The organism is Ruegeria sp. CDSA221, assembly GCF_059611825.1.
In genome coordinates, this window is sequence record NZ_JBXWPK010000004.1 from 339,857 (window position 1) to 397,527 (window position 57,671).

Here is a 57,671-nt window from a genome sequence, read left to right on the forward strand (position 1 = left end):
AGAACCGCCGCATATTAGACCGGATTTTCGCCGAACAGGGCCTGCATCCTCATGTGGTCGCGGAAACCAGCGGGTTCACTGCCTCAATGGTCATGGCGCGTGAGGGATTGGCGGCCACCGTGGTGCCACGCGTGTTGGTACGGGCGTTGGGGGATCTGAAGGGAACAAAGGTTCTGCCTTTGGTCGATCCGGTGGTCAGCAAACCTATCTGTCTGGCGACCCTGACACGCGATCCGGAACTGCCAACGGTTGGAGCGCTGCGCGCGGTGGTGACGTCTTTGCGGTGATAAGGTGTCGTTATCGTGCGATTGAAATATGCGATTTGACGATATGCTAGTCTGATGAGACACGGGGCCTGAATCGGAGGGCATCATGGCACCATTAGATACCAAGCCATCAGGCGCGCCAAAGGGCGTCTGGAAGTCAGGTAAAGGCAAGGGGCGGCACACGCCCAAAGGCCGTCAGTTCACGGATGAGGCGGCGGCCGAGATTGCGCGCTTGCTGGGGGATCGCCCCCGCCGTCGCGACCTTTTGATCGAATTCCTGCATCTGATTCAGGACGAACACGGCCATATCAGCGCTGACCACATTGCCGCGCTTGCAGTCGAGATGCGGATCGGTCAGGCAGAGATCTATGAGACCGCCACCTTCTATGCCCATTTCGATGTGGTGAAAGAGGATGAAGCCCCGCCGCCCGCGCTGACCATCCGCGTCTGCGATTCCCTGTCCTGCGAAATGGCCGGTGCCCAGCAGTTGCAAAAGGCGTTGGAAGACGGTCTTGATCCTTCCAACGTCCGTGTCCTGCGTGCGCCTTGCATGGGTCGTTGCGATACTGCGCCGGTGCTGGAAATCGGGCATAACCATATCGACTATGCCACTCCTGAAAAGGTGCAGGCGGCGATTACTGCGGATGATACCCACGCCCATTTGCCCGCCTATGAAACCTTTGCGGCATATGAAGCAAACGGCGGCTATGCCAAGCTGAAAGAGCTGCGCGAGAGCGGTGATTGGGAGAAAGTACAGGAAGACATCCTGTCCTCGGGCTTGCGCGGTCTGGGTGGAGCTGGCTTCCCGTCCGGCAAGAAATGGGGCTTCGTTCGCATGAACGAAGGCACCCGTTATCTGGCCGTGAATGGCGATGAAGGCGAGCCTGGTACGTTCAAAGATCGCTACTACCTTGAACGCAAGCCGCATGTCTTCCTTGAAGGCATGCTAATAGCTGCCTGGGCGGTAGAGGCCGAGACCTGCTTTATCTATATGCGCGATGAATATCCGGCGGTGCTGGAAATTCTACGCCGCGAGATTGCCGCGCTGGAACAGGCTGGCCTGGTTGAAAAAGGATATATCGATCTGCGCCGGGGCGCCGGTGCCTATATTTGCGGCGAAGAATCCGCGATGATCGAGTCGATCGAAGGCAAGAAAGGCCTGCCGCGTCACCGGCCTCCGTTTGTGGCGCAGGTTGGGGTCTTTAACCGTCCGACCTTGGTGCACAATGTCGAGACGCTCTATTGGGTGTCGAAAATCTGCCGCGAAGGGCCCCAAGTGCTGAACAGCACGGAAAAGAATGGGCGCACGGGTCTGCGCAGCTATTCGGTCTCGGGCCGGGTGGCGCAGCCGGGCGTCTATCTGTTGCCTGCGGGTTCGACCATATTGGATGTGATTGAGGCCGCTGGTGGCATGGCCGAGGGTCACGTTTTCAAAGCCTATCAACCGGGCGGGCCGTCTTCGGGCCTGTTGCCTGCGTCAATCGACGACGTGCCGCTGGATTTCGACACGCTGCAACCTCTGGGTACGTTTATCGGGTCGGCCGCCGTGGTGGTGCTGTCCGATCAGGACACTGCCCGCGACGCGGCGCTGAATATGCTGCGGTTTTTCGAGGATGAAAGCTGTGGCCAATGCACGCCCTGCCGGGCGGGCTGCGAAAAGGCGGTTAAGCTGATGCAGGCTGACACGTGGGACCAGGATTTACTGGAAGACCTGTGTCAGGTCATGGGCGATGCCTCGATCTGCGGTCTGGGGCAGGCGGCCCCGAACCCGATCCGCCTGGTCATGAAACATTTCGCTGACGAAATCTGAGGGAGACAGAGCCATGCTTGATGCAAGCCCAACCAAGACCGTCACCTTCAACCTGAACGGCGATGACGTCACCGTCCCCGAGGGCTGGACCATCTGGGAAGCCGCCAAGGGGCAGGGGTTCACGATCCCGCACCTCTGCCACAAGCCCCAGCCGGGTTACATACCCGACGGCAACTGCCGCGCCTGCATGGTCGAGGTCGAGGGCGAGCGCACGCTGGTCGCCTCGTGCATCCGTCCCGCCGCCGAGGGCATGGTCGTCAAGACCGATACCGACCGTGCCGAGAAATCGCGCGCAATGGTCATGGAACTGCTGGTGGCTGATCAGCCTGAGGTCGCGCATGATGCTTCGAGCCATTTCTGGGATATGGCCGCGCTGAACGATGTCAGCGACAGCCGGTTCCCGGCCAAAGAACCCGCGAAAATCCCGCTGCTGGATGACAGCCATATTGCGATGCGCGTCAATCTGGATGCCTGTATCAATTGTAACCTCTGTGTCCGCGCCTGCCGGGATGTGCAGGTCAATGATGTGATCGGGATGGCCGGGCGCGGTCACACCGCGCAGGTGGTGTTCGATCAGAACGACCCGATGGGCGATTCAACCTGTGTGGCCTGCGGCGAATGCGTTCAGGCCTGTCCGACCGGTGCTCTGATGCCAGCCACGGTGCTGGACGATCAGCAAGTTGGAGACAGCAAGGATTATGATTCCGAGACCGAAAGTGTCTGCCCGTTCTGCGGCGTGGGCTGTAAGGTCTCGCTCAAGGTCAAAGACGGCAAGGTGAAATATGTCGAGGGGATCAACGGCCCTGCTAATGAAGGCCGCCTGTGTGTTAAAGGCCGGTTTGGGTTCGACTATATCCACCATCCCCACCGCCTGACCAAGCCGCTAATCCGGCGCGAGGATGCGCCCGCCAAGGGGCTGAATGTCGATCCTTCGAACCTGTCGACCCATTTCCGCGAAGCGACCTGGGAAGAGGCGATGGACCTGGCGTCCTCCAGACTGAAGGCGCTGCGCGACCAGGACCCACGCAATGTCGCGGGCTTTGGCTCGGCCAAATGCACCAACGAAGAAGCATATCTGTTCCAGAAGTTTATTCGTCAGGGATTTGGGCACAACAATGTCGACCACTGCACGCGTCTGTGCCACGCCTCATCGGTGGCGGCGCTGATTGAAAACGTCGGTTCCGGTGCTGTGACCGCAACCTTTAACGAGATCGAAAACGCGGATGTGGCGATCATCATCGGGGCTAACCCGATCGAAAACCATCCCGTTGCGGCGACCTATTTCAAGCAGTTCACCAAACGTGGTGGCAAGCTGATCGTGATGGACCCGCGCGGCGTCGGCATGCGCAAATTCGCGGACGAAATGCTGCAATTCCGTCCGGGTGCTGATGTCTCGATGCTGAATGCGATCATGAATGTGATCGTTGAGGAAGAGCTGTATGACAGCCAGTACATCCACCGCTGGACCGAGAACTGGGAGGCCGAGAAGGAACACCTGCGCGCCTTCACCCCCGAAGCGATGGCCCCGATCTGCGGTATCGAACCCGATCAGCTGCGCCGCGTGGCGCGCATCTTTGCACAGGCCAAGGCCGGGCTGATTTTCTGGGGTATGGGTGTCAGTCAGCATATCCACGGCACCGACAATTCGCGCTGCCTGATCTCGCTGGCGTTGATGACCGGCAACGTTGGTAAACCAGGCGCGGGCCTGCACCCGCTGCGCGGTCAGAACAATGTGCAGGGCGCATCGGACGCGGGCCTGATCCCGATGTTCCTGCCCGATTACAAAACGGTGACCGAAGACAGCATCCGGGCACAGTTCACCTCGGTCTGGGGATCTGAGGATTTCTCGAACGAAAAAGGCCTGACCGTCACTGAAATCATCGATCAAGCATATGCGGGTAATATCAAGGGCATGTATATTCAGGGTGAAAACCCAGCCATGTCCGACCCCGATGTAGGCCACGCGCGGGACGCACTGGCCAAGCTGGAGTTGATGATCGTGCAGGACATCTTCCTGACCGAAACGGCGAACTACGCCGACATCATCCTGCCTGCCTCGGCGCTGTATGAAAAGAACGGCACCGTGTCGAACACCAACCGTCAGGTACAACGAGTGCGTCCGGCTGTGGCGCCTCCGGGTGAGGCGCGCGAGGATTGGAAAATCACCGTCGAACTTGCGCAGCGCATTGGTCTGAACTGGTCTTATTCGGATGTGTCCGAAGTGTTTGCCGAAATGAAACTGACGATGGAGTCTCTCGACAATATCACCTGGGAGCGGCTGGAGACCGAAACAATCACCTACCCGTCGCTGTCTGAGACCGATCCGGGCCAAGCGATTGTGTTTGGTGATGGCTTCCCTCGTGCCGATGGGCGGGCCAAGTTCACTCCTGCCAGTGTGATCCAGCCGGATGAAGCGCCGGATGAGGAATATCCGATGATCGCCACCACGGGTCGTCAGCTTGAACATTGGCACACAGGGTCAATGACCCGCCGGGCCACGGTGCTGGATGCGGTTGAACCAGAGGCCAACTGTTCGATGAACCCGCGCCAGTTGAAGCTGATGGGAATTGAACCGGGCGAGACCATTCGCCTGACCACCCGTCGAGGCTCGATCGAGATCATGGTGCGTGCCGACCGGGCGATTGCAGAGGACATGGTGTTCATCCCCTTTGCCTATGTTGAGGCGGCGGCGAATATCCTGACCAACTCGGCCATCGACCCTTATGGTAAAATCCCTGAGTTCAAATTCTCAGCCATTCGCGTTGAAAAGATCGAAGACGCAATCGCGGCTGAGTAAGAGTGTCGGAGTAGAATTTTTGAGGGCGGCCTTGCGAGGTCGCCCTTTTAGGTTTCCGCAACGTCAACGCGGAAATAGGCATTTCCCACTCAGCTTTGCGCCATTTGCGCCATATTTCTCTGGTTTCAGCAATTTTGAGCCTAAGAAAACGCCACCAAAGCACCCATTTTGCGGTCGTCAGGTTAGGTATTGATTGGGTTTGGAAACGAAATTGGGGAACCGATTGCGCAGGGCCCGAACCTGTGGGCAGTCGGGCCTAGGCGCCGAAGCCGAAATAGATGGTAGTAGTGCGATCAGAGCAACAAGGGCTGAATGAAACCGCAAGACGTGTATAACGATTTGAAACAGGCTGAGCTTTCGTTTGTCGTATTGCCGGGTATGTCGGTTGATGCGATCCTGAGCGAAGTCCTTAGTTTTTTCCTGTCCAGAAACTTCCTGATGTTTCTGCCTGCTTTGATGCTGCTGCTCATTGGTGCGACGCCGTCATTGTTTGCTGAACCGCTAAACGGGCTGGGGCGCACGATCTATTGGATGTGCGGATTGCTGGGGTATATGGGTTCGGTGGTGCTGATGTTGCTTTTTGAGGCATTCTGCAGCCGATATCTGGGCATCAAACGGTTTTTCACCCCGCTGACATGTTTTCCCATTGCGTATGGGGCGATGAAGTTTGCCCAATTCGCAACGACAATGGTTTTCAGTACATTTCTGTCTTTCAGCTTTGAAAACTCGCCGCTTTTGCTGCCTCAGTACTTTCTCGTCGTTGGAATTGAAGTGATCGTAATCGTTTGGGTTTTTCCACCTTATCTGGCCCGCCTGCGCGCCGGCGATCCGCAACCCGAGGACGAGCCGGATAGCAGAGTGGAATCCCGTGTTCCTGTGGCCAATGGTTTAGTGTCCGCCAATGGGCAAAACTTTTTGGCCAAGGATATCTTGTTCGTTCAGGCTCAGCAGCACTATGTCACCCTGCGTGTAGATGAAAAAGAAGTGCTGGTGCGTTCAACGTTCAAAGGCATCCTATCGCAAATGCCAGAATGCTATGGCCTACAGGTGCATCGGTCCTTTTGGGTTGCCAATCGGTGTGTGGATATTGCTAAAAGCCTGAATGAAGTCGGATATCTGGTTCTGGGCTGCGGCAAAAAGATCGCGATCGCCCGTAGCCGGCACGGCGCCGTGCGTGATTGGCTGTCCGAGATGGCGTCAGCGGAAAGCCCGGCAACAGTCAAAGCTTCACCACAACAAACCTGACATCGTTCGGCAGAAACATCCGGCTTATCGGTTCGTTTAGATAATCCACCTTCCCATCGCTGCTGGGTACAGAATACGCAGTGGATGAGAAGGTGGACAGTTCAATATTTTTAGTAATGAAAAGACTTGAATTTTGATCTTTTGCTTTCCCCGATTTTGAGTTTTTCCCCCTCTATAATCAGGTTGTACTGGTCAACAAGTCACTCGATAAAGACGCCGCAAAACCAGGCGCTGCCTTCTTTTCCTGCATAGGCACGGACCTGGCAATGAAATTGGTACGAAACGTCAAAAATTCGAAACGAATGGCAATGAAAATTCGTGTCGCACGAAATGAATAGAGCGACTTGTGCATTCGCTGTCATGTTAAGAAGTTGATAGTTAAGGGGTTAATGAAATTCCCTGCCTTCCTGTGATTTGGCCCGAAACTGTTGTCACAGATGCAGAGTTTCGCGCAGGATTAGTAGTCGCGCTCGAAAAAGACACCCAATCCCGTTTCCCCCCGCCCGTCAACGGTTCCGCGCATGGTGATATTATCGGTGACGTCCAGATTGAGGTTCACTTCGGTATTTCCTTCGGTGTTCACGTTAAAGTCGGTATAGAGATTGTCACCCAGATACGCCCCGGCGCCCAAAATTCCGCCGCTTGACGTTGCTCCGATATCGACTGTGTCGACACCGGTCGACTCCCTCAGACCCTTGGTTGCATCTCCTCCTGCACCGCTGAGCTGCGCCAGCGATGCCGCCATCTGGGCAATGACAAAGGGCGACAGCTCAGAGAAACGATTGCCAAACAACAGCATGGCCAGCGCCTCTTCTGCTGGCCGTTCCGGATCCGAGAACACGTTGACTTCGGGGGCGTCCAGCGGCCCGGCGATTTCGATTGTAGCGGTCCCGTCCGAGGTGCTGTTTGAGGATTCAAATTCGATATAGGGTGTCAAGTCGCCTTGTAGGGTCACGATACCTTTTGTCAGGGCCAGCCTGCGGCCCAGAATGTCGAAATTGCCTCGGATTAGAGCGATCTGACCCGAAGGAATGATCGAGGTTGTTGTACCGCCTATGTACAGCTGTCCGCCGAGTTCGGCATTCACGCCTCGACCTCGGACAAACACGGCTTTGGGGGCGAGCAGAGCGATGTCCAGCGCAATACGGGAATCGCTTTGGGTGGCATCGTCCTGTTTTACCAAACGGGCACGTTCCCGAGTCCTATAGCTGGCCGCGTTTTCGTTGATATGTTCGATCTCTGGTATGGGCGCAGCGCCAACCGCACCCGAGGCGGCGGCGAGGTTAATATTGGTTTCCTCGAATGTAATTTGCCCGACTATTGTGCTGTTGCCCGCCAAAGCTCCGGTCATTGCGATTTGCCCGTTCAGGATCGTCTCGTACAAAAGCTGATCCGTCAGCACGAGACGATTGAGCGTGGTCGTAATTTGCGCATTGAACGGAGGCGTCAGGTCAATCGGGCCCGCGACGGTGAAATTACCCCCGGCGCGGGTTCCACCATTTAGGGAGATGTTGGCGCGGTTGTTGGCCAACTCGACCGCGCCGCTGATGCCGGTAATGGTCTGACCGGCACCCGGTATCGCCAACGAGGTTCCAGAGGTCGTGATCGACCCGCTGAGCGCCTCAAGCGAGGGTTGGCCATTCAAGCTAAGGTCGTACCGCGCAGTCCCGTCGATTTGGTTGGGGGTGATGAACAGGTTTGCGATACCGATATTAACCCCGCCTTGCGCATTCAGATCGGCGTTTCCTGTGGTTTCATCGAACGTGCCCGAGATTTCGCCGGTGATCTGTGCCGGACCCTGCGCCGAAGAGTTGATGGTCCAGACGCCTGCCTTGCGCTTTGCGGTCCCATTGGCGGTGATTGTACCTGGAAAGTCTGGGGCGAAACGCTCGACCTTGTTTAGCTCGGCGTCAAAGTCCAAGTCTGCCGATCCGTCAGAGCCGACAGACCCCGTCAGCGACGCGTATGAACTGTCCGGCCCACGCAAGCTGACTCTTCCTTCAAGGCCTGAAGCTGTTGGCGCGGCGTTGCCTTCCAATGTGAGTGGTCCTGACAACGTCTTGGAAATCCTCGCAAGATCGTCCAGCTTTACCGAATAGCTCAGCCCGCCGGTCTCTTTGCTGACCTGACCCGAAGCGTCTGCGGTCAAGGCGGTGCCCCGCAGTTTGAAGTTTTGGACATTCAGACCCTGATCACTGTTCTCGGCATCGACACGCAGCGTCGTTCGACCTTCGATCAGTTTGTCGACGAGACTGATGCCAATCTGGACGTCCTGCGCATCGACATCGCTGGCTATGTCGAAGGTCTGGCTGGACAAAGCTCCGTTGCCATTGATATCCGCGGTAACCGACCCGGCAAGATCCCGGCCCGCGAGATCCGAAAATAGCGAAAGATCAGGGACAGTCACCTGTGCCTGACCATCAAGAACTAGATTCCCGGTTGGGTCATCAATCGACGCGCTCACCTGCGCGGTCAGCGCCTGGCCGTTGATCGTGGCGTTGCGTATGTCGATAAGGTCTCCCGTTTTCGCACCATCCCAGGCGATCACGGTTTTGCCTGCAAGCAGAGGATCGACTTCGGACATACCTGTCTGCAGATCCTGCGTCGTAATGCTGGCCGTGCCATCAAACTCTTGCGTCTGCAGGGTGCCTTTGCCGTCCATTTGTGCGCTGAGCGACCCGCCCAGCTGCCGCTGGGCCAGCCCGGAAAAGACCGAGAGGTCGGGCGCGTTGAGGCTGGCCTGACCGTCGATTGTCAGATTGCCATCAGGCGTGGTCACTTCGCCACTTGCCTGTGCCTGCGCGGCCTGACCGTCCAGATTAAACTCGCGGATGGAAATGCCATCCCCTCCACGGCTGGCGTCCAGCGTGATGGTGGTTTGGCCTGCGATCACGGGGTCGATATCGTCGCGACCGGTCGACAGGTTGTTGCCCTGAACTACCACTTTGCCGTCAAAGCTGCCCTCAAGCGGAGAGCCCTTGCCCTGAACCTCTGCCGACGCCGACCCTGCCAGTTCCAACTGGGCAAGGCCAGAGAACCGGGACAGGTCGGTAGCCTCCAGCGTTGCTTTGCCATCAACAGCCAATCCGCTAATCAGCGTGTCCAGGGCCAGAGTGTAATCCGACCCGACCAGTTCGAAACCGGACAATGTCAGCGACTGGTCATCACCATACTCAAACTGCCCGTCCAGCGTGATGCGATCTCCGACGGCTGTATTCAAGTTCGGATCGGTCAGATCAATGCCCGTGACGCTGGCTTGCAGATCGCCGTTCACCGTAAATCCAAGGGCCTGATCGAGCACGCCTTGCGCGATAATTTGCATGCTCTCAAGTTCGGCCTGGGGGGATCTGAACTTATCTGCTGTCAGGCTAAGATCCCAGAGATTGCCGTTCTTCTGATCAAACAAGGTCGAGATCTGCGCGGACTTGATCGTTTTGTCACCACCGCCAACCGGAAGCGTGACCGCCTGTCCCTGCGGCGGGGTAATGCGTCCCTGCAAGGCGGCAAACTGCAATGTGCCACCTTCGGCAAGGGCCAACTTCCCCTCAAGGTTTAGGGCCTGCGTTGCAAGCTGAAGATCGGACAGGTCCAGCGCCCCTTCGGGCAGGGTCTGACCCTGCACGAACAGCCGCGAGTCCGTCCCGAAAAACGGGTCGATGGCAGGGCCGACGAAAGGAGTCAGGTCTCCGTTCAGATCGGCGGTAAATGCTATGCCTTCCGCAGTGTCGTCAGGGGTCGAACCAAGCCGAACCTGCCCGGCCAGACGCTGCTGCCCGTCACTGCTCAGCCCGATATCGGCGGTGAAATCCGTCAGCGGTCCGGCGCCTTTTGCCGTCAGCTCGATCGTTGGGCTGTCGGGAATGTTCAAAGCGGTCGAAATAAGCCCGCCGGATGCCTCGGCCACGTTCAGGTCCAGATTGATCTCGCTTGTCGAGTTGTCAAACCCGGCGGTCAGTGTGATCTCATCTCCGGCACGATCCAACCGCACCACGTCGAGATTGGTGTCCAGCGTTCCATCAGCAAGCGACAGATTGCCGGTGACGGATAAGTCGGCGGCTACCCCAATCAGCGGCTGCCCCAGCGACAGCTGATCCACGCGGATTTCGCCGATTTCAACTGCGACAGGCAGCTCGGGCAGCTGGAATGTCTGGGTTTCCGCAGAAGGAGGAGGGGCATCTTTGGTTGTGGTGCCCGGCGCGCGGGCTACGTCGATCTCTTGCGCTGTCAGCGCATTGACCGAGAACCGCCCCCGTATCAGGGCCAGTCTGTTCCAATCCAGTTCGGCATCTTTGATGGTCAGCCAGACGCCCTCATCATCCGATACCGTGATCTCTGCGATTGTGGCCCGTGCGCTCAGCGCGCCTTGCAAGCCTTTGACGGTTACGTTCTGATCATCACCGGACAGGGTATCCTGCAGAAACTGCTCTAGCATACTGCCGCCTTCGTCCTGCGCCAAAACGGGGTAGGGCACCCACAGCAGAACAGCCGCCAAAACTGGATATGAGAAACGATGTGTCAAAATGCCTGACCAATTCCGATGTAAAACTGCAGACCATCTCCGGTGTCGCCCTGAACGGGAAGGGCCAGATCCAGACGCAGGGGGCCAAAGCCGCCAAGGTCGTATCTGATCCCAAGCCCGGCGCCGGAATGGCTCTCTGCAGCGCTGCTGACAAAAGAGGACGTGTCTACAACACCATAATCATAAAACCCGACCAGCGATATTGTCTCGGTGATTTTGCCGCGAACTTCGCCAGATAGACCGAGGAAAGACTTGCCGCCAGCAACCTCATTGCCAACAGGGATGCCGAGGCTTTCATAGGGCTGACCGCGCACAGTGCCCGCACCGCCCGAAAAGAACAGGAAATCGGGTGTGACCCCGTCCAAGGCGGGTCCTACAATTGACCCAATCTGGACCCGTCCTGCCAGCACGAGACGACCTTGCGTCCGCAGACTGGTATAGGCACGCGCGTCCGCAAACATCCTGAGGCCTGTTTCTGTGTCGGACAGGCCGACAAATGGCATCACACGGGCATCCAGGTAATAGCCATTGGTGGCGCTGACCTTGCTGTCCCTTTCATCCCATTCTGATCGGAACGGCATGATAAAATAGCGGAACTTACGCCCGTCGCCATAGGCGTCATCTGCATCCGACCACTGAAACCCGGCGGATGCTTCGGCGTATAGGCGGTCTGAAAATGTGCGTCTTGCACCATAGGCCAGTGACGTCACCGTCACGTTGTAATTATCGGTGTTGCGACGTTCCAGAAGGGCGCTCCAGAACGTGCTGTCATCGGGGCCCAGCCGGTCAGGCTGATCCAGCCGCAGCCCGATGCGCCCGTCCAGATCCTCGGCCCCGCCAATATTGCGCAACGATGCCTCAAACCGCAGGCGTTGGGCGCGGCGGAACACGTTGCGATGCGTCCAGGTCGTCGACAGCTCCATCCCGTCGCGCGAGGCCACTTCCAAACCGAAGGTCAGGCGGCGTTTGGGCATGTCTTCAAGATAGACATCGAAATCCAGGGAGCCATCAGGGTTAGGAGTGTCGTGCTCTTCGATCGAGACAATATTAAACGTGCCGGTGCGGCGAAGCCGGGTTCCGACCTTTTGCACCTGCTGGGGGGAATACACCTCTCCGGTTGGGAAGCCGGCGATTTGTTCGACGGACCTGTGGCGAACATCGCTGTCGCCTTTGATGTACATTTTTCCAAAGCTCAGACGCGGTCCCGGGGCGAGGTCAATGCGGGAATCCAGCTTTGCCTGGGCGTGGCGGGCAATGACTTTCTGGCCGCTGACCTCGGCCTTGGCATGACCAGCGTCACGCCATCCCTGCACGCCTGCTGACGCGGCTTGCTGAATGGCGCCGGTGGTGGCCAGTTTGCCCGTCGCATAGTCTTCGGGAAGAACCGTTTCGGTCGCGATCGGCCGGACCACCGCCTGGCCAAATGTGAAGGTTGGGCCGGTTTTAACAGCAATCACGATTTTGTTGATCTGATTGGGCACGTTGAGTGAGCTGAGTTCCGCCGCCTCTTTCCCGTCCAGTTTAATGCTGACGACGGGACTGAAATAGCCTTCGTCATAAAGGATCTGAACAATGGTGGTATAGTCCGACAGGGCCGCTGACAAAAGTTCAAGCGGCGTGTCCAGCCCGCGGGATTCTGCGGTTGTCACCGATGCGGTATCTTCGATCCGTTCAACCAGCGCTTTCGGAGCGCCCGGTGCCGTGAGGACGGTTTCCAATGCGGCCAGCGACGTGGGTAATGTGGCGACGACTATTCCGAACAGACAATTTCTCACAAAGCTGCATTGTCTTATTCGCTGCATCTATTGGCTCCAGCTGCCCCAACTAGAAATTAATTTCGGCGCCTTTTCGGATGTGGCGGCCCCTTAAGGATAGTTAGAACATCTGTAATCGTGTAGGGGAAGCGTTTATCGTTTGGCCAAGAAAATTAGCGGAACAAGTGATGGCTCAGTGCCAGTTCAAAGGCCAGCATTGCGGAACCAGCGAATGATCGCCGCGCGATCTTCCGGTTCCATATAGGTGACATTTGCGGGTGGCATGGCGTGACTGACACCGGCCTGCAGGTAAATCTGTTTCGCATTGCGGGCGATGTCACCTTGGGTTTCCAGAAGAATGCCCTTTGGCGCCCACAGGATGCCGTCCCAAACCGGTTCGCGCGCATGGCACATGGAACAGCGCCCCAGAACGACATCATGTGCCTGTTCGAACCCGTCTGCTGCTGCGTATTTCTGTTCAAATGCGGTGAGCGGCTGCGCCTCGGCCTCCTCCAGAGGTTTGTACATAGGCGCCGTGGACAGCCACATGATGGCGATGAATAGCAGAGCGGTCACCAGCCAGGTCCAGGTCGGATCACCGGCGCGGGCGTGGCGTGTATTGAAGTAGTGACGGATTGTGACACCCATCAGAAATACCAGCGCCGCAATGATCCAGTTGTATTGGGTGGCAAAGGCCAGCGGGTAGTGGTTCGAAAGCATCAGGAAAACCACAGGCAAGGTCAGATAGTTGTTATGAGTCGAACGCAACTTGGCGATCTTGCCGTATTTCGGGTCCGGGGTTCGGCCATTCTTAAGGTCGTCTACGACGATGCGCTGGTTCGGCATGATGATGAAGAATACATTCGCTGTCATGATCGTGGCGGTGAATGCGCCCAGATGCAGCATCATCGCGCGCCCGGTGAATATCTGGTTGTACCCCCAGCCCATCACCACCAGTAGGACAAACAGCAGCACCATCAGTAATGTTGGGCGCTCACCCAGACCGGATTTGCATAGGAAGTCGTAGATAAGCCAGCCCATAGTCAACGAGGCAGCCGAGATCAGAATGCCCTGCCACAGCGCCAGATCGGCCTTTTGGGCATCAATCAGATAAAGCTCTCCACCAACCCAGTAGACGATCATCAACAGCGCAGCTCCGCTAAGCCAGGTGGCATAGCTTTCCCATTTGAACCAGGTCAGATGATCCGGCATCCGCTCGGGTGCGACGAGGTATTTCTGAATATGGTAAAAGCCGCCGCCATGTACCTGCCATTCTTCCCCGTCGGCGGGGCCGGGGATATCCCGATTCAGGCCAAGGTCCAGAGCGATGAAGTAAAAGGATGATCCGATCCAGGCGATAGCAGTGATTACGTGCAGCCAGCGCACAGCAAATGCCATCCAATCCCAGAACACGGCGAATTCAAACATGAGAGTTCTCTCCAGTAGGTTATCGTCACCCTAGGCAAACTGGCTTTTCTTCGGTATTCCCGTATATTGTCAAACTGTATCAAAAAAAACGATAAGATGTCCTATCTCGACAATATTCGCACCTTCGTTCGTGTCTATGATCTGGGCAGCATGTCTGCTGCCGGGAGGGATTTGCGTGTTTCACCGGCGGTGACTTCGGCGCGAATATCACAGCTTGAGGATCATTTGGGCGTGCGTCTGTTTCAGCGGACTACACGTAACCTCAGCCCGACCGAGCAGGGACGTGCGTTTTACCCCGGAGCGGTTGCGGTCCTGGATGCTGTAGATGAAGCCGAGGCGCAGGTTGTTCACCTGACCGAAGCTCCCCGCGGGTCACTATTCGTAGCCGCGCCTTTGGGCGTCGGGCGCAGGTTATTAGCCCCACATGTGCCGGATTTTCTCTCGGAATACCCCGAAATTGATGTGCGATTGCGCCTGACCGACAGGTCAGTGGACCTGACGACCGAAGGATTGGATCTGGCCTTTTTCATTGGTCAGCCCGAGGACAGCACCCTGCGTATTCGCAAGATCGCGGATTGCGCGCGGGTTCTGTGTGCCGCACCGGACTATGTAAAACGTAGGGGGATGCCGCAAAACGGAGCCGATCTTGTGTCCGACAAGCACGAGTGTCTTAACCTGCGGTATCCCGGTGCTGCAGAGTTTCAGTGGATGCTGGAAACTCCAGACGGGCCAAGACGTTATGCCGTGTCGGGCCGGTTTGAATGCGATGACGGAGATGTTTTGACCGATTGGGCGTTGTCAGGGCAGGGGATCGCGATGAAACCTGTGTTTGAGGCAGCGGAACATCTCAAGGCAGGACGTCTGGTGGTGGTTGCGAAGGAGACACCTCCTGTCTCTGTTCAGATGGCGTGTCTCTATACCCATCGACGTCACCAGGATCCCAAGGCGCGTTTGTTCATGGATTTCATGATCGCGCGAATTGGCAAGGTTGTTCAAAACTCGGAGATCAACGGTTAGCAAAGGCTCCCGGCCGCGCGTAGCTTTTCTCGAAGGGCTGTAACCGTCACTATCCGCGCCGCGCCCAACGGGTGCGGCGCCCAGCTCAACAGGAGGAGGCCCGGCAGGGGCGATCGACGGGCGGGAGGTTCGCCCGGTCAGTTAGCTGCCACGATACGTGGAGTAGCTGTATGGCGATAGCAAGAGCGGCACATGATAGTGGGCGTCTGCTTCAGACATACCAAACCTGATTGGAATCTCATCCAGGAACAGCGGTTCGTCATCCGCCTGGCCAGAGGCGCGCAGATAGTCACCCGCACTGAAAACAAGCTCGTATTCCCCGGTTTCAAAGTTTGCTTGCGGTAGTATTGGGCTGTCTGTTCGCCCGTCTGCATTGGTCAGCATCTCAGCCAGTTTGTGGCGTCCGTCCTGGGTAATCGCGTACAGAGCAATTTTCAGCCCCTCTGCGGGACAGCCTTTGGCGGTGTCCAGAACATGGGTTGTCAGGTATCCTGCCACGCGTTTCTCCTCATATTCCGATCACCGCAACGAGTGGCTGTTGAAAACCGCAAACTGCAATCGAGCATTGATTGACGCAGTCTGGGGCGAAACCCGAGACTTTGGGAATGCCGAAAGAAAAGGAAACAGCGTTCGGATTGATTTGATAATACTGCATCCAATTCTGCGGTAAAGCGTAGGTAGTGTAACACAACTGAGACGGAACATTCATGCAGCCCCCTCGCTATCCCCGTGACATGATCGGATACGGAGCCAACCCGCCAAACGCCCAGTGGCCTGGCGGAGCAAATCTGGCCGTTCAGATTGTGCTGAACTACGAAGAGGGTGGCGAGAACTGCGTGCTTCACGGTGATGCCGCGTCCGAGGCCTTTCTGTCCGAGATTGTCGGCGCAGCGCAATGGCCAGACCAGCGTCATTGGAACATGGAATCGATCTATGAATATGGGTCGCGGGCAGGGTTCTGGCGTCTGCACCGCTTGATGAAGGACTTGCCCATAACCGTTTACGGTGTTGCGTCGGCGCTGGCACGGTCGCCCGATCAGGTTGCCGCCATGAAAGACGCAGGTTGGGAGATCGCAAGTCACGGCCTGAAATGGGTCGAACACAAGGATATGTCCGAGGCGGAAGAGCGCGCTCAAATAGAAGAGGCCATCCGCCTGCATACCGAGGTCGTGGGGGAACGTCCCTATGGTTGGTATACCGGCCGGTGTTCCGAGAACACCGTGCGTCTGGTGGCCGAAGAGGGGGGCTTTGCCTATGTGGCGGACACCTATGCGGATGATCTGCCCTATTGGATGCAGGCCTCTGGCCGGGACCAGTTGATCGTACCATATACTCTCGATTGTAACGATATGCGCTTTGCAACGCCGCAAGGTTTCAATTCGGGCGATCAGTTCTATTCCTATCTCAAAGACAGTTTCGACGCGCTTTATTCCGAGGGTGAAGCCGGTGCGCCCAAGATGATGTCGATCGGTTTGCATTGCCGCTTGATCGGTCGTCCAGGTCGGGTCATGGCGCTGAAACGGTTTCTGGATTATGCGCGTGGGCACTCGGATGTCTGGTTCGCGACCCGTCTGCAGATCGCCCAGCATTGGGCAGCGCAGCACCCGCCTGTATCAGGTCCAAAGCCGTCAGAAATGGCGCGGGACGCTTTCGTAGCCGCTTATGGCGGGATCTTTGAACATTCGGCGTGGATTGCAGAGCGCGCCCATGGGCTGGAACTCGGCGCGGCTCACGATACTGCCGGCGGGTTGCACAACGCACTGACGCGCATGTTCCGTTCGGCCTCTGATGAGGAGCGGTTGGGCGTGCTGACCGCGCACCCGGATCTGGCAGGCAAGCTGGCACAGGCCAAGCGACTGACGCAGGAAAGCACGGCGGAACAATCCTCGGCGGGGCTGGATGCGTTGACGGATGCCGAACGCGATGCCTTCACCGATCTGAATAGGCGCTACACCGACAAGTTCGGATTTCCCTTCATTATCGCTGTGCGCGATCATGACAAAGCCTCTATCCAGCAGGCGTTTCAGCGGCGGATAGATCAGGACCGGGACACAGAATTCGCCGAGGCCTGCCGACAGGTCGAGCGTATTGCCGAATTCCGCCTGAGGGATGTGCTGCCTTCATGAAACAGATCCGGACTGTTCCTTTAACGCCTGACGCTTTTGCCCCGTTCGGAGATGTGATCGAGGCATCGGGCGACCCGGACAAGATCATCAACCAGGGCCAGTGCGGGCGTTTTCATGACCGGGCGGCCCTTGATTTCGCGGGCGGCCGCGCCGGGATCAGCCTGTTCAACGCCAACCCCCGAACCCTGCCGTACCAGTTGGATATGGTTGAACGGCATCCTGATGGCAGTCAGGCCTTTGTGCCCATGACCCATCAACCCTTTCTGGTCATTGTTGCACCAGATGTTGACGGGCAGCCGGGCGAGCCGTGTGCCTTTGTCACCCGGCCCGGTCAGGCGGTGAATTATTATCGTGGGACTTGGCACGGCGTTTTGACACCGTTGCATGGCCCTGGATTGTTCGCCGTTGTTGATCGGATCGGCGATGGGCCCAACCTGGAAGAATACTGGTTCGATACCCCTTATCAGGTGGTGTCGTAGCCAAATGAAGCCGCAGCATAAGCGGTAAGACCCCCGTGAATCTGACAGAGAGGACAGTAACTCATGGCTGACACTTCAATAGGGACACCCGAACAACTTCGGGATCCAAATTATACCCCGGCGCTGCACAAGGCAGTTCCGCTGGGCATTCAACATGTTCTGGCGATGTTCGTTTCGAACGTGACGCCTGCGATCATAGTTGCAGGGGCCGCCGGGTTCGGGTTCGGTTCGAACTCCCCCGATTTTCCCGAACTGCTGTACTTGATCCAGATGTCGATGCTGTTTGCCGGCGTCGCGACCTTGCTGCAAACGGTGACGATTGGCCCGGTAGGAGCGGCTTTGCCTATTGTTCAGGGCACCAGCTTTGCCTTTCTGCCGATCATGATCCCGCTGGTTGCCGGCAAAGGCGTCGATGGTCTGGCCGCATTGTTTGGCGGTGTCATTATCGGTGGGGTGTTCCATGCCCTGCTGGGCACGGTGATTGGCAAAATCCGTTTTGCCTTGCCACCTCTGGTCACAGGCCTTGTGGTGACGATGATTGGTCTGGCGTTGGTCAAGGTCGGCATTCAATACGCCGCCGGTGGGGTTCCGGCCATTGGAACGCCTGAATACGGCTCGGCGCTGAACTGGTCGGCTGCTTTGGTCGTGGTTGTGGTAACGCTGGGGCTGAAGTTCTTTACGCGCGGAATGCTTTCGGTTTCTGCCGTTCTGATTGGTCTTGCGGTTGGGTATGTCTATGCCCTGATGGTTGGCATGATCACTTTTGAGGCAATCGGAACAAGCTGGAGCCGCGCTGCAACTTTCGCCCTGCCTGTGCCCTTCAAGTATGGGTTCGAGTTCTCATTCGCCGCCATAATCGGGTTCTGTCTGATGGCCTTTGTTTCGGCAGTTGAGACGGTGGGGGATGTGTCGGGTGTGACCAAAGGCGGAGCCGGGCGCGAAGCCACGGACAAGGAAATCACCGGTGCAACCTATGCTGACGGCTTCGGCTCGGCCCTGGCGGGCGTGTTCGGCGGCTTACCCAACACGTCATTCAGCCAGAATGTCGGGCTGATCGCAATGACCGGCGTCATGAGCCGAAATGTTGTCACCATCGGCGCCTTGTTTCTGATCCTGTGCGGCCTGGTGCCCAAGGTTGGCGCGATCATCCGCACCGTTCCGATCGAAGTACTGGGCGGTGGCGTCATCGTCATGTTCGGGATGGTTGTCGCCGCGGGTGTTTCGATGTTGTCCGATGTGGATTGGAATCGGCGCAACATGGTGATCTTTGCCATCGCTCTGTCAATCGGCTTCGGTCTGCAGCTTGAGCCGGGCGCGGTGCAACATCTTCCCGATACTCTGGGCATCCTGATGAAAAGCGGGCTGCTGCCTGCGGCTTTGATTGCCATCGTGCTGAACCTGATCCTGCCGGATGAGTTGGCGGATGAGGCAACCGAAGAGGTCTCGGGCGGCATGTCGGGGCACGGGTCGGGCAGCCTTCCCGGCAAGTAACGGAAAGAAAACCGGCGGATCGCGTTAGGTCGCGATCCGCCTATGTGTCGGCCATCAAACGAGCGACATCCAGCATGCGGGCTGAAAACCCCCATTCATTGTCATACCAGCCAAAAACACGAACCTGAGTTTCCCCGATCTGCCGGGTTTCTGGCCCTGCAATGATCAGAGATTCCGGCCGCGTCCGCAAATCGGATGACACCAGCGGCTCATCCGTCCAACCCAGAACGGGAGACTCTGCAACGGCTGCACGCAGGGCGGTTTCAAAACCCTCGGCACTCATCCCGCGTTCCAATGTCACGATCAGATCGATTGCCGAGACGCTTGCGGTCGGCACCCTGACTGCCGCGCCCGAGATGCGCCCGGCCAGATGGGGCAGGACTTCGTCTATCAAGTGCATAGCGCTGGTGGTGGTCGGGACCATCGACAGCGCTCCGGCGCGTGACCGTGCCAGATCACCACGCGGAGCGTCGATCATCGGTTGGCTGTTGGTGTAGCAGTGGATGGTGGTCATATGGCCCGACGCGACACCAGCGATCCCGTCCAGAACCTTGACCAGCGGAGCCAGCCCGTTGGTGGTGCAAGAGGCATTTGACACGATCCGCGCATTGCCCAGCTGATCCTCATTTGCACCCAGAACGATTGTGGCCTCGGTCGCGGGCGAGGGGCCGGAAATCAGTACTTTCCTTGCCCCTGCGGTCAGGCCCTGACTGGCAACATCCGATGTCCGGGCAACGCCGGTGCAGTCCATCAGGACATCTACACCGGACAGATCAACCCGGCTGAGGTTGGGGCTGTGTGTAACAGGAATAGCGTGCCCATCGACAACCAGTTGCGCAGTTCCCTGTTCCACTTTGCCCGGATAGGGCCCAAAAGTGCTGTCGTACTTGAACAGATAGGCGCAGGTCTCTAGCGGTGCGATGTCGTTGATCAGCACCAGTTCGATGTCGTGACCGAGCGGCATGGCCAGAAGCTGCCGCAAAATCGTGCGGCCGATGCGGCCGAATCCGTTAATTGCGAGTTTCATGTGCAAGCTATGGCAGGGGCTTGAATTAACCTCAATGCCAGTTTCCTGTCCGGGTCAGTTACAGCTGACCTGTGAAAAGAATTGGCCCGAGATGTTCTGGTACATGCTGGCCACAATCGGCTTGCACCCGGTTGCCTGCTGAATAGCCGCGATGGCCTGAACAGTGCGCAGCCGGGGCGGGGGGCCGAATGGGTTGAGATTGTTGTTATCACGTGTGGCACGGTATACGACCGGAGCTTCCGAAACCTGGGTAATGGCCCAGGTGCGGCTCATGACGTTGACGGTATTCGTCTCTTTGGCGGTTGCAGGGTTCACATCCAGGGCCGTCAGGCCGATTGCAGCCGCCAGTGCCAGCGTTACATTGCGCAGTGCCATCGTACAATCTCCTGAACTAAAACCGTTTGTTATTCCATCAGATTACCGCGCTTACCGAGTTCCGCCAAGGCCGAATTTATCCTAGCGCCCGCCTGGTGAAAGAGGCATCTGGCGGTTCACATCTTTGTACAGCAGATACCGGAACCGCCCGGGACCGCCCGCATAGCACGCCTGAGGGCAAAAGGCGCGCAGCCACATAAAGTCTCCGGCTTCGACCTCGACCCAGTCCTGATTCAGCCGGTAAACGGCTTTGCCTTCCAGCACATACAGCCCGTGTTCCATGACATGGGTTTCGGCAAACGGGATCACGCCACCCGGTTCGAAAGTCACGATGTTCACATGCATATCGTGGCGCAGGTCCTGCGGATCCGCGAAACGTGTTGTGGCCCAGCGACCCTCGGTACCCGGCATTTCGATCGGGGCGACCTCTTGCTCATTGGTGATGATCGGGTCCGGCTTGGGCAGGCCGGGCACTGCCTCATAAGCCTTTCGAACCCAATGAAACCGCGCTGGCTGCTCCGTATGGTTGCGCAACGCCCATTTGGAACCAGCGGGGATATAGGCATATCCACCAGTTTCCAAAACGTGAACACTTCCCTCAAGCGTCAATGTGACCGCCCCTTCGACAACGAACAACACCGCCTGCGCTGCGGGGTCCGTTTCGGGCGTATCGCTACCGCCACCGGGTTGGACCTCCATGATGTATTGCGAAAAGGTTTCGGCGAACCCGCTAAGGGGGCGTGCCAAAACCCACAGGCGGGTGTTTTCCCAGAAGGGCAAATAGCTGGTGACGATGTCGCGCATCGTACCCTTGGGTATAACGGCATAGGCCTCGGTGAACATGGCGCGATCTGTTAACAGGGTGTCCTGTCCGGGGTGTCCGCCATGGGGCGCATAATAAGTCGGGTGTGCCATCAAATGCCTCTGGTTCGTGTTTCGTGCACTATGCGAGGGACGCTCGGCATGGCCTAGCGTCAGAGTTGCAATAGGTTTCTTCGGGATAATTTGAAGGTTGCAGACTAGGGCTTGGCCCTGTGCCTTCCCGGGTATATCCTTGAATGTAAATTGGTTGCAGAATTGCGAGGCGGTATGAGAATTTGGGGATCACTATTAGTTGCAGGTGTTCTGGTGCTGAGCATTGGTGTTGCCGGCAGCGCGAAACCGCTGTCTCGCATCATCGCAGAGTCGGGGTTGAGCCCGGATGATTTCACATTGCTGAGTGCAACCACAGACACCATGCTGGACAGTGGTGTGCCGCAGGTTGGTGCCGAAAGTGAATGGATCAGCACCGAGACCGGGGCCAAGGGCACCGTCCGTGTGCGCGAGGTCCGCGATAATTGCGTGCATCTGCAGCATTTTATCCGACCTCCGAGTGCCGAGCAGACCCGTGAGATCAGAACCCGCAGGTGCCAGGATGCCAATGGTAACTGGATTTTCACACCCTAATTGGGTTGCTATACCCGCGCGCGACGCAGGTTATTGACGGCTATTCGGTCGCCAGTCTCCGGTTACTGCACTCGATTAATCTCATATGGGGTTGGGTGACGTCCCGTCACCCAACTGGACATCATGACGGTGGCTAAGTCATTCTCGGCCCAAAGGTAATGCCCGCGTGTCGGGGCGGAGGAGAAAACTCATGAACATGTCATTCGGCCTGCGCGAGGAAAACCGCGAATTGCTGACCCGCGTAACAGAGATGATCCGAAATGAAGTCATGCCGCTGGAAGAAGAGTTCCATGCTGAAATCAACAAAGGTGACCGCTGGCAATATACCGACCGGCAGGCGGATATCCTTGAAGGGTTGAAGGCCAAGGCCAAGGCGGCGGGATTGTGGAACTTCTGGCTGACCGACAGTGAAAAAGGGCTGGGTTTGACAACTGTGGAATACGCCTTTTTTGCTGAAGAAATGGGTAAGACCCCGCTGGGTGCCGAAATCTTCAACTGTTCGGCCCCAGATACGGGCAACATGGAAGTATTCGAGCGGTACGGGTCCGAAAAGATGAAGCAAGAGTGGCTCAAGCCGCTGCTCGATGGGCAAATCCGTTCGGCCTATCTGATGACCGAACCGGATGTCGCCTCGTCAGATGCCACCAATGTTTCGATGTCCTGTGTGCTGGACGGCGAATCCTACGTTCTGAATGGCGAGAAATGGTGGGCCTCAGGCGCCGGTGATCCGCGGTGCAAGGTCTATATCGTCATGGTCCGGACTGGCGGTGATGACCTGCCTGTTCACAAACGCCAGTCGATGATCGTGGTGCCGGCGGGAACGCCCGGGATCGAGGTGCTGCGCCCGATGGAAGTCTACGGCCATGATGATGCGCCGCACGGGCATATGCATATTCGCTTTACCAATGTCCGGGTGCCTGCCGAGAATATCCTGCTGGGCGAAGGGCGCGGGTTCGAGATCGCTCAGGGTCGATTGGGGCCGGGACGTATTCACCACTGTATGCGCGCTATTGGGCAAGCAGAGATGGCCCTGGACCAGATGTGCAAACGTTCGCTGCAACGCGAAGCATTTGGCAAGAAGCTGGCGCAGCTTGGGGCGAATTTCGATATCATAGCCGAATGCCGGATGGAGATCGAAATGGCCCGGCTACTTTGCCTCAAGGCTGCTTGGTACATGGATCAGGGCGATGCGCGCGCGGCGGCCCCGTGGATCAGCCAGATCAAGGTCGTGGCCCCGCGGGTCGCATTGAAGGTGATTGATGAGGCGGTGCAGATGTATGGCGGGCAAGGGGTAAGTCAGGACACGCCGCTGGCGACCGCGTGGACGCATGTGCGGACCCTGCGGCTGGCCGATGGGCCGGACGCGGTGCATCGTCGTCAGGTCGCACGGACCGAGCTGAAAAAGCATACACAGGAAAAGGTCTGAGGTCCCAAGTGGTCTTGAAATCTGACATGTCCAGGTTGCCTTATTTCAGACTTCGCGCGGATGGGGATTTTGTCGGCAATGATCCGGCGCGGGGCCCGTGGTCTGCCGAACATTGCCATGCTGGTCCGGTCAGCGGTCTGATCGTGCGCGCCGCGGAATCTGAAATTGGTCCCGGTAAGATGCTGACCCGGCTGACGGTCGATCTGCTGCGCCCGCTGCCCCTGTCCGGGTTGCGGGTTGCGGCCGAGACGACGCGGCACACCAGAACGCTAGCGACCACTCGGGTTACTGTGCACGATCTGGACAACACTTTATGCGCCGTAGCCACAACTATGCACCTTGCCCGCCGCGACCTTGGCCAGGTTCCCAATGTCGCTCTCTCATCTCCGCAACTGGCGGACACGGTGGACGGCCCATTTCCCATCGGCGAAATTCGGCACGATCTTCCGGGGTTCGCGACCTATTCCGATGTCCTCTATCCCAAGGGTGGAAATCAGGGCGTCGGTCCCAAAACGATCTGGATGCGCACGCCTCCGTTGCTTGGGGACGAGGTGCAATCTCCGATTCAGGCGCTGTGTCCACTGGCTGATTGCGGCAATGGCATTTCGTGGAATGCCCCAACAACCGAGATGGGGTTCATGAATACCGATCTGACGGTTCAGGTGCACCGCGAGCCGGTCTCGGATTGGCTGGCCTCCGAGTCTGTCTGCCATTGGCAGCCCTCGGGTATCGGCATGTCGCAATCGGTTTTGTATGACACCGAAGGGCCGGTTGGAACAGCCCTGCAGACCCTTGTGTTGTTCCCACCTGCCTGAGCCATCGGCCAGCTTCTGCGCGCCCGGCCCAAATGGGATTGCCGGGCGCAGGCCGACACCCTATCTTTCGCCCATGCGCTGGCTTGTGACCCTAGTGACCTGCTGTTTGCCGATCCCGGCGATGACGCACCCGCATGTCTTTATCGACACGGGGCTGGAATTCATCGTGGACGCTTCCGGGAAACTGACCCATGTCCGTGTGACCTGGGCCTATGACGAGTTCTACTCATTGCTTGTCCTTGAAGACATGAAGCTGGATCAGGATGGCGATGGTCTCCTCAGCGAAGGCGAACAGGATTTCCTGTCCGGGTTCGATGCGCAGTGGGATCAGGGCTATAACGGTGATCTGGTCGTTTGGTCCGGGTCTGAGGTGCTGCTGCTTTCCGGCCCGCTGGAGCCGAAAGCTCTGATGGAGGATGGTCGCATCGTGACCTCGCATCTGCGCAGTGTCGAAGGGGGGCCTGTACCGGCCACGTCATTAACGGCCAAGGCCTTTGATGAGACCTATTATACCGCCTATGACCTGACACGCCCGGTGACGGTTTCGGGCGGTAAAACCTGCCAGATCAACCGGGTTGAGCCGGATATCGACGGACAGCTTGCCCAAATGCAGGCGTTTCTGCTGACGCTGGATGCCAATTACGACCTTGAGGAAAATGACATCCCGATGGTGGGCGAAAACTTTGCAACCGAGATCCGTATTTCATGTCCAAATACCTAATTGTCCCGTTTGTTCTGGCGGTCGGAGTTCTGCTCTGGTTCTGGTTCAGCGGCGGGTTTGACCAACTTGCGGCATGGGCTGCCGGTGAACAGCGTGCATTTCAGAACCAGATTGCGCGGTCTCTGCGCGCTGCCCGCGCCGAACAACCTCAGGCGGTCATGACTTTGTTGACGGTGTGCTTCGCTTACGGGTTCTTCCACGCCATCGGTCCTGGGCATGGCAAAGTCCTGATCGGTGGCTATGGGCTTGGTCGGCGTGTGGCGTTCTGGCGGCTTTCAGCGATCAGTGTGTTGTCCAGCCTTGGACAGGCCGTAACCGCGATTGTTCTGGTCTATGCCGGTGTGCTGGTGTTCCAGATGTCTCGGGAAAGACTGGTCGACACAACGGAGCAAATCATGGCCCCAGTCAGCTATGGGGCGATCACTGCGATCGGGCTTTGGCTAGTGTTTCGCGCCTTGCGGAGCTTTGCCAAACGCAGCCGGGATCACGGCGCAGATCATCATCACCATGATCACGAAACCTGTTCGGATTGCGGCCACCGGCATGGTCCGTCTGCGGATGAGGTGGCGCAGGTCGGTAGCCTGCGCGAGGCGGCGTTGCTGATCGCTGGAATCGCCGCACGCCCCTGTACCGGGGCGCTGTTTGTGTTGATCCTGACCTGGCAGATGGGCATCGCCATCGTTGGCATCGCCGGGGCGTTCTGCATGGCGCTGGGCACTGCGACTGTCACCACTCTGGTAGGGTGGACCTCATTCGGTCTGCGCGGGGGGATGCTGGCCTCGGCCTCAGCGACGCGGTTTGCACAGGTGCTGGCCCCAACCATCGAGCTGGTCGCTGGGTTGTTGATAGCGGTGATAGCTGGCGGGTTGTTGCTGAGCGCGCTTTAGTCGAACACCGGGTTCGGATAGCCGACCCGCGCAAGATACAGCCCCTGTGGCGGGCAAACCGGCCCGCAGGCGGCACGATCCTCAGCTTGCAGCGCGTCGCGCACATCTTCGGGCGTCCAAGACCCGGCGCCGACACGTTCCAGCGTGCCAACAAAGCTTCGCACCTGATTGTGCAGGAACGAACGTGCCCGGACGTGGAAATGAACCTCGGGACCTGAAAAGCCCTGCACCTGTTCCACACGCAACTCATCCAGCGTCTTGACCGGGCTGGTCGCCTGACAGATCGTGGACCGGAACGTGGTGAAATCATGCCGTCCGATCAGCATGTCCGCCGCAGCCTGCATCGCATCAATATCCAACGGGTGACTAACTTGCCAAACCTGCCCCGCGTCATGGGTTGCAGGCGCGCGGCGCATCAGGATGCGAAACAGATATTGCCGTTCAAGCGCCGAGAACCGCGCATGCCAGTCATCGTCCACCCGTGCGGCTTTCACGATGGCCACTGGTTGCGGCTTGAGGTGATAGTTCAGCGCTTCGGACAGTCGGAAAGGGTCCCATTCCTTGATCAGGTCGCAATGGGCGACCTGTCCTAGCGCGTGGACACCGGCATCGGTGCGACCCGCCGCAGCGATCGTGTGGTCCCCGGGTTGTATCCGCGACAATGCCTCTTCGATCGCCCCCTGAACCGAGGGCTGATCTTTCTGCCTCTGCCACCCGGCAAACGGCTTTCCGTGATATTCGACTTTCAACGCGTATCTGGGCATGGGCTGCTGGTACCGTGCTGCGCGACGGCGGGCAAGGGGCCGGAAAGCGCTGGCATGTCGGACGGTGGCTACCTATCTTGAGCGAAACGATAAAAGCGGGGCGACGGCTTGGTCATCTCATCTATGGCAGACAGTCTTGTGCGCGGCATGGAATCCGTGGGCGACAGCGTTTCCGAAGCTCTGTTCGAGCCGGTCATCCGCCTTGGTGTCACCGGGTTAGCGCGTTCGGGCAAAACGGTGTTCATCACCTCGCTTGTTGCAAACCTGCTGGACCGTGGGCGAATGCCGGGCCTTGTTGCGCAGCATGAGGGACGGATCAACGCAGCTTACCTTCAGCCGCAGCCTGATGATACCGTGCCCCGGTTCGACTATGAAAACCATCTTGCTGCGCTGACCGGGCCAAACCCGCATTGGCCCGAAAGCACCCGCGCGGTGTCCGAGCTGCGCCTGTCGTTCAAGGTTCGCCCTGCCGGTCTGCTGTCTGGCCTGAAGGGGCCGCGAACCGTGCATCTGGATATTGTGGATTATCCGGGCGAATGGTTGCTGGACTTGGCCCTGCTGGACAAATCCTATGACGACTGGTCAACCGAAACGCTGAACCGCATCACAGAGCGGGCCGAGGCACAAGATTTTCTGGCGCAGGCCAAAGCGGTCGCGCCAGAGGCAAAACATGATGAGCCGGTGGCGCAATCTTTGGCGCAGGCGTTCTCGGGCTATCTGAACAGGGCGCGCGATGCCGGGTTTTACGATTGTACGCCGGGACGGTTCCTGTTGCCGGGTGATCTGGCGGGATCACCGGTTCTGACCTTCGCGCCGCTGCCAGTCGAAGGGGTCGCCACCCGTAACAGCCTGCACCGCGAAATGGCGCGGCGGTATGAGGCCTATAAATTGCGCGTGGTCAAACCGTTCTTTCGCGAACATTTTGCCCGGATCGATCGACAGGTTGTTCTGGTTGACGCGCTGGGTGCGATTCACAAAGGGCCAAAAGCGGTTGAGGATATGCGCAAGGCGATGGGGGATATCCTGTCGGCCTTCCGTCCGGGGCGCAACGCGTGGCTCAGCCAGTATCTTCTGGGCAAACGGGTCGAGCGCATTTTATTTGCCGCCACCAAGGCCGATCATTTGCACCACCTGCAGCATCCACGTCTGACCAGCATCTTGGAGGCGTTGACACGCGACGCCCGTGACCGCGCCAGTTTTGCCGGGGCCGAGACCTCGGCTGTGTCACTGGCGGCTTTGCGGGCAACAACCGAAGAGATGCGAACCCATGAAGGAGTGCCGCTTGCCTGCGTGCGGGGCACTTTGCTTGACGGCAAGCAGGCGGCCTTCTACCCCGGTGAGTTGCCCGAAGACCCTGCTCATTTGCTGGGGCCAGCCCGCAGCGGAGCAGAAAGCTGGCTGGGCGAAGACTATGGGTTCATGAGTTTTGCGCCTGCGAACCTGACCCTGCGATCGGGTGACGGCCCGCCCCATATCCGGCTTGATCGCGCGGCCCAGTTCCTGATCGGAGACCGGCTATGACCGTAACGCTCCGCCCTGCGCGCAGCACCGATGCTGGCGCGACGGGGAAAATCCTGCATGGTTTTGCTTGTGAAAATGAGTGGATGCCAGAGCTGCATTCCTGTGCCGAAACCATCGCCTTTTGCGGCGTGATGATTGATCGCGACTGGATCACCGTTGCTGAAAACGAGGATGGTGTAGTTGGTTTTCTGGCATTGAATGGTTCAGAGGTCCATTCGCTTTACCTGCGTGCGTCAGCGCGCAATCAGGGCATTGGGCAGCGCCTGTTGGATCAGGCGAAATCTGGCCGACAAAAGCTGTCCCTGTTCGCCTTTCAGGCCAACCATGGCGCGCGAAGATTCTACGAGCGCAACGGATTTGCCGAGATTGCCCGCGGTGACGGGGCCGATAATGACGAAAACCTGCCGGACATCAAATTTGTCTGGAACAGAGAAAGGGCTGCTGATGGCTAAGGGTCCGGTTCTGATCGATCTTGATCCCGAGGAACCTGTTGCGGATGTCGCTTTGGCACCGCCCGTTCCGGATGCGGGCGAACCACAGGGGAAGGCGATGCAGGCCGCCGCGCGTCTGGCTGCACGGAAACCGTCGGCCCTGTCACGCTGGTTCTGGGGACTGGCGGCGGCGGTCATCGGCGCGGTTGTCTCGGTGGCGGCATGGGATTTTGTGACCGCTTTGCTGTTGCGCGCGCCGGTTTTGGGATGGGTCGTAACTGGCCTGATTGGCGCGTTGCTGCTGGTTGCCCTGATCATCGCTTTGCGAGAACTTGCCGCGATCGGGCGGCTTTCGCGTGTTGATGGAATCCGTCGCGCCGCAGACACCGCGTTGGCAGAGGCGGATCTGACGCAAGCCCGCGCCGTAACCAACCGGTTGTTGGCATTTTACAACGGGCGCGAGGACGTTCGATGGGCCCGCGATAGGCTGGCCGAACGTATCGCCGAGCCTTTCGATGCCTCGGATCTGATGGCTCTGGCCGAGGATGAGCTGCTGGCCCCTCTGGATGCCGCGGCCAGTCGAGAAGTCGAGGCCGCTGCGCGTCAGGTCGCGACGGTGACCGCTCTGGTTCCTTTGGCTCTTGCGGATGTGGCGACGGCTTTGGCCGCTTCGCTGAGGATGATCCGCCGCGTTGCCGAGATCTATGGTGGGCGGGCCGGTTTTCTGGGCAGTTGGCGCCTGACCCGGGCGGTCTTTGTGCATCTGGTTGCAACCGGCGCCGTGGCTATGGGCGACGACTTGCTGGAACCGGTGCTGGGCGGCTCTGTCCTAAGCAAACTGTCGCGGCGGTTTGGCGAAGGCCTGGTTAACGGGGCGCTTAGCGCGCGCGTCGGCGTGGCCGCGATGGAGGTCTGCCGTCCTTTACCGTTCTCGGACCGTCACAAGCCCTCGACCCGGTCGATGATCAAGCGTGCGCTGGCGGGGCTGTTTTCGAAAACTTGACCTGAGACAAAGCGTTCCTGCCAGCCGCGCATCATAACAAAGCAGGAGGCACCCATGACAGACCATGGACACAGCCAGCAAGAAATCGCGGCACGTATCAACGCGCCGCCGGGGCGTGGCGTTTTGCGTGATGTGGTTTACGGCGGGATCGATGGATCAGTCACCACTTTTGCCATCGTTGCGGGCGTTGCCGGGGCGGGGCTGTCACCGTTCATCATCATCGCGCTGGGGCTGGCCAATGTGCTAGCTGACGGGTTTTCGATGGCGGCGGGTAACTACTCGGGCACCAAGGCTGAACTGGATAACATCCGGCGCATTCGCGCGATCGAGGAGCGTCATATACATCTTTACCCCGATGGTGAACGGAACGAGGTGCGCGAGATTTTAGCCCAGAAAGGACTGTCGGGCCGTGTGCTGGACGAAGCCACCGATGCGATCACGGAAAACCATGACAACTGGATCGACCTGATGATCGAGGGAGAATATGGCCTGGGCAGCGTCGATCCGCATCCGCGCAAAGCTGCGGTGGCGACGTTTTTTGCTTTTCTTGTGGCCGGCATGGTACCGCTTTTGCCGTTTCTGTTTTCGGTGGACCGGGCATTTGCTGCTTCGGCCTGGATGACGATGGGTGTTTTCTTTGCCATTGGTGCCCTCAAAAGCCGCTGGTCGCTGGCTCCGTGGTGGCGGTCAGGGATCGAAACGCTGCTGATTGGTGGGGCCGCTGCCGCAATCGCCTATTTCGTCGGTTCACTGTTTCACCCCTAGCGGTCGGAATTGTCGCAGTTTGCCCGGTGCCGCAGACGGCTGCCGCTCGACCCGCTAGGTTGGGGCGCAACTTCAGCAGGTAAGGTGCCCGATGCAAGGTTCTGGGAAAAATATACTTGTTCTAGGCGCTTATGGGTTTATCGGCGCGGCGATGATGCGGTCTCTTTCGGATCGAGGTGCCAATGTATGCGGCCTTGTGCGCGATACAAACCTGGGTGAGAAAATCCTGCCCGGGATGTCTTTGGCTCAGGGAGATTTGCGCCAGCTCACGCACCCACACGATTGGCGGGAAATTCTGTCAGGTTTTGATTGTATCGTGAACTGCGCCGGGGCGTTGCAGGACGGACCAAAGGACGATCTCGAGGCGGTGCATCACACTGCGATTGCCGCCCTCGGGCAGGCCTGCGCCGCGCGCGGCATTGCCGTGATACAGATTTCTGCAACCGGAAGCAGCCCAGAGGCCGACACGGAATTTATGCGCACCAAAGCCTCCGGGGATTCCGCCTTGCAGGCCAGTGGTGTGCGGCTGTGGATTCTAAGGCCGGGCCTTGTGATCGGGCAGACTGACTATGGTGGAACGACCTTGTTGCGCATGCTGGCCGCAATTCCGCTTGTGCAACCGATCGCCTTTCCGCAGACGCTGGTTCAATGTGTTGGACTGGCCGATTTGTGCAGCGCCGTGGCGGCGGCCATTGATGAGACGTTGCCACAGGGAACCTATGATCTGGTCGAGGATCAGGCTCATTCGCTGTCCGAGGTTCTGGACGAAACCCGCCATTGGATGGGGTTCCCTAAGGCACGTGTTCGGATAACAGCACCGGCTGTGGTTGCTAAATTCGCCGCCGGTTGCGCCGATCAACTTGGGCGCTTGGGGTGGCGTTCGCCCCTTCGCAGCAACGCGATGACAGTCATGGCGAGCGGAGTTCTTGGTGACCCGGTCCCTTATCGCATGGCGACGGGTCAATCCATGCTCTCAATGCCCGAGATTTATCGCAGCATGGCCTGTTCCCGCGAACACAGGTTGGCTGCACGGATGTCGTTGCTGATGCCGTTGACGGTTGCGGTGCTCAGCCTTTTCTGGGTTCTCTCAGGTGTTTTCGGATTGCTGAGCCTGCCGCAAGCCACACAAGTCCTAACCGTCGCAGGCTGGACCAGTGGTGCCGCTGTGGTCAGTGTGCTGTTCTGGTCATGTGTCGATATCTTTCTGGGGCTTGCGATCCTTTGGCGTCCCTGGGCAGAACGCGCCTGCATGGCTCAGCTTTGTGTGGCGGTATTCTACTTATTGGCGGCCTCATTTATGGTTCCTGCCTTGTGGCTCGACCCGCTTGGACCGCTTGTTAAAGTCATTCCCGCGATCATGTTGTCGCTGGTCGCACTGCCAATGGTGAAAAGCCGATGATGGACCCGGATCTGATCTTGCGCTGGTTTCATGTGATCGGGGCCTGCGTCTTGTTGGGAACCGGGGCCGGAATCGCATTCTTCATGCTGATGGCCCATCGGTCACGCGACCCGCGTTTCATTGCCCAGACGGCGGCAATCGTGGTGCTGGCCGATATGCTGTTCACCACAACCGCCGTTGTTTTGCAGCCAATTTCAGGTGGCTTGCTCGCCTTCAGATTGGGCTGGTCACTGGTCGAAGGGTGGGTGCTGCTGTCACTATTGCTGTATGTCTTGACCGGGGTCTTCTGGCTGCCGGTCGTCTGGATGCAGATAAAGATGCGGAACCTCGCGCAAGAGGCGGCAGATCGCGATACTGCTCTGCCGCGTTCGTATTTCATATTGTTCCGGCTTTGGTTTGCATGTGGGATCCCCGCATTTCTGGCCGTTTTGGCCATAGTCTGGCTGATGGTTTCCCGCCCTTCGATAGACCTGTTTTGATTTCAGGCCATGTCGCGGTATGCAGGACGGTATTCCGGACTGTTTCTACCTGATGCATCAGGTTAGCCTGCAGAGAATTTGATAGGAGAAACAGGTTGGAATCCCTTCTGGTCCTTCTTGCGTTGGTTGCGCTGGCTATTCCTTTGACCATTGTGCTGCTGCTTGTCAGTCAGGTTCGGTTGCGGCGGCGGGTCGTCCGGTTAGAGGCGGACATCCTGTCACTGAAACAAGGCACCAATACTGAACCAGAACCCGCGACAGAGCCCGAGCCCAAGGCGCAGGATATTCCGACCAAAGCGCCTCCAGTGTGGCCGATAGCCGACCAACCTGAGACCGAACAGCCAATCCCCCCGCAATCTCCTCAAGAAGCACTGGTTTTCAGCTCTGACCGTTTCGCGTTGCTGCAGGAATGGCTGCAGGAAAACTGGTTCTATGTCGTTTCGGCACTGTCGCTGGCACTGGCGGGAATTTTCTTGGTGCAATACGGCGTCGAGAACGGGTTGCTGCCGCCGTCGGCACGTGTCGTTGCCGCATTGCTGTTTGGCGCGGCGCTGATTGTCAGCGGAGAGGTCATTCGCAGGCGCTATGGCGATGGCGTGGACTCCGCGAGCGCCTATTTGCCCTCGGTGTTCTCAGGCGCGGGGCTGGTCACACTGTTTGGCGGCGTTCTGGCGGCGCGGCAACTATATGGCTTGATCGGCCCTGAATTTGCGCTTGTCGCCATGATTGGCGTTGCATCTGTCGGGCTGGTTTTGGGCTGGTTCCATGGTCCGCTATTGGCAGCTGTCGGACTGACAGGTGCCTTTGCCGCCCCATTCTTGGTCGGTGGCTCTTCGGATGATCCGACCTGGTTATATGGCTACTTCCTGACCATAACGGTTCTGGGCCTGGGCATAGATACAGTGCGCCGATGGGCGTGGATTTCGGTTCTGACACTGGTCGGAGGTTATTCTTCGTGTCTGCTGCTGGTCCTGTCGGAACCGATGACAGAGCCGGGCTATCTGACCTGCATCACCGCCTTTGCGCTCATCACTATTGCGATTCCGGTCCGGCGAATTTGGCCTGATCACACCGGCCCGATGGTCAGCGAAATGACCCGACGCCAAAGCGGCGAGGCATGGCCCGAGTTTCCGGCGCGTCTGGCATTTGGTGCGGTTGCGGTCAGCTCGGCCATCCTGGCGCTGCACTGGCCGGATTCCGCCGGTGAGTTCTGGTTGAGCCTGACGCTTTTGGCTGGTCTGGCCTTTGCGATGATCGTTTGGACAAGCGGGTCGAGGGCGCTTCAGGACATCAGTGTTTTCCCGATTGTTGGCCTTGTCTGGCTCGTATTTCTCCAGGGGTGGGATCGGGGCAAGGTCGCACAGCGTTTTGCTGAGACCTATGCCGAAACCCCCGAGGCGGATTTTCCCTTTGTCGTTACATTGCTTGTGGCACTGGGTGCAGCCCTGTCGGTTGCGGCGGCGTGGCGGTCGATGCAGCAGGGGCGCCATGGCGTGGTCTGGGCGGCTGGGGCGGTAATAACCGCACCGATACTTGCCATCGCTCTTGAGATCGCTTGGCGCCCGGCCGAGGTTTTGGGCGCGTATTTCTGGGGGCTGCACGCAATGGCTCTGGGTGCCTTGATGGTGGTCTTTGCCGAACGATATGCGCGCGTGGATGGTGAACAACGTATACGTCCTGCGCTGGCCACGTTATCCGCGCTGTCCTGTCTTGCATTTGCCTGTGTCATCGTGCTGAGTTCTGGCGCCCTGACGATTGCGCTGGTTGTGACCGTTGTAGCCGCTGCCGCGCTGGATCGTCGGTTCAACCTGCCTCAGCTCGGTTGGTTTATCTGGGCCGGGGTCTTCACGGTGACTGTGCGGCTAATCCTGAACCCGGGCCTGTACTGGGCCAATACGGTGCCGGTCGGTGAAATGACGTTGGTCTATGGCGCCGCCACCCTTGGATATGTTCTCGCCTGGGGCCTGATCCGGGGATTGAACCGCCCCGTTGCAATCTTGCTGCTGGAAAGCGCAGCCTGGGCAACCGCGGGGATATTGCTGTCATTGCTGCTGCTGCGCTGGCTGGAAGGGTTCGGTCAAGGAGGGATGGAGGATAGCCATTGGGGGTTGGGCCTTATGGCGGTGATCTGGCTGCTGTTGGCGGCGGCACAGATACGGCGGTTCGATTTGGGCGGGCCGTTGAACTATGTCCGCTATGGGCTGGCGGCGTTCTTTGCCGCCCATGCCCTGTTCCGACTTGCGCAAGCGCTGACCGAGGCAAATCCCGTTCTTTATATGCACAGTGATCCCGTGTTGGGGCCTGCGCTGATGAACACGCTTGCCATAGCCTACCTTCTTCCTGCCGGGGTCCTTGCCATGTCAGCCTGGCGCATTGAACAGATGCCGGTTTGGTTGCGGCAGGGCTGTTTTGGTCTTGCGGGTGCGCTTGCAGCATATTGGTTGGGTGCTTCTATTCGTCATTTCTGGCAGGGTCCCGGTGGCATGTATATCGGGGCTGGGGTCAGCCAACCAGAGCTTTACACCTATACCTTGGCCCTTTTGATTGCAGGCGCGGCGCTATTTTATCAATCTTTGGCCCGTCGGTCCGACCTGTTGCGCAAAGTGGGGCTGGCTGTGATCGGACTGGCCGTGGCTAAGGTATTTCTGATCGACATCGCCGGGCTGGGCGGCCTGATCCGGGTCTTTTCGCTGCTGGCGCTGGGGCTTGCACTGGCCGGTTTGGCGTGGCTGAATCGCTGGGCAAAGCTGCGCCAATCGCCACAAGAGGCGGAACCTCTGGACCATTAGCTGTGAGCGTCCTATAAGCGCGGCCATGTATGCCCGTCTGGCCATCATTATTCGAATTATTTCCCCGGCGCTCTGACCACTGAGACGCCGGGCAAAGGTGTTTGAGAACTCGCACCGACCGCTTCGATCCCAATACGACCAGATCATCCAAAGGACGCCCCCAATGTGCGCCGACACGACCCAAACACCTGATTACAAAGATACGCTGAACCTGCCCAAAACCGACTTCCCCATGCGCGCAGGCCTGCCCAAGCGCGAGCCCGCATGGCTGGAACGCTGGGAACAGATCGGTGTCTATGACCGCCTGCGTGAAAAACAGGGCCGCACGCCCTTTACGCTGCACGATGGCCCTCCGTATGCGAACGGTCACCTGCACATCGGCCACGCGCTGAACAAGACGATCAAAGACATGATCGTGCGCAGCCATCAGATGATGGGCCACGACGCGCGCTATGTGCCAGGATGGGATTGTCACGGTCTGCCGATCGAATGGAAGATCGAGGAACAGTACCGCAAGAAGGGCAAGAACAAGGACGAGGTGAACGTTGTCGACTTCCGTCAGGAATGCCGCAAGTTCGCCGAGGGCTGGATCGACATCCAGCGTGAAGAGTTCAAGCGTCTGGGCATCACCGGCAACTGGGCCGATCCCTACATCACCATGGACTATCACGCCGAGGCTGTGATCGCGGATGAATTCATGAAGTTCCTGATGAACGGCACGCTCTATCAGGGGTCCAAGCCAGTCATGTGGTCGCCGGTTGAAAAAACCGCACTGGCCGAAGCCGAGGTCGAGTATCACGACAAGGAAAGCTTCACCATCTGGGTGAAGTTCAAGGTTGTGAATGCGGGCGATCTGGATGACGCGTTTGTTGTGATCTGGACGACAACCCCTTGGACCATGCCGTCGAACAAGGCTGTGGTCTATGGCAAGGACATCTCCTACGGGCTGTACGAAGTCACTGATGCGCCAGAGGAATGTTGGGCTGCTGTTGGCGACAAGTTCCTGCTGGCGGACAATCTGGCCGCTGACGTGCTGGGCCGCGCCCGACTGAATGACGACCAGTGGAGCCGCGTCCGTGATGTCACAGCAGATGAGCTGTCATCTGTCCAACTGGCCCACCCGCTGGCCGGGGCCGAGGGCGGTAACGGCGAATGGGATGACATCCGCGACTTCCGCGCGGCTGAGTTCGTGACCGACACCGAAGGAACGGGGTTTGTTCACTGCGCGCCGTCGCACGGGATGGAGGAATTTGAGCTCTACCGTGATCTTGGCATGCTGGAGCAGGTCATCACCTATAACGTGATGGACGATGGTTCGTTCCGCGCTGATCTGCCTTTCTTTGGCGGCAAATACATCCTGTCCCGCAAGGGCGGTGAGGGTGATGCCAACAAGTCCGTGATCGATAAGCTGGTTGAGGTTGGCGGGTTGCTGGCGCGCGGAAAGATCAAGCACAGCTATCCGCATTCCTGGCGCTCGAAGGCTCCGATCATCTATCGCAACACGCCGCAATGGTTTGCCTCGGTCGACCGCAAACTGGACGACGGCATGGGCGAAATGGGCGATAGCATCCGCGAACGCGCCCTGCGTTCGATCGACGAGTTGGTGAAATGGACCCCGCAGACCGGCCGGAACCGTCTGTATTCCATGATCGAGGCCCGGCCAGACTGGGTTCTGTCGCGCCAGCGCGCCTGGGGCGTACCGTTGACCTGCTTTACCAAGAAGGGCGCTTTGCCGACCGATCCCGATTTTCTGCTGCGCGACCCTGGCGTGAATGCGCGCGTCAAAGAAGCGTTTGAACAGGACGGGGCCGATTGCTGGTATCTTGACGGCGCGAAAGAGCGCTTCCTGGGCAATGACTATAACCCGGATGACTGGGATCAGGTGTTCGACGTTCTGGATGTTTGGTTCGATTCGGGCTCGACCCATGCCTTTGTGCTGCGCGACCGTGAGGACGGCACCGAGGACGGCATCGCCGATGTATATATGGAAGGCACCGACCAGCATCGTGGGTGGTTCCATTCGTCCATGCTGCAGGCCTGCGGCACCAAGGGCCGCGCGCCCTATCGCAACGTGGTGACCCATGGCTTTACGCTCGATGCCAAGGGCAACAAGATGTCCAAATCGCTGGGAAACACCATCGTGCCCGAAGAGGTCATCAAGCAATACGGTGCCGATATCCTGCGCCTGTGGGTGGCTCAGACCGATTACACCGCTGACCAGCGGATCGGACCTGAAATCCTGAAGGGCACCGCCGACAGCTATCGTCGGTTGCGCAACACCATGCGGTTCATGCTGGGCTCGCTGGCTGATTTTTCTGAGGCCGACCGGGTGGACCCTGCGGATATGCCGCGCCTGGAACGCTGGGTGCTCAGCCGTCTGGCCGATTTGGATGAACAGGTGCGAAAAGGATATGCGTCTTTCGACTTCCAGGGCGTATTCAGTGCGGTGTTCACCTTTGCAACCGTTGATCTGTCGTCCTTCTATTTCGACGTCCGCAAGGATGCGCTGTATTGCGACGGCGACAATCTGCGCCGTCGTGCCGCGCGCACCGTGCTGGATATACTGTTCCACCGTCTGACCACATGGCTGGCCCCAGTTCTGGTCTTCACTATGGAAGAGGTCTGGCTGGAGCGTTTCCCGGGTGACGACAGCTCGGTCCATCTGGTGGACTTCCCGGAGACGCCTGCCTACTGGCGCAATACCGAGCTTGAGGCTGGCATGGCCAAGATCCGCCGGGTCCGCCGCGCTGTGACTGCCGCGCTCGAAGTTCAGAGACAGGATAAGGTCATCGGTTCCAGCCTTGAGGCCGCACCGATCGTGCATGTCGAAGATGGTGAAACCCGCGATCTTCTGGCAACGTTTGACGTCGATGACATGTGCATCACGTCCGGTTTGACCGTCACCGGAGATCCGGCCCCGGCCGAGGCGTTCCGCGTGCCGGAAATCGAGGGCGTGGCCGTGGTGTTCGAAAAGGCTGAGGGCGAGAAATGTCAGCGCTGCTGGAAAATCCTGCCTGATGTTGGGCGCCATGCGCATGACGGCGTGTGCGGGCGTTGTAACGACGCGCTGAGCTAATCAGTGTTCTGCGGCTGAGGCGGAGTCTTTTGCGAGGCTCTGCCTCGCGCTCCGAGGTATTTTTGGCCAGATGAAGATCCGGATCCGCAGAATTCGGGTTGTGATGCGCGCGGTTTCTGTCAGCCTGTTCGCATGGGAATGATTGCGGTTGAGACCCGTTTCGGGACTTTGGGTGTTGAAGGAACAGATGGCGCGGTGACGCGTCTGATCTGGAATGGCGGCAATCAGGGCGAAGTCACGCCCCTGTTGCAGGAGGCCGCCGCGCAGCTGCGCGCCTATGATCAGGGGCGGTTGGACAGGTTCGATCTGCCTTACCGTATCGAGGGGTCGGAATTCCTGCGTCAGGTTTGCGACCTGATGTTTGCCATTCCGCTGGGCGAAACCAGAACTTATGGTGATCTCGCGAAGGAACTCGGTCAGCCCCCGCAACCTGTGGGGCAGGCCTGTGGCGCCAATCCCATTCCGGTGATTATCCCCTGCCACCGGGTGCTGGCCGCAAATGGGCTGGGCGGGTTTTCAGGTGATGGCGGGATTGAAACCAAAGTCGCGCTGTTGCGCCATGAACGCGCCGCCGGTCTGCTGATCTAGAAAGCGGAATTCTGTTGCAATCCCGCTGGTTGATGCCCAATTTGTTTCAAATAGAGATTTCAAAGGATCGCATGGTATGACCGATCAACCAGACCTGGCAGCTCGTAAAAAGGCCATCATCGACCGCCTTATGTCACTTGAAGAGCAAGAGCTTGCGACCGCGCAGGCGCATTACGACGCTTTCCTGAAAGATTCGCAGCTTGATGACCGGGAAGGGCATGACAAGGATGACATCGCAGCCTCGCGTGAGAATGCCGATCTGGCAGCAGCCTTCGATGCGCCGGTTCATGCTCATCATGCCAAGATCGATGTGATCGAGAATACGGATTTTGATCTGACCGACAGGGTGCAACCGGGTGCGGTGGTCAAGTTCAACAACCGGCGCTTTGTGGTCTGCGTCTCGACCACGCGGTTCGAAGTGGACGGCAAAACCTATATGGGCATCTCAACCCAAAGCCCGATTTACCTGGCGATGGCTGGCCTGCAACAGGGTGATGTGTTCGCTCATAACGGAACCGAGTTCGAGGTGCAGGAGGTCCTGTGACCTTAAGCTTTGCGCGGCGGGATCACCTGCTGGGCAATTCCTGCGAACACCAGATACAAGCTGGTGATCACCAGACCCCAATGGGCCCAGCTTTCGGGGTGGAAATCGACCCAGGCAGCCCATCCGGCGAAGAAGGTCCAGGCAAATGCCATCGGCAATGACACATTGCGCCAACGTTCTGTGCGCACTGGGTGGATGAACTTCAATGGCAGGAACATCGCCAGCGAAAGCAGCGTCACCAGCAGCAGGATAACCCAGAAATTGGGCTCGAGCGCGAAGATCACGATGACGAACATGTTCCAGCAGCCCGGAAAGCCGGAAAAGGAATTGTCCTTCGTCTTCATCCTAGTGTCGGCAAAATACATAGCGCTGGCAAAGGTGATGACAATGATGGCGAACCAGCCGGTCCAGCCGTCCATCAAGCCCGATTTGAACAGGGCAAAGGCCGGGATGAACACATAGGTCAGGTAATCAATGATCAGATCCAAAAGCACGCCGTCAAATTCCGGGGCGTTCTTTTTGACGTGATAGTGCCGCGCCAAGGGCCCGTCGATACCGTCCACAATAAACGAGACGACCAGCCACAGATACATCAGGCTCCATTTCTCTTCGACGGCGGCCAGCATGGCGAGCATTGCAAATACGGCGCCGGTCGCGGTGAATAGATGTACGGAAAGAGCTTTGAATCTGTGTGTCATGGTGTCTCTTGAATGATGCGCGGGCCAGATGCAAACCAAAAGCCCGGTCAATGTGGATAGCGTTTGCTCAGGCTTTTGGGTGGGTGCGGTTGTAAACTTCCATCAGGCGCGCCGTGTCGACCGCAGTATATGCTTGGGTGGTGGACAGCGATGCGTGGCCCAGCAATTCCTGAATGGTGCGTAGATCACCGCCCGCAGACAGCAGGTGGGTCGCGAAACTGTGGCGCATGGCATGGGGTGTTACAGTGGAGGGCAGCCCAAGCTGCTGGCGCGCTTTGGCCATCACACCTTGAATGGCTCGGGGGTTCAGGGGGCCTCCGCGAACCCCGCGAAACAGTGCCTTCTCCCTGGATTGGGGGTGGGGGCACAGCTTTACATATTGATCTACAGCTGTTTGCGCGACCGGCAGGACCGGGACGACCCTTTCCTTGTTTCCCTTGCCGGTGATCCGCAGCGAGTTGGGCAAAGGGGTATCCGCTCCGGTCAGTGAGAGAGCCTCGGAAATACGCAAACCGCAGCCATATAAAAGAGTAACGACCGCAACGTCCCGGGCAGAAACCCAGTCGCTGGCGGATTGCATCTCGACCGTTTCAATCATCGCACGCGCGGCATCCTCGGCCACGGGGCGAGGGAGCTTTTGGGTAAATTTGGGGGCGCGGGTCGACAGAACTGCGGTCGGCTCAAACCCTTCACGCTCGGAAAGCCAACGGTAGAAGGTTTTTACGGCGGAAAGTTTGCGCGCAAGCGAGCGCGAGCCAACGCCGGATGCGCGCTGATCGGCCATCCATGCCCGCATGTCCGAGATTGTAATCCGTGCAATCGCCGCCATCCCCTGGCTTTCGCTATGGTGCAGTGTCATGAAGGACAGAAATTCGGACACATCCCCCCGATAGGCGGTAAGCGTGTTTTCGGACCGGCCTGACAAGGCCCCCAGGCCATCAAGCCAGTTTTGCAGTGCGTCACGACAAGCCGGAGAAATAAGGCTCACGACAGCCAATGGCGCATCGACCGTTCGAAGACACCAGCAAAGAAAGTCAGAAGATCCGTGCCCAGCTTTGGCGTAAAGTGCCTGGGGTCTATTGCGCTCATGATGATCATGCCAGGCAGGCGGCCTTCGCCCAAATCCAGCCTCAGACAAGCTTCGGAGCGCAGGTGATCCGCATCACTGCCGAATATCCTGTGCGCGGGGTGGATGATTTCACGCAAGACGACCTCGCGTGCTGGGCCGCTGTGGTCAAAGGTCAGATAGTTGTCGACGAAACCGGGTTCGACGATGGCCAGAACGCCTGCCAGTCTTGAGATTGCCGGGTCTTTCTGGACTGCCGTCGTTTCGAGAACCAGCGTAATGCGTTCGACACGCAGTATGTCAGCCACATCTGCACCAAGTATATGCAGGAATTCCTCAAATCCGACCGGTTCAAGTAGCCGAAGAATGGCCCGATGAACCTGATTTGTGCCGGCCAGATTTTCATAGGCTGCCGCAATGACCGAGCGGTGCGTATCCTCCAGCCGGTCCAGCCGGGCCTCGAGCCGTTGCATGGCTATGCCGCGCAGGTCGATGACGTTATTCCCGCGCGCCTGCTCATTTGCGGTGACGAGGGCCTGCATCAGGTCCTTGTCATCCAGAATGGCATCTGGTTCGGCCAGAATCGCCTCGCGCAAGGTGTCCTTGAGTATGGTGTTGCTGCTCATGTCCTGTCCGGTCTTTTTATTTTTTGGCCTTATAGCACGGCTTGCCGGATCTGCCTCGGGAAAAATGAGCGTCAATTTGAATTTCGCGGGGAATGTGGTCGGGAAAACTCCGGTCTGCAGAGATCTGATCCGAGATCAGATTCAAAGCAGCTGGGCCGAGCGCGGCGCCAGGGGCGCCGCGCGGGTTCGCGCAGAATCAGAGGATTTTCTGACCCGTTTTGGCCCAATCGGACAGGAAAGTTTCAAGGCCTTTATCGGTCAGCGGATGATCGGCCAGCTTTTTGATCACGGCGGGTGGTGCGGTGATCACGTCGGCACCGATGCGGGCGCTGTCGGTCACATGGTTCACGGTGCGGATCGAGGCGGCGAGGATTTCGGTCTCATACCCATAATTGTCATAGACCTGACGGATATCAGCGATCAGGTCCATGCCATCTAGGTTGATGTCATCCAGACGTCCGATGAAGGGTGAGATGAAGGTTGCGCCGGCTTTGGCGGCCAGAATCGCCTGATTGGTCGAGAAGCAGAGGGTCACATTGACCATCTGGCCTTCGTCACTAAGCGTTTTGCAGGTCTTCAGGCCCGCCCATGTCAGCGGCACTTTGACAGCGATATTCGGGGCGATCTTGGCCAGCTTGCGACCTTCGGCGATCATGTCGTCGGCTTCGGTTGCCACGACTTCGGCCGAGACCGGTCCGTCGACCAGATCGCAGATTTCCTTGGTCACTTCCAGAATATCGCGGCCTGACTTCAGGATCAGCGAAGGGTTGGTGGTCACACCGTCCACCATGCCCAGATCGTTCAGTTCGGCGATTGCGTCGATCTCGGCTGTGTCTACGAAGAATTTCATGCGGGCAGTCCTTTGATGGGTTGGCCTTGGTCGCGGATGGCTTTACCTCAAAGAGACCCATGCTGGAACCCCTTGCCAAGGATATGCATTGAGCACTCAGGAGTTTTTCGACCAAGGTGAGTTGGTGGCGGTGCTGACCGCCCAACCGCTGGACCGGACGCTTGACTATAAGGCGCCCGAGGGCGGGTGCTTTCTGGGCGCTTTTGTCGAGGTGCCGCTGGGCCCGCGCAAGGTCTTGGGCGTGGTCTGGGGGCCGGGGCAGGGTGGCTTTGACCTTGCCAAGGCCCGCTCGGTGATCCGGGTTCTGGAGGTCGCGCCGATGCGCGAAGAGATGCGCCTGTTTCTGGGGCGCGTCGCCGATTACACGCTGACTCCGATGCCTGCGATGTTGCGATTGGCTACGCGCGCACCCGGATTGGGCGATCCGCCTTCGATGCGCAAGGTCTATCGGCTTGGCGACAGGGACCCTGACAGGGTGACCGACGCGCGGACCCGTGTGTTGGAGGTGCTGCGCGACTACGGCGGGTTGGCCTTTACGCTGAAGGAACTGGCCGAACAGGCGGGTGTGACCTCTTCAGTCGTGAAGGGGTTGGTCAAACTCGGTACGGTTCGCGAAGAAGACAGCCCGCGCGATCTGCCCTATCCACATCTGGATCCGGATCTGCCGGGCAAGGCGTTGACCGATGATCAGGCCTCAGCAGTGGAAACCCTGCAATCTGGCCTGCGAACGGGTGATTATGGCACGACCCTGCTGAAAGGCGTCACCGGGTCGGGCAAGACCGAGGTTTATCTTGAGGCCGTCGCCGAAGCGTTGCGCCAGGGGCGGCAGGCGCTGGTTCTGCTGCCCGAGATTGCCCTGACCGCCGAATTCCTGACGCGCGTTGAGGCACGGTTCGGCGCGCGCCCGGCAGAGTGGCATTCGGGCGCGACGATGACCGAACGCCGCCGAGTCTGGCGCATGGTGGGGCAGGGCGATGCACAGCTGGTTGTCGGCGCGCGCTCGGCCCTGTTTCTGCCGTTTCGCAATCTTGGGTTGGTCGTGGTCGATGAAGAACATGACACCTCATACAAACAAGAAGATGGGGTGCATTACAGCGCCCGTGACATGGCTGTGCTGCGGTCCGCAATTTGCGGCGCGCGCGTTATTCTGGCAAGTGCGACGCCGTCACTGGAAAGCTGGGCCAATGCCGAAGCAGGCAAGTATGAGCGGCTCGATTTGACTTCGCGCTTTGGCGATGCGGTGTTGCCCGAGATGAAGCCCATCGACATGCGGACCGAGAAGATGCAGCCGGGGACGTGGATTTCTCCATCGCTGCGGCAGGCCGTCTATCAGCGGATCGAGCGGGGTGAACAATCCCTTCTGTTTATTAACCGCCGGGGATATGCGCCGGTCACCCTTTGCCGGGCTTGTGGCGAGCAGATTGCCTGTGATCACTGCGATGCGCGCATGGTTGAACACCGGTTTCTCAAGCGTCTGATGTGCCACCAATGTGGCGAGACCAAACCCATGCCCGAGGTCTGCCCCTCCTGTCAGGTCGAGGGCAAGCTGGCCCCGGTCGGGCCGGGGATCGAACGGCTGGCTGAAGAGGCTGAGGCAACATTTCCCGAGGCAAATATTGCCATGCTGTCATCCGATCTGTTTGGATCGGCGCGCGCATTGAAAGCAAAGATCGAAGAGATTGCTGCCGGTGACGCCGATATCGTCATTGGTACGCAGCTGGTGGCCAAGGGGCACAATTTTCCGAAACTGACATTGGTGGGTGTCATTGACGCCGATCTCAGTCTGCATGGGGCGGACCTGCGCGCCGCCGAACGCACATTCCAGCTGATGCGGCAGGTGGCTGGCCGCGCCGGGCGCGCGGATAAGCCCGGACAGGCGCTGTTGCAGACCTTTCAACCGGAACATCCCGTCATTCGCGCCATCCTTTCGGGCGATGAAGAAGGATTCTGGAAAGCCGAGGCCGCCGGGCGGCTGGCCGCCGGTGTTCCCCCCTATGGACGCATGGCCGGTATCGTTCTGTCTGGCCCCGAGGTCGGTCCCGTTTTTGACATCGGCAACGCCATGGCCCGCAACGACGCCCCGTTGCGGCAGATCGGTGCCCAGGTCTTTGGTCCAGCGCCTGCGCCCATTGCGCGTATCCGCGGGCGACACAGGGTGCGGCTGCTGGTCAAAGCCCCCAAAGGAGCGCCAATTCAGGATGCCATCGCCCGTTGGATAGCACCGCTGCGGCTGAAGGGTGACATCAGGCTGACCGTTGATATTGACCCGCAAAATTTCTACTGACCTCTGCATTCATGCAGAGCCAATGTGCGTGCCCTTCTTCCCACTCGCCAAAACCTGAAAATGGGCGTAGAGGGACTCTCATGCTGAAACCCATGCCACTTTCCGAGGCGCAAAGCCTTCCGTTCTGGCGCCGTCCCATCACGCTTTTATTCGTGATGGCACTGACCATGCCCATTGCTTTCAACGCATGGAGCGCGTTGTTGAACAATTTCGTTATTGAAGTGGCGAATTTCGACGGTGCCGACATCGGCCTGCTGCATACCGTGCGCGAGATCCCAGGCTTTCTGGCTGTAGGCGTAATTGCCGTGATCTTGTTTGTTCGGGAGCAGGTGCTGGCGATGATCTCGCTGATCATGCTGGGTGTTGCGACTGCGGTGACAGCGTGGTTCCCAAGCCTTGGTGGCTTGCTGTTCGTCACACTGCTGAGCTCGATCGGGTTCCACTATTATGAAACCGTGAACCAATCCCTTCAGCTGCAGTGGTTGCCCAAGGACCGAGCGCCGCAATTTCTGGGCTGGATGGTCGCCATGGGATCAGCTTCGACATTGGTTATCTATGGGCTGATTGTCCTGACGTGGGATCGGTTCGATCTGTCCTATAACACTGTATTCATGGCTGCGGGCGGGCTGACGGCTTTGCTGGCGTTGTTCTGTCTGGTCGCCTATCCGCAGTTCGACGCGCCGACTCCGCAGACCAAAAAAATTGTGCTGCGCCGCCGATACTGGCTATACTATGCGCTTCAGTTCATGGCGGGCGCGCGTCGTCAGATCTTTGTCGTTTTCGCCGGTTTCATGATGGTCGAGAAATTCGGGTTTGAGGTCCACGAACTCACCGGTCTTTTCTTGATCAACCTGGTTATCAACATTTCGGTTGCGCCGATGCTGGGCAAAGCTGTGTCCGTATTCGGTGAACGTAGCACTTTGATTTTCGAATATGCAGGCCTGGCAGTTGTATTTGCAGCCTATGGCGGCATTTATTGGTTCGGTTGGGGTGTTGTTCTGGCGGCTACTCTCTATGTGATTGACCATGTGCTTTTCGCTCTGGCTCTGGCGCTTAAAACCTATTTCCAGAAAATTGCCGATCCGGCAGATATTGCGCCAACCGCAGCGGTTGCCTTTACGATCAACCATATCGCCGCGGTATTCCTACCAGCGCTTCTGGGCCTGCTCTGGGTGTACTCGCCCGGAGCGGTCTTTGCAGTGGCTGCAGCGATGGCGTTGATTTCGTTATCGCTGTCGCTGCTGATCCCGCGCCACCCAGAGCTTGGGAATGAGACGATACTGTCGAAATACGCGCCCGCTCCGGCGGAATAGCTGCCAATGCTTGACCTTCGCGGGCCCGCACCCTAGGCGCTGTGTCAGCTGACACAGGAGGCTCCCATGCCCACATTCACCGCGCTTACCACCCTGACCGGCAAAAAGTCCGCCGATGGTCTGGGCGAAGCCATGGAGCGTCTTGATCCCGAACCCACGGGCGTGGGCGTATTCGAAGTCGAAGATGGCTCGGGCCTGTGGGAGATTGGCGGTTACTTCACCGAAGCGCCGGATGAAACGGCACTGGCGGTTCTGGCGGCTGCGTTCGGATCCAAACCCTTTGTAATCTCGGAACTGCCCGAAACCGACTGGGTCGCCCATGTCCGCCGTGAATTGGCGCCTGTCGAGGCCGGCCGCTTTTTCGTCTATGGCTGTCACGATGCCGACAAGCTGCCCGAAGGCCGTATCCCTTTGTTGATTGAGGCTGCAATGGCTTTCGGTACCGGGCATCACGGCACCACCCTTGGGTGTCTCAAGGCTCTGGATTTTCTGCTCGATCAGGGTTTTACCGCGACAAAAGTTGCAGATATCGGTTGCGGCACCGCCGTTCTTGCGATGGCCGCCGCTCGTGTTTGGGAGGGGGACATCATCGCCAGCGATATTGATCAGGTTGCTGTCGAAGTTGCTGAAGCCAACCTGAAGGCAAACGGCATGTCAGGGAAGGTTCAATGTGTCGAGGCTGCGGGGTTCGATCATCCGGAGCTGAAATCTCTTGCGCCCTATGACCTGATATTCGCCAACATCCTCAAGGGCCCATTGGTGGCCCTGGCGCCCGAAATTTCAGCGAATCTGCGGGTCGGGGGTAAGGCGATTCTATCGGGAATCCTTAACGAGCAAGCCGAGGATGTTGTTTCCGTTTATCTCCAAAATGGTTTCAATGCCTCTAGAAATGACCAAATTGGTGAATGGACGTCGCTAGTCTTAACCAAACAGGGCTAAAATCGGGCCATTTGCAGGAGTTTTGTGGAGTTTCGCCTCTTTTTTGTCGCAATCTGTTTTTACCGTCAATGACGTGGAATTGGGGGGCGGTTGATTTGGAGGCTGCCATGACTGGAAAACAAATTGAATTTGATCAGCGCGTTCATCGGCTGAACAAGAAACATTCGAAGATGACCCGTGGTTATCGTGCGACTATGCGCAAAGATGGCCTGGTTGTTATGAAACCACAGCGGGTTCAGTCCGCGGTGCCTGCAAAGGCTCTGCTGATCTGCTTGGCTGGGCTGTTCGCATTCAAAACGCTTTTGCTGACCAGCTTGGGGTCGTCGGCCTACCAGTATCGTGTCGATAGCCTTGCGCAAGGGACCGAAGTGGAGAAGGCGGGGGCATGGATCATGCAGATCGACCCGGTATCACAGGCCCTCTCGTCTCAACTCAGCAAAGTTCTCCGCTAAGTTTCTTCCGCTTTGATTAGAAACGCCGCGTATCCGGGGATACGCGGCGTTCTTCTTTGCCCCGAGGGAGAAGGGGAAAATCAACGGTAGGTTTGCTTTGCCTTAACGGCGGCCTTCCACGACGATTTCAATGTCGCCACGGCACAGGCCGATATCTTCCAGCTCGCGGTCCGACAGACCGCTCAGCGCGTTGCGTGTAACGCGGGCATCATTCCATTCGACAACGGCGTTTACGACCATTGCGAAAGTCGCGCCGATACGGCCGACGAGGCCAAATGAGCCAGTGGTGGTGCGGGTTGTGTCCAGTGCAGCCATATCCTGTTTCCTTCCGGTTTGTGTTAAACTCTGATCTTGCGATCTGACGGGCATTTAGGGATGGTTTTCTGACTGCACAAGCATAGAAATTGCATGTGTCCTATGCGTTTTTTGCAATGCTCGAAAAACATGAAAACGCCTTAATTTATTGGCAATTTTGCCTTCATCAAACTGGTCGAAACCCGACATTTTCCGGTCGTAATCAGCTCATTCTGTCGGAGACAGGACGACCGTGTCGCAATCTGACCATCAGTCAATTCGCTTGGAAAATGTTCTTGTTTCGTGCTAGTCGGTAAAAAAGAACACACAAACCCGAGCAGGCCGAGGCTATATATGCGAATTCTGGGCATTGATCCGGGGCTACGGACCCTGGGATGGGGCGTCATCGAATCACATGGCAGCCGTCTCAGTCATGTTGCCAATGGGTTATGTAAATCGGACGGGGATGATCTGGGAGAGCGGTTGCTATCGCTCCATAATCAGATCGTCGAAGTGATTGCTGAACATCAGCCCGATCAGGCCGCCATCGAACAGACCTTTGTGAACAAGGACGGAGCCGGTACGCTTAAGCTGGGTCAGGCGCGGGGTGTGGCGTTGTTGACGCTGGCGCAGGCCGGGTTGCCAGTGGGGGAATATGCGCCCAATCGAGTCAAGAAAACGGTTGTGGGCGTGGGCCATGCCGAAAAGGAACAGGTTCTTCATATGGTCAAGTTGCAACTGCCGGGCTGTCAGCCCAAGGGCGCGGATGCCGCGGATGCGCTGGCGATAGCGATCTGTCATTCCTTTTACGGGGCAACGCCACAGTCGCGGATGAAACAGGTGCGGGCATGATTGGCAAGCTGACAGGCCGGTTGGATTACCGCGCGCCGGATCACGTGCTGATCGACGTGCGTGGGGTCGGCTATCTGGTCTATTGCTCGGACCGTACGATGGCTGCGCTGCCGGGCGTGGGTGAGGCGATCTCGATCTACACCGACATGGTGGTGCGCGAGGATTTGATGCAGCTTTACGGGTTCCTTTCGCTGGTCGAGAAGGAGTGGCATCGCCTGCTGTGCTCGGTGCAAGGGGTCGGGGCCAAGGTTTCGCTAGCAATCCTCAGCGCCTTGGGCCCCGATGGTGTCAGCCGGGCGATTGCTCTGGGCGATTGGGGGGCGGTCAAGGCAGCCAAGGGCGTGGGCCCCAAAACCGCGCAGCGGATCGTGCTGGACCTCAAAGACAAGGCGCCCGGCGTTATGGCCATGGGCGGCACGGTGACCGAGGCAATGGATGGCCCCGAATTGGACGTCGTGGAGCTGACCGAACCGGCGCCAGTACCAAAACAACGGCTCACCATAGCGCCATCGGGGAATGCCGCAGCATCTGCCGGGGCATTGTCGGCACTCTCCAATCTGGGCTATGGCCCGTCCGAGGCCGCGTCAGCCGTGGCCGAAGCCGCGGCGAGCTTGCCCGAAGCGGGTGAGGCGGACCTGATCCGCGCTGCGTTGAAACTGTTGGCTCCGAAAGGGTGATAGAATGGTAGATGCCGATCCCACCCTGCGCCCCGAGCCGTTGCCGGAAGACAATGACCGCGCCTTGCGCCCGCAGGGACTGGACGAATTCATCGGTCAAGCCGAGGCGCGCGCCAATCTGCGTATCTTTATTCAATCAGCTCGCCAAAGGGGTGAGGCAATGGATCATACGCTGTTCCATGGCCCTCCCGGTCTGGGCAAGACCACGCTGGCGCAGATCATCGCGCGTGAGTTGGGCGTGAATTTTCGGATGACATCTGGCCCGGTTCTGGCAAAGGCGGGCGATCTGGCGGCGATCCTGACCAATCTGGAAGCGCGCGATGTGCTGTTCATTGACGAAATCCATCGATTGAATCCAGCGGTCGAAGAGGTCCTGTACCCGGCGATGGAGGATTTCGAGCTGGATCTGGTGATTGGTGAAGGCCCGGCCGCGCGCACGGTGAGGATCGAGTTGCAGCCGTTTACTCTGGTCGGGGCCACAACCCGGATGGGGCTGCTGACCACGCCGCTGCGCGACCGCTTTGGCATCCCGACACGCCTGCAGTTCTATACCGTTGATGAATTGCACGAGATTGTCACCCGCAACGCGCGCAAGCTTGGAGCACCGGCTGATGACAGTGGTGCCCGAGAGATCGCGCGCCGGTCACGCGGAACACCTCGGATCGCCGGGCGCCTGCTGCGGCGGGTGGTGGATTTCGCAATCGTCGAAGGCGATGGACGGATCACCCGCGATTTGGCTGATGGGGCGTTGACGCGGCTGGGGGTCGATCATCTGGGGCTGGACGGCGCGGACCGCCGGTATCTGAAGCTGATCGCCGAGAATTACGCGGGCGGGCCGGTAGGTATCGAAACCTTGTCGGCAGCTCTGTCGGAAAGCCGGGACTCGCTGGAGGAGGTGATCGAACCCTTCCTCTTGCAGCAAGGCCTGATCCAACGCACACCGCGTGGCCGGATGCTGGCGCAGAAGGCGTGGACGCATCTGGGCATGGCCGCACCCAAGGGGCAAAATGATCTGTTTGGTTGAAGCCGCGCGTGCGAGCTTTTAAGGATTTCGCCAAACATTGTCCGATTGCCGAGGATTGCGCGTGACACCCGACGACATTCAAGCCCTGTTCACCCGCGAAAGCGGAGAGTTCCTGTTTGCGCGGTGGGGCCGCCCCATCGTGCCGATCGTCTTTGGGGTCGAAGATGAAAGTTTGGCCACGGTCAAAGGCGCGTTCGAGGCAGTGGTAACACTGGCAGGGCATCAGATGGCGGAAACCGACTCCGAGCTTGGCGCCAACTGCATGGTCTTTTTCTTCCGCGACTGGAAAGAACTGACAGAAGTGCCCGATCTGGACCGTTTGGTCCCTGATCTGGGGCCGTTGGTTGATCGGTTGATCGCGGCCGATGCCAACCAGTACCGGATATTCCGTTTTGAAGAAGACGGCGCCATTCGTGCGGCCTTTGTGTTTTTGCGGATGGACAATGAATTGTCGCAAGTCCCCGCTGAAACGCTTGCGCTCAGCCAGGTGGTGCAAACGGTGCTGCTCTGGTCCGATACCGCTTTTCGCAACCAGTCGCCTTTGGCAGTGGCGGGTGACGCGACGATATTGCGACCAGACATTGCCGGGTTGATCCGGGCGGCATACGATCCTGTCCTGCCGGGCGCGGCGCAAGATGCCTCTCATGCGCTGAGATTGTTTGCCAGATTGGATCAACCGCAATGAAGCACGTCTATTCCGTTAAAGTATATTACGAAGACACCGATATGGGCGGCGTGGTCTATCACGCTAACTATTTAAAATACATCGAACGCGCCCGGTCGGACTATGTGCGGCGCCTGGGCAATGACCAAAATGCCATGCGTGACGCAGGTATCGTTTGGGTCGTGCGCCGGATCGAGGCGGAATACCTGGCCCCGGCTAAATTTGACGACGATCTGGAGATCGAGACCGAAATCAAATCTCTGTCCGGTGTCCGTCTGATCATGGCGCAAGTGGTCAAACGGGGCGAAGAGGAGATTTTTCGCGCCATCGTTACCGCCGTCTGTATGAATGCGCAGGGCAAGCCCGTACGCCTTCCGGCAGAGATTCGCGCATTGTTGTAACAATTTGCAGGACCCGGGTGGTTCTGTTGGCAATTCGCCCCCATCTGCGTTAGCGTTTGACAAAACAAGGCCGTAAGGCTGTCAGGCAAAACAAAGAGCAGGTTCATGGAAGCTGAAACGCTGGCGCTGGCGCAGGAGATCGATTTCTCCATGTGGGGGCTTTTTGCCCGCGCGACTTTTATCGTTAAACTGGTAATGCTGATGCTGATTGGCGCATCAGTCTGGTCCTGGGGGATCATCATCCAGAAACTGATCAATTACCGTGCTGCAAGGCGTGAAGCTCAGGTTTTTGATGAGGCTTTCTGGTCCGGGAACCCCTTGGATGAACTGTTCGAGCAGATCGGTACCCAACCCGATGGCAGTTCGGAGAAGATATTTGCCTCGGGCATGATCGAATGGCGCCGCTCGCACCGCACTGATGGCGGTCTGATAGCTGGTGCCACCTCACGCATTGATCGGTCGATGGATGTGGCCATCGCGAAAGAGGCCGAGGCGCTGCAAAAGGGCCTGCCCATTCTGGCCACTGTCGGCTCAACTGCACCCTTCATCGGTCTGTTCGGAACGGTCTGGGGTATCATGAATGCGTTCATCGAGATTGCCGAGCAGCAGAACACCAACCTGGCTGTTGTTGCGCCCGGTATTGCCGAGGCGTTGCTGGCCACCGGCCTGGGCCTGTTGGCCGCGATTCCGGCGGTGATTTTCTATAACAAACTCAGCGCAGATAGTGATCGGATCGTTGGAGGCTATGAAGCCTTTGCCGATGAGTTCGCCACCATTCTGTCGCGCCAGCTGGACAGCTGAGATGGGGGCTGCGGTTCAGCAATCCTCGGGCGAGAATGGACGCCGGCGGGGTCGGCGTCGCGGTCGCGCGCAGCCGATGGCTGAGATCAACGTCACACCCTTTGTGGACGTTATGCTGGTGCTGCTGATCATCTTCATGGTGGCCGCGCCCTTGCTGACTGTTGGTGTGCCTGTTGATCTGCCCAAAACGGCGGCCAGTGCGCTGCCTGGCGATAACGAGGAACCTTTGACCGTCACGCTGACCGCGGATGGCAGGGTGCAAATCCAAACCACGGATATTCTGCGCGAAGAGCTGATTGGCAAACTACGCGCCATCGCAGCAGAACGCAGTAGCGACCGAGTGTTTTTGCGCGCGGATGGTGCGATCCCTTATGCGCAGGTGATGCAGGTAATGGGCGCGCTTAATGCGGGTGGGTTCTCCAATGTGGGGCTGGTGACCGATACGGGCGGCCCGACACTGGACGACGGTGGAGAGTGAGGCCGCACGGTGGATACCGGCACCAAGATCTCGGCGATTGCCCATGTCAGTCTGATTGGTTGGGCATTTTTCGGCGGCACCTTCCGGTCCGAACCATTACCTATGGCCGTGCAGGATGTCTCGGTCATTTCGGCTGAGCAATTTGCGGCAATGACCGCTCAGCGGGATGCGCCCGAAGTGCCGACGCCAACAGCGCTGCAGCCGCCTGAGGCCCCAACAGAAGAGGATCCAGCGTCGGAACCGGTAGTGGAAGAGCAGCCTTCGTTGCAAGAGGCGGAACCTGCTGAATCCGACCCGGACCCGGATCCTGAGCCTGAACCGATTGAGCCGCCGCCAGAGCCGGTGGTGATTGAACAGCCACCGGTGTTGGACACTCCCGCCCCCGAGATCGTCGACCTTACGGTGCCTTCTGGGCCAGAAGCACAGCCCAGCCCGGCCGAGAATGTTGCGCCGGTGCCGGTTGCGCCGCCTCCGCCCGAGGCCGCGCCTGATGAAATCGAAACCCCGGCCGTATCTTTGGACGAGGGAGCCGAGACCCCGCAGGAACAGCAGGATCAGACCGCCCCCGAGGAAAAGGCTGACGAGATTGTGACCGAAGCGGAAGAGCCCAAAGAAAACGCTCCCCGAACATCGCCGCGCCCGCGGATCCGTCCCAACCGCCCGACGCCACCGGCCGAGCCCGAAGTGGCAGAGACGCCCGAGCCCGAACCCACAGAGCCCGCGCAGACGGAAACAGCCATCAACGATGCGCTGGCCGAGGCGTTGGGACAAGGGAGTGAACCCTCTGGTCCGCCCTTGACCAGCGGCGAAAAGGACGCGATGCGATTGGCCGTTTCCCAATGCTGGAACGTTGGGTCCTTGTCCACGGATGCTCTGCAGACAGTTGTTGTTGTCGGATTTTCGTTGACCCCTGATGGCAAGGTGGTTGGCGGCAGCTTGCGCATGATCGACAGCTCAGGCGGTTCTGACGGCGCAGCCAGACAAGCCTATGAGGCCGCTCGACGTGCCATTTTGCGCTGTGGAGCCAAAGGATATGACCTGCCAACCGATAAATACGAGCATTGGCAGGATATTGAGATTACATTCAATCCCGAGAGGATGCGGATCAAATGATGAGACTTCTGACCAGCCTGTTGCTTGGCCTGACACTGGTGTCGGCACCCGTTCACGCCCAAAGTGGGCCGCTCCGCCTGGAGTTGGATCAGGGGATCATCGAACCCTTGCCCTTTGCGGTTCCAAGTTTTGTTCCCGATAGTACGGCGGCAGCCCAATACGCTCAGGATATCTCGCGGGTTGTGGCGGCGGATCTGACCGGAACGGGGCTGTTTCGCGAAATTCTGTCTGATGCTTTCATCAGCCAAGTGGCCAGCTTTGAAGATCCCGTTCGGTTTGCGGATTGGAAAGCCATCAATGCCGAGGCTTTGGTGACAGGTGCTGTGAATGTGTCGGGCAATCGCCTGACGGTGCGGTTCAGGGTCTGGGATGTGTTTTCTGGGCAGGAGCTGGGCAACGGTCTGCAGTTTGCCGGGACGACTGAAGGGTGGCGGCGCATGGCCCATAAAGTGGCGGATCAAGTCTATAGCCGTGTAACGGGCGAGGGCGCCTATTTCGACAGTCGCGTTGCCTTTGTCTCGGAAAGCGGCCCCAAAAACCAGCGCCTGAAACGGCTGGCGATCATGGATTATGATGGTGCGAATGTGCAGTACCTGACCGACAGCGCCGCCATTGTTCTGGCACCACGCTTTTCACCTGCCGGTGATCAACTGCTCTATACCAGCTACGAATCCGGTCAGCCGCGCATCTATGTTCTGGATATTGAGCGGGTCAGGCGGACTGAGTTGAACACCCAGGGCGGCACGATGAGCTTTTCGCCCCGGTTTTCGCCGGATGGACGGTCGATCGTCTATTCGCTTATTCAGGGCGGCAATACGGACCTGTGGAAAATGGATCTGGCTTCCGGGCAAAGCGTGCGGCTGACCAATACGCCCGCGATCGAAACCGCCCCCAGCTATTCGCCAGACGGTTCCCAGATCGTGTTTGAAAGCGACCGTTCGGGCACGCCACAGCTTTACATCATGCCCGCAAACGGGGGCGAGGCGACGCGGATCAGCTTTGGTCAGGGCCGTTATGGAACGCCGGTCTGGTCCCCCCGTGGCGATCTGATTGCGTTTACCAAGCAGAACAAAGGCCGATTTCATATCGGTGTCATGCGAACAGATGGCAGCGAAGAGCGTTTGCTGACCTCGTCGTTTCTGGACGAAGGACCGACATGGTCCCCTAATGGTCGCGTGATCATGTTCACCCGAGAAACCCAGGGCGCAAGTGGCCGGGCGACGCTGTATTCGGTTGATATCTCGGGACGCAACCTGCGCCCGATCCGCACCCCGGATGGGGGCAGCGATCCGTCATGGGGTCCACTGCAGAATTGATCACGGCTGCTGGCAGGAAAAGTTCACAAGGAACCTGCACTATGCTACAGAGACGGCAATAAAGAGAAAAAACAACGAGGCACCTGAGATGAACGTATTGGGCAAAATCCTAGCACTAGGTGTGTTTGGCGCGTTGGCAGCCTGCACCAATAACGATCCGTCTGCGCTGGGCGGCGGCTTTGGCAATGGCGCAAATGGCGGGCTGGCCGCGGGCTCTCCAAGTGATCCGCGCTCGCCTGCATATTTCCAGCAAACTGTTGGTGACCGGGTTCTGTTTTCAGTCGATCAGTCGACGCTTACTCCGCAGGCGCAGTCAGTGCTGCAGGGGCAGGCCGACTGGCTGATGGCCAACCCCGACTTTGTGGCAACGATCGAAGGCCATGCGGATGAGCAGGGCACGCGTGAGTATAACCTCGCACTGGGTGCGCGCCGGGCAAATGCCGCCCGCGAGTTCCTGATTTCCCGCGGAGTAGCGGGCAACCGGCTGACAACTGTCAGCTTTGGCAAGGAACGCCCGATCGAGATTTGCAGCACCGAGGACTGCTATTCGAAAAACCGTCGTGCAGTCACGGTGCTGACCGGATCAACTTTGGGATAAGACGATGAAACTAGCAGGATGGGTTCTGGCCGCAGTTTTGGCGACCGCCGGTTTGGCACAAGCACAGGATCAGCAAACCTTGGCGGATATCCGGCAGGAACTGACGGTGCTGCATGTGGAAATTCAGCGGCTCAAGCGCGAGTTTTCAACAACCGGCTCTCCGGCCCCGAACCTGTCCGGCAGTTCGATACTTGAACGCGTTGATGCCATAGAGGCCGAGTTGCAGCGCCTGACGCGCCAGACCGAGCAGTTGAACCAGCGTGTACAGAATATCGTAACCGACGGGACTAACCGCATCGGTGATCTTGAGTTTCGCTTGGTCGAACTGGAAGGCGGCGACCTGAGTACGCTTGGTGATACAACAACTCTGGGCGGAGACACGGACATCACATCCGTAGCCCCTGCCGCTCCGACAGGGCCAACCGATGCCGACCTGGGTGAGTTGGCAGTAGGCGAGCAAGCGGATTTCAATGCCGCTGCTCAGGCGCTGGCCGATGGAAACTTCCAGGCCGCTGCGGATCAGTTCGCAGTATTCGATACATCATATCCCGGAAGCCCGCTTGCGCCCGAAGCACACCTAAAGCGCGGTCAGGCGTTGGAAGGCATTGGCGACACCCGCGAAGCTGCAAGGGCTTTTCTGGCCAGCTTCACGGGTGATTCCGAAGGCGCCTATGCGCCTGAGGCTTTGTTCGAACTGGGTGCTGCGCTGGGTCGTCTGGGACAGACCGAACAGGCGTGTATAACACTGAGCGAGGTCAGCGTCCGGTTCCCGGCCTCGGCATTGGTCTCCAGCGCCACGCAGGAAATGACGTCACTGGGTTGTACTTGACCACACAAGGCACACTCCTGAAATCCGAACTCCGCGCGCGATTGCCGGAAAACCTTCCGCGCCGTCTAGGCGTTGCGGTATCCGGTGGCGGTGACTCGGTTGCTTTGCTGAGTTTGTTGAAGCACATCGTCCAAGAGGAACAGGTTGAGCTGTTTGTCGCCACGGTGAACCACAATCTGCGCCCCGAAGCGGTTGCGGAGGCAAATTGGGTGGCGCAGCTTGCCCAGGGTCTGGGCCTTCCACATGAGACGTTGCACTGGCAGGGGTGGGACCAGACAGGTAACCTGCAGGATAGGGCGCGGCAGGCCCGGTACCAGTTGCTGTCAGACTGGGCGCGTGACAAGCAGATCGGTGCGATTGCCCTGGGACACACCGCCGATGATCAAGCCGAAACCATGCTGATGCGATTGGCGCGCGCTGCTGGTGTGACGGGATTGTCCGGCATGCCCGCAATGCGGAACTATCAAGGGATCATGCTGCTGCGGCCGATGTTGGGGATCACCCGGCAACAACTGCGCGATTATCTTGCCGAGATTGGGGCAGATTGGATCGAGGATCCATCGAATCACGACCGGCGGTTTGATCGTATCAAGGCGCGCAACGCGTTGACCGGCTTATCCGAAATTGGGATTTCGGTGCATTCTCTGTCCCGCGTTGCTGAAAACCTTGCTCAAGCCCGTGAAGCATTAGAGCAGATTACGCAGGAATCCGCCCGTCAGGTCCTGAGTGTCGATGGCGGCGATATCTGTGTCGATCGCGCGCGATTTTCCACTCTGCCTGCGGAAATCCGACGTCGTCTTCTTACAGGTTGTGTCCGCTGGATTGCGGGCCGCGGATATCCACCGCGTCAGGCTGCAACAGACCGGGCGCTGCTGGCGATTGATCAGGGTGAGGCGGCAACGATTGGTGGATGCCTCTTGATCCCAAAAGCCGATAAAATGTGGATTTGCAGAGAGCTAAATGCCGTTGAGAGCGCACCCGGCGCACCCGGTCAGATTTGGGATGGACGGTGGATCCTGTCTGGCCCGGCGATTCCCGACGCGCAGGTTCACCCGTTAGGTGCGGCTGGTTTGCAGGCCGTGCCAGATTGGCGTGCACTTGGAAAACCGCGCGCCACGCTTCTGGCGTCTCCGTCCGTCTGGAGTGGAGAGGTCTTGGTATCTGCACCTATGGTGGGTTTCTCAAATGGTTGGCTTGCAGAACTGACGCCAGAAGAGCCCGAGTTTCACTCTTCGGTTTTATCGCATTGAACCTGCTTGAATCATCTCTATTTTAAAGAGCAACCCGGCAGATCCCCATCTGCCGAAATCTTTTGGGAGATTTTTCTTGGGCAACGCTCGTAACATCGCCTTTTGGGTCGTTCTGTTTTTGCTGATCCTTGCACTGTTCAATCTGTTCAGCGGACCAG

53 protein-coding genes (2 of these 53 running past the window's edge) are annotated in these 57,671 nt (G+C 58.4%); 40 read left to right on the plus strand and 13 right to left on the minus strand.

Annotation, left to right across the window (positions count from 1 at the left end; genetic code table 11):
- The 4 genes from AC2FJ5_RS08655 to AC2FJ5_RS08670 all read left to right on the plus strand — a co-directional run.
- A protein-coding gene (locus AC2FJ5_RS08655; RefSeq protein ID WP_142640095.1) for a LysR family transcriptional regulator crosses the window boundary here: on the plus strand, nt 1-287 show its 3' portion. The gene continues 595 nt to the left of window position 1, outside the view; only the last 287 of its 882 coding nucleotides appear in the window; its start codon lies beyond the left edge, outside the window; the stop codon is at nt 285-287.
- Between the two features lie 85 nt (nt 288-372).
- Nucleotides 373-2,076, plus strand: coding sequence for an NAD(P)H-dependent oxidoreductase subunit E (locus tag AC2FJ5_RS08660; protein WP_496793102.1), 1,704 nt, complete (start codon nt 373-375; stop codon nt 2,074-2,076).
- Nucleotides 2,077-2,089: 13 nt separating this feature from the next.
- Complete coding sequence (gene fdhF / locus AC2FJ5_RS08665; RefSeq protein ID WP_496793103.1) at nt 2,090-4,873, plus strand: formate dehydrogenase subunit alpha; 2,784 nt, start codon at nt 2,090-2,092, stop codon at nt 4,871-4,873.
- A 312-nt stretch (nt 4,874-5,185) separates the two neighbouring features.
- The gene (locus tag AC2FJ5_RS08670) at nt 5,186-6,118 is read left to right on the plus strand and encodes a LytTR family DNA-binding domain-containing protein (protein WP_496749195.1); all 933 of its coding nucleotides are present in this window, start codon (nt 5,186-5,188) and stop codon (nt 6,116-6,118) included.
- A gap of 457 nt (nt 6,119-6,575) precedes the next feature.
- Here the strand turns inward: AC2FJ5_RS08670 and AC2FJ5_RS08675 are convergent, their stop codons facing one another.
- From AC2FJ5_RS08675 to AC2FJ5_RS08685, 3 genes are all read right to left on the minus strand, one after another.
- Nucleotides 6,576-10,610: a translocation/assembly module TamB domain-containing protein gene (locus tag AC2FJ5_RS08675; RefSeq protein WP_496793104.1), complete on the minus strand. Its 4,035-nt coding sequence runs from the start codon at nt 10,608-10,610 to the stop codon at nt 6,576-6,578.
- Between the two features lie 23 nt (nt 10,611-10,633).
- On the minus strand, nt 10,634-12,439 hold the full coding sequence (locus AC2FJ5_RS08680; RefSeq protein ID WP_496692313.1) for an autotransporter assembly complex protein TamA: 1,806 nt from the start codon (nt 12,437-12,439) through the stop codon (nt 10,634-10,636).
- A gap of 156 nt (nt 12,440-12,595) precedes the next feature.
- The gene (locus tag AC2FJ5_RS08685; protein ID WP_496692314.1) at nt 12,596-13,819 is read right to left on the minus strand and encodes a urate hydroxylase PuuD; all 1,224 of its coding nucleotides are present in this window, start codon (nt 13,817-13,819) and stop codon (nt 12,596-12,598) included.
- A 96-nt stretch (nt 13,820-13,915) separates the two neighbouring features.
- Here AC2FJ5_RS08685 and AC2FJ5_RS08690 point away from each other — a divergent pair, with 96 nt between their 5' ends.
- Entirely contained in the window at nt 13,916-14,836 is a 921-nt protein-coding gene (locus AC2FJ5_RS08690; protein ID WP_496793106.1) for a LysR family transcriptional regulator, read from the plus strand.
- Nucleotides 14,837-14,977: 141 nt separating this feature from the next.
- On the opposite strand, the gene uraH is transcribed toward AC2FJ5_RS08690, so the two are convergent.
- Nucleotides 14,978-15,334 (minus strand): hydroxyisourate hydrolase, encoded by a 357-nt coding sequence (gene uraH, locus AC2FJ5_RS08695; protein WP_142640109.1) that lies wholly within the window; start codon nt 15,332-15,334, stop codon nt 14,978-14,980.
- A gap of 209 nt (nt 15,335-15,543) precedes the next feature.
- On the opposite strand from uraH, the gene puuE reads away from it, so the two are divergent.
- The 3 genes from puuE (at nt 15,544) to AC2FJ5_RS08710 (ending at nt 18,932) form a co-directional block, all read left to right on the plus strand.
- Nucleotides 15,544-16,962 (plus strand): allantoinase PuuE, encoded by a 1,419-nt coding sequence (puuE, locus tag AC2FJ5_RS08700; RefSeq protein ID WP_496793107.1) that lies wholly within the window; start codon nt 15,544-15,546, stop codon nt 16,960-16,962.
- On the plus strand, nt 16,959-17,441 hold the full coding sequence (locus AC2FJ5_RS08705; protein ID WP_496793109.1) for an ureidoglycolate lyase: 483 nt from the start codon (nt 16,959-16,961) through the stop codon (nt 17,439-17,441). Before puuE ends, AC2FJ5_RS08705 begins: the two co-directional genes overlap by 4 nt.
- 63 nt (nt 17,442-17,504) lie before the next feature.
- Complete coding sequence (locus tag AC2FJ5_RS08710; protein WP_142640116.1) at nt 17,505-18,932, plus strand: nucleobase:cation symporter-2 family protein; 1,428 nt, start codon at nt 17,505-17,507, stop codon at nt 18,930-18,932.
- A 40-nt stretch (nt 18,933-18,972) separates the two neighbouring features.
- Here the strand turns inward: AC2FJ5_RS08710 and AC2FJ5_RS08715 are convergent, their stop codons facing one another.
- From AC2FJ5_RS08715 to AC2FJ5_RS08725, 3 genes are all read right to left on the minus strand, one after another.
- Nucleotides 18,973-19,959 (minus strand): type I glyceraldehyde-3-phosphate dehydrogenase, encoded by a 987-nt coding sequence (locus AC2FJ5_RS08715; protein ID WP_496793110.1) that lies wholly within the window; start codon nt 19,957-19,959, stop codon nt 18,973-18,975.
- Nucleotides 19,960-20,013: 54 nt separating this feature from the next.
- Nucleotides 20,014-20,334, minus strand: a complete 321-nt coding sequence (locus AC2FJ5_RS08720) for a hypothetical protein (RefSeq protein ID WP_496705397.1) — start codon at nt 20,332-20,334, stop codon at nt 20,014-20,016.
- 81 nt (nt 20,335-20,415) lie between these two features.
- On the minus strand, nt 20,416-21,249 hold the full coding sequence (locus AC2FJ5_RS08725) for a bifunctional allantoicase/(S)-ureidoglycine aminohydrolase (RefSeq protein WP_496692319.1): 834 nt from the start codon (nt 21,247-21,249) through the stop codon (nt 20,416-20,418).
- 174 nt (nt 21,250-21,423) lie between these two features.
- Between AC2FJ5_RS08725 and AC2FJ5_RS08730 the strand changes: the two genes are divergently transcribed.
- The 5 genes from AC2FJ5_RS08730 (at nt 21,424) to AC2FJ5_RS08750 (ending at nt 25,629) form a co-directional block, all read left to right on the plus strand.
- Nucleotides 21,424-21,780 carry a hypothetical protein gene (locus tag AC2FJ5_RS08730; RefSeq protein WP_496692320.1) on the plus strand — a complete coding sequence of 119 codons (357 nt, stop codon included), beginning with the start codon at nt 21,424-21,426 and terminating at the stop codon, nt 21,778-21,780.
- A 190-nt stretch (nt 21,781-21,970) separates the two neighbouring features.
- A complete protein-coding gene (locus AC2FJ5_RS08735; protein WP_496793111.1) occupies nt 21,971-23,206 on the plus strand; it encodes an acyl-CoA dehydrogenase family protein in 1,236 nt (411 codons plus the stop codon).
- Between the two features lie 26 nt (nt 23,207-23,232).
- On the plus strand, nt 23,233-24,021 hold the full coding sequence (locus AC2FJ5_RS08740) for a thioesterase family protein (RefSeq protein WP_496793112.1): 789 nt from the start codon (nt 23,233-23,235) through the stop codon (nt 24,019-24,021).
- Between the two features lie 73 nt (nt 24,022-24,094).
- A complete protein-coding gene (locus AC2FJ5_RS08745) occupies nt 24,095-24,742 on the plus strand; it encodes a DUF1007 family protein (RefSeq protein ID WP_496793113.1) in 648 nt (215 codons plus the stop codon).
- The gene (locus AC2FJ5_RS08750) at nt 24,727-25,629 is read left to right on the plus strand and encodes a nickel/cobalt transporter (RefSeq protein WP_496709654.1); all 903 of its coding nucleotides are present in this window, start codon (nt 24,727-24,729) and stop codon (nt 25,627-25,629) included. The genes AC2FJ5_RS08745 and AC2FJ5_RS08750 overlap by 16 nt, the downstream gene beginning before the upstream one ends.
- Here AC2FJ5_RS08750 and truA read toward each other — a convergent pair.
- Complete coding sequence (truA, locus tag AC2FJ5_RS08755; protein ID WP_496701071.1) at nt 25,626-26,393, minus strand: tRNA pseudouridine(38-40) synthase TruA; 768 nt, start codon at nt 26,391-26,393, stop codon at nt 25,626-25,628. The genes AC2FJ5_RS08750 and truA overlap by 4 nt on opposite strands.
- Nucleotides 26,394-26,501: 108 nt before the next feature.
- On the opposite strand from truA, the gene AC2FJ5_RS08760 reads away from it, so the two are divergent.
- The 10 genes from AC2FJ5_RS08760 to AC2FJ5_RS08805 all read left to right on the plus strand — a co-directional run bounded on the left by AC2FJ5_RS08760 (nt 26,502) and on the right by AC2FJ5_RS08805 (nt 38,988).
- The gene (locus tag AC2FJ5_RS08760; protein ID WP_496793114.1) at nt 26,502-27,914 is read left to right on the plus strand and encodes a YcjX family GTP-binding protein; all 1,413 of its coding nucleotides are present in this window, start codon (nt 26,502-26,504) and stop codon (nt 27,912-27,914) included.
- The gene (locus AC2FJ5_RS08765; RefSeq protein WP_142640138.1) at nt 27,911-28,366 is read left to right on the plus strand and encodes a GNAT family N-acetyltransferase; all 456 of its coding nucleotides are present in this window, start codon (nt 27,911-27,913) and stop codon (nt 28,364-28,366) included. The genes AC2FJ5_RS08760 and AC2FJ5_RS08765 overlap by 4 nt, the downstream gene beginning before the upstream one ends.
- Nucleotides 28,359-29,348, plus strand: coding sequence for a YcjF family protein (locus tag AC2FJ5_RS08770; protein ID WP_496793132.1), 990 nt, complete (start codon nt 28,359-28,361; stop codon nt 29,346-29,348). Before AC2FJ5_RS08765 ends, AC2FJ5_RS08770 begins: the two co-directional genes overlap by 8 nt.
- A 54-nt stretch (nt 29,349-29,402) precedes the next feature.
- The gene (locus tag AC2FJ5_RS08775) at nt 29,403-30,113 is read left to right on the plus strand and encodes a VIT1/CCC1 transporter family protein (RefSeq protein WP_281973820.1); all 711 of its coding nucleotides are present in this window, start codon (nt 29,403-29,405) and stop codon (nt 30,111-30,113) included.
- 91 nt (nt 30,114-30,204) lie between these two features.
- Nucleotides 30,205-31,512, plus strand: a complete 1,308-nt coding sequence (locus tag AC2FJ5_RS08780; RefSeq protein ID WP_496793115.1) for an SDR family oxidoreductase — start codon at nt 30,205-30,207, stop codon at nt 31,510-31,512.
- Nucleotides 31,512-31,991 carry a DUF2269 family protein gene (locus tag AC2FJ5_RS08785; protein WP_496696953.1) on the plus strand — a complete coding sequence of 160 codons (480 nt, stop codon included), beginning with the start codon at nt 31,512-31,514 and terminating at the stop codon, nt 31,989-31,991. The genes AC2FJ5_RS08780 and AC2FJ5_RS08785 overlap by 1 nt, the downstream gene beginning before the upstream one ends.
- 95 nt (nt 31,992-32,086) lie before the next feature.
- The gene (locus AC2FJ5_RS08790; protein WP_496793116.1) at nt 32,087-34,780 is read left to right on the plus strand and encodes a DUF2339 domain-containing protein; all 2,694 of its coding nucleotides are present in this window, start codon (nt 32,087-32,089) and stop codon (nt 34,778-34,780) included.
- Between the two features lie 163 nt (nt 34,781-34,943).
- On the plus strand, nt 34,944-37,856 hold the full coding sequence (gene ileS / locus AC2FJ5_RS08795; protein WP_496793117.1) for an isoleucine--tRNA ligase: 2,913 nt from the start codon (nt 34,944-34,946) through the stop codon (nt 37,854-37,856).
- Nucleotides 37,857-37,988: 132 nt separating this feature from the next.
- On the plus strand, nt 37,989-38,444 hold the full coding sequence (locus AC2FJ5_RS08800; RefSeq protein WP_496692328.1) for a methylated-DNA--[protein]-cysteine S-methyltransferase: 456 nt from the start codon (nt 37,989-37,991) through the stop codon (nt 38,442-38,444).
- Nucleotides 38,445-38,520: 76 nt separating this feature from the next.
- On the plus strand, nt 38,521-38,988 hold the full coding sequence (locus AC2FJ5_RS08805) for a GreA/GreB family elongation factor (protein ID WP_142640155.1): 468 nt from the start codon (nt 38,521-38,523) through the stop codon (nt 38,986-38,988).
- Nucleotides 38,989-38,990: 2 nt separating this feature from the next.
- Here the strand turns inward: AC2FJ5_RS08805 and AC2FJ5_RS08810 are convergent, their stop codons facing one another.
- The 4 genes from AC2FJ5_RS08810 to fsa form a co-directional block, all read right to left on the minus strand.
- Nucleotides 38,991-39,686, minus strand: a complete 696-nt coding sequence (locus tag AC2FJ5_RS08810; protein WP_271952286.1) for a CDP-alcohol phosphatidyltransferase family protein — start codon at nt 39,684-39,686, stop codon at nt 38,991-38,993.
- Nucleotides 39,687-39,753: 67 nt separating this feature from the next.
- Complete coding sequence (locus AC2FJ5_RS08815; protein WP_496793118.1) at nt 39,754-40,674, minus strand: tyrosine recombinase XerC; 921 nt, start codon at nt 40,672-40,674, stop codon at nt 39,754-39,756.
- Complete coding sequence (locus AC2FJ5_RS08820; protein WP_496793119.1) at nt 40,671-41,378, minus strand: DUF484 family protein; 708 nt, start codon at nt 41,376-41,378, stop codon at nt 40,671-40,673. The genes AC2FJ5_RS08815 and AC2FJ5_RS08820 overlap by 4 nt, the downstream gene beginning before the upstream one ends.
- A 196-nt stretch (nt 41,379-41,574) precedes the next feature.
- Nucleotides 41,575-42,228, minus strand: coding sequence for a fructose-6-phosphate aldolase (gene fsa, locus AC2FJ5_RS08825; RefSeq protein ID WP_142640163.1), 654 nt, complete (start codon nt 42,226-42,228; stop codon nt 41,575-41,577).
- Nucleotides 42,229-42,316: 88 nt separating this feature from the next.
- On the opposite strand from fsa, the gene AC2FJ5_RS08830 reads away from it, so the two are divergent.
- The 4 genes from AC2FJ5_RS08830 to AC2FJ5_RS08845 all read left to right on the plus strand — a co-directional run bounded on the left by AC2FJ5_RS08830 (nt 42,317) and on the right by AC2FJ5_RS08845 (nt 47,216).
- Nucleotides 42,317-44,512, plus strand: coding sequence for a primosomal protein N' (locus AC2FJ5_RS08830; protein WP_496793120.1), 2,196 nt, complete (start codon nt 42,317-42,319; stop codon nt 44,510-44,512).
- A gap of 80 nt (nt 44,513-44,592) precedes the next feature.
- Nucleotides 44,593-45,825, plus strand: coding sequence for an MFS transporter (locus tag AC2FJ5_RS08835; RefSeq protein WP_496793121.1), 1,233 nt, complete (start codon nt 44,593-44,595; stop codon nt 45,823-45,825).
- Nucleotides 45,826-45,891: 66 nt separating this feature from the next.
- The gene (locus AC2FJ5_RS08840) at nt 45,892-46,764 is read left to right on the plus strand and encodes a 50S ribosomal protein L11 methyltransferase (protein WP_496692331.1); all 873 of its coding nucleotides are present in this window, start codon (nt 45,892-45,894) and stop codon (nt 46,762-46,764) included.
- Between the two features lie 107 nt (nt 46,765-46,871).
- On the plus strand, nt 46,872-47,216 hold the full coding sequence (locus AC2FJ5_RS08845) for a hypothetical protein (RefSeq protein ID WP_142640171.1): 345 nt from the start codon (nt 46,872-46,874) through the stop codon (nt 47,214-47,216).
- A 102-nt stretch (nt 47,217-47,318) separates the two neighbouring features.
- Here the strand turns inward: AC2FJ5_RS08845 and AC2FJ5_RS08850 are convergent, their stop codons facing one another.
- Nucleotides 47,319-47,531, minus strand: a complete 213-nt coding sequence (locus AC2FJ5_RS08850; protein WP_142640173.1) for a DUF1127 domain-containing protein — start codon at nt 47,529-47,531, stop codon at nt 47,319-47,321.
- A gap of 333 nt (nt 47,532-47,864) precedes the next feature.
- Here AC2FJ5_RS08850 and ruvC point away from each other — a divergent pair, with 333 nt between their 5' ends.
- The 13 genes from ruvC to ftsH form a co-directional block, all read left to right on the plus strand.
- A complete protein-coding gene (ruvC, locus tag AC2FJ5_RS08855; protein WP_142640175.1) occupies nt 47,865-48,362 on the plus strand; it encodes a crossover junction endodeoxyribonuclease RuvC in 498 nt (165 codons plus the stop codon).
- Nucleotides 48,359-49,039, plus strand: coding sequence for a Holliday junction branch migration protein RuvA (gene ruvA / locus AC2FJ5_RS08860; RefSeq protein ID WP_496793122.1), 681 nt, complete (start codon nt 48,359-48,361; stop codon nt 49,037-49,039). Before ruvC ends, ruvA begins: the two co-directional genes overlap by 4 nt.
- 4 nt (nt 49,040-49,043) lie before the next feature.
- The gene (ruvB, locus tag AC2FJ5_RS08865; protein ID WP_142640179.1) at nt 49,044-50,063 is read left to right on the plus strand and encodes a Holliday junction branch migration DNA helicase RuvB; all 1,020 of its coding nucleotides are present in this window, start codon (nt 49,044-49,046) and stop codon (nt 50,061-50,063) included.
- Between the two features lie 61 nt (nt 50,064-50,124).
- Entirely contained in the window at nt 50,125-50,748 is a 624-nt protein-coding gene (locus AC2FJ5_RS08870) for a hypothetical protein (RefSeq protein ID WP_496696932.1), read from the plus strand.
- Complete coding sequence (gene ybgC, locus AC2FJ5_RS08875; RefSeq protein WP_142640183.1) at nt 50,745-51,128, plus strand: tol-pal system-associated acyl-CoA thioesterase; 384 nt, start codon at nt 50,745-50,747, stop codon at nt 51,126-51,128. Before AC2FJ5_RS08870 ends, ybgC begins: the two co-directional genes overlap by 4 nt.
- A gap of 105 nt (nt 51,129-51,233) precedes the next feature.
- Nucleotides 51,234-51,929 (plus strand): protein TolQ, encoded by a 696-nt coding sequence (gene tolQ / locus AC2FJ5_RS08880; RefSeq protein ID WP_496793123.1) that lies wholly within the window; start codon nt 51,234-51,236, stop codon nt 51,927-51,929.
- Nucleotide 51,930: 1 nt separating this feature from the next.
- Entirely contained in the window at nt 51,931-52,407 is a 477-nt protein-coding gene (gene tolR, locus AC2FJ5_RS08885) for a protein TolR (protein ID WP_496793133.1), read from the plus strand.
- A 9-nt stretch (nt 52,408-52,416) separates the two neighbouring features.
- Entirely contained in the window at nt 52,417-53,520 is a 1,104-nt protein-coding gene (tolA, locus tag AC2FJ5_RS08890) for a cell envelope integrity protein TolA (RefSeq protein WP_496793125.1), read from the plus strand.
- Nucleotides 53,517-54,836 (plus strand): Tol-Pal system beta propeller repeat protein TolB, encoded by a 1,320-nt coding sequence (gene tolB, locus AC2FJ5_RS08895; protein ID WP_496705371.1) that lies wholly within the window; start codon nt 53,517-53,519, stop codon nt 54,834-54,836. The genes tolA and tolB overlap by 4 nt, the downstream gene beginning before the upstream one ends.
- Before the next feature lie 88 nt (nt 54,837-54,924).
- Nucleotides 54,925-55,434 (plus strand): peptidoglycan-associated lipoprotein Pal, encoded by a 510-nt coding sequence (pal, locus tag AC2FJ5_RS08900; RefSeq protein ID WP_281973807.1) that lies wholly within the window; start codon nt 54,925-54,927, stop codon nt 55,432-55,434.
- 4 nt (nt 55,435-55,438) lie between these two features.
- Nucleotides 55,439-56,263, plus strand: a complete 825-nt coding sequence (ybgF, locus tag AC2FJ5_RS08905; protein WP_496793126.1) for a tol-pal system protein YbgF — start codon at nt 55,439-55,441, stop codon at nt 56,261-56,263.
- On the plus strand, nt 56,260-57,513 hold the full coding sequence (gene tilS, locus AC2FJ5_RS08910; RefSeq protein ID WP_496793128.1) for a tRNA lysidine(34) synthetase TilS: 1,254 nt from the start codon (nt 56,260-56,262) through the stop codon (nt 57,511-57,513). Before ybgF ends, tilS begins: the two co-directional genes overlap by 4 nt.
- Nucleotides 57,514-57,589: 76 nt before the next feature.
- Nucleotides 57,590-57,671 carry the 5' end (the start) of an ATP-dependent zinc metalloprotease FtsH gene (gene ftsH, locus AC2FJ5_RS08915; RefSeq protein ID WP_142640196.1) on the plus strand. 1,835 nt of this gene lie beyond the right edge of the window, so 82 of the gene's 1,917 nt are visible here — the first part of the coding sequence; it begins with the start codon at nt 57,590-57,592; the stop codon falls past the right edge of the window.

Coding starts and splice junctions, on each gene's coding strand:
- AC2FJ5_RS08660 (WP_496793102.1), top strand. CDS start 373: ATGGCACCATTAGATACCAAGCCATCAGGCGCGCCAAAGGGCGTCTGG.
- fdhF (WP_496793103.1), top strand. CDS start 2,090: ATGCTTGATGCAAGCCCAACCAAGACCGTCACCTTCAACCTGAACGGC.
- AC2FJ5_RS08670 (WP_496749195.1), top strand. CDS start 5,186: ATGAAACCGCAAGACGTGTATAACGATTTGAAACAGGCTGAGCTTTCG.
- AC2FJ5_RS08680 (WP_496692313.1), bottom strand. CDS start 12,439: ATGCAGCGAATAAGACAATGCAGCTTTGTGAGAAATTGTCTGTTCGGA.
- AC2FJ5_RS08685 (WP_496692314.1), bottom strand. CDS start 13,819: ATGTTTGAATTCGCCGTGTTCTGGGATTGGATGGCATTTGCTGTGCGC.
- AC2FJ5_RS08690 (WP_496793106.1), top strand. CDS start 13,916: ATGTCCTATCTCGACAATATTCGCACCTTCGTTCGTGTCTATGATCTG.
- puuE (WP_496793107.1), top strand. CDS start 15,544: ATGCAGCCCCCTCGCTATCCCCGTGACATGATCGGATACGGAGCCAAC.
- AC2FJ5_RS08705 (WP_496793109.1), top strand. CDS start 16,959: ATGAAACAGATCCGGACTGTTCCTTTAACGCCTGACGCTTTTGCCCCG.
- AC2FJ5_RS08710 (WP_142640116.1), top strand. CDS start 17,505: ATGGCTGACACTTCAATAGGGACACCCGAACAACTTCGGGATCCAAAT.
- AC2FJ5_RS08715 (WP_496793110.1), bottom strand. CDS start 19,959: ATGAAACTCGCAATTAACGGATTCGGCCGCATCGGCCGCACGATTTTG.
- AC2FJ5_RS08720 (WP_496705397.1), bottom strand. CDS start 20,334: ATGGCACTGCGCAATGTAACGCTGGCACTGGCGGCTGCAATCGGCCTG.
- AC2FJ5_RS08725 (WP_496692319.1), bottom strand. CDS start 21,249: ATGGCACACCCGACTTATTATGCGCCCCATGGCGGACACCCCGGACAG.
- AC2FJ5_RS08730 (WP_496692320.1), top strand. CDS start 21,424: ATGAGAATTTGGGGATCACTATTAGTTGCAGGTGTTCTGGTGCTGAGC.
- AC2FJ5_RS08735 (WP_496793111.1), top strand. CDS start 21,971: ATGAACATGTCATTCGGCCTGCGCGAGGAAAACCGCGAATTGCTGACC.
- AC2FJ5_RS08740 (WP_496793112.1), top strand. CDS start 23,233: ATGTCCAGGTTGCCTTATTTCAGACTTCGCGCGGATGGGGATTTTGTC.
- AC2FJ5_RS08745 (WP_496793113.1), top strand. CDS start 24,095: ATGCGCTGGCTTGTGACCCTAGTGACCTGCTGTTTGCCGATCCCGGCG.
- AC2FJ5_RS08750 (WP_496709654.1), top strand. CDS start 24,727: ATGTCCAAATACCTAATTGTCCCGTTTGTTCTGGCGGTCGGAGTTCTG.
- truA (WP_496701071.1), bottom strand. CDS start 26,393: ATGCCCAGATACGCGTTGAAAGTCGAATATCACGGAAAGCCGTTTGCC.
- AC2FJ5_RS08765 (WP_142640138.1), top strand. CDS start 27,911: ATGACCGTAACGCTCCGCCCTGCGCGCAGCACCGATGCTGGCGCGACG.
- AC2FJ5_RS08770 (WP_496793132.1), top strand. CDS start 28,359: ATGGCTAAGGGTCCGGTTCTGATCGATCTTGATCCCGAGGAACCTGTT.
- AC2FJ5_RS08775 (WP_281973820.1), top strand. CDS start 29,403: ATGACAGACCATGGACACAGCCAGCAAGAAATCGCGGCACGTATCAAC.
- AC2FJ5_RS08780 (WP_496793115.1), top strand. CDS start 30,205: ATGCAAGGTTCTGGGAAAAATATACTTGTTCTAGGCGCTTATGGGTTT.
- AC2FJ5_RS08785 (WP_496696953.1), top strand. CDS start 31,512: ATGGACCCGGATCTGATCTTGCGCTGGTTTCATGTGATCGGGGCCTGC.
- ileS (WP_496793117.1), top strand. CDS start 34,944: ATGTGCGCCGACACGACCCAAACACCTGATTACAAAGATACGCTGAAC.
- AC2FJ5_RS08800 (WP_496692328.1), top strand. CDS start 37,989: ATGGGAATGATTGCGGTTGAGACCCGTTTCGGGACTTTGGGTGTTGAA.
- AC2FJ5_RS08805 (WP_142640155.1), top strand. CDS start 38,521: ATGACCGATCAACCAGACCTGGCAGCTCGTAAAAAGGCCATCATCGAC.
- AC2FJ5_RS08810 (WP_271952286.1), bottom strand. CDS start 39,686: ATGACACACAGATTCAAAGCTCTTTCCGTACATCTATTCACCGCGACC.
- AC2FJ5_RS08820 (WP_496793119.1), bottom strand. CDS start 41,378: ATGAGCAGCAACACCATACTCAAGGACACCTTGCGCGAGGCGATTCTG.
- fsa (WP_142640163.1), bottom strand. CDS start 42,228: ATGAAATTCTTCGTAGACACAGCCGAGATCGACGCAATCGCCGAACTG.
- AC2FJ5_RS08835 (WP_496793121.1), top strand. CDS start 44,593: ATGCTGAAACCCATGCCACTTTCCGAGGCGCAAAGCCTTCCGTTCTGG.
- AC2FJ5_RS08840 (WP_496692331.1), top strand. CDS start 45,892: ATGCCCACATTCACCGCGCTTACCACCCTGACCGGCAAAAAGTCCGCC.
- AC2FJ5_RS08845 (WP_142640171.1), top strand. CDS start 46,872: ATGACTGGAAAACAAATTGAATTTGATCAGCGCGTTCATCGGCTGAAC.
- AC2FJ5_RS08850 (WP_142640173.1), bottom strand. CDS start 47,531: ATGGCTGCACTGGACACAACCCGCACCACCACTGGCTCATTTGGCCTC.
- ruvC (WP_142640175.1), top strand. CDS start 47,865: ATGCGAATTCTGGGCATTGATCCGGGGCTACGGACCCTGGGATGGGGC.
- ruvA (WP_496793122.1), top strand. CDS start 48,359: ATGATTGGCAAGCTGACAGGCCGGTTGGATTACCGCGCGCCGGATCAC.
- ruvB (WP_142640179.1), top strand. CDS start 49,044: ATGGTAGATGCCGATCCCACCCTGCGCCCCGAGCCGTTGCCGGAAGAC.
- ybgC (WP_142640183.1), top strand. CDS start 50,745: ATGAAGCACGTCTATTCCGTTAAAGTATATTACGAAGACACCGATATG.
- tolQ (WP_496793123.1), top strand. CDS start 51,234: ATGGAAGCTGAAACGCTGGCGCTGGCGCAGGAGATCGATTTCTCCATG.
- tolR (WP_496793133.1), top strand. CDS start 51,931: ATGGGGGCTGCGGTTCAGCAATCCTCGGGCGAGAATGGACGCCGGCGG.
- tolB (WP_496705371.1), top strand. CDS start 53,517: ATGATGAGACTTCTGACCAGCCTGTTGCTTGGCCTGACACTGGTGTCG.
- pal (WP_281973807.1), top strand. CDS start 54,925: ATGAACGTATTGGGCAAAATCCTAGCACTAGGTGTGTTTGGCGCGTTG.
- ybgF (WP_496793126.1), top strand. CDS start 55,439: ATGAAACTAGCAGGATGGGTTCTGGCCGCAGTTTTGGCGACCGCCGGT.